The sequence below is a fragment of the Exiguobacterium sp. s34 genome (genome assembly GCF_018617435.1).
Taxonomy (GTDB): domain Bacteria; phylum Bacillota; class Bacilli; order Exiguobacteriales; family Exiguobacteriaceae; genus Exiguobacterium; species Exiguobacterium aestuarii.
This window is the reverse complement of the sequence record NZ_JACSKE010000002.1, coordinates 460,002-516,501: the sequence shown is the minus strand read 5'-3', so window position 1 is coordinate 516,501 and position 56,500 is coordinate 460,002. Positions and strand designations below refer to the sequence as shown.

Annotated in this window: 58 protein-coding genes (2 of these 58 only partly in view); 34 read left to right on the top strand and 24 right to left on the bottom strand. The window is 48.7% G+C overall.

Features of this window, described 5'->3' with window-relative positions:
- Nucleotides 1–68 carry the beginning of an ABC transporter ATP-binding protein gene (locus KNO87_RS06265; RefSeq protein WP_214696054.1) on the bottom strand. It extends 865 nt beyond the left edge of the window, so 68 of the gene's 933 nt are visible here — the first part of the coding sequence; the start codon lies at nt 66–68; the stop codon falls past the left edge of the window.
- 337 nt (nt 69–405) lie between these two features.
- On the opposite strand from KNO87_RS06265, the gene KNO87_RS06260 reads away from it, so the two are divergent.
- From KNO87_RS06260 to KNO87_RS06250, 3 genes are all read left to right on the top strand, one after another.
- A complete protein-coding gene (locus tag KNO87_RS06260; RefSeq protein WP_214794451.1) occupies nt 406–3,258 on the top strand; it encodes a 2-oxoglutarate dehydrogenase E1 component in 2,853 nt (950 codons plus the stop codon).
- A gap of 18 nt (nt 3,259–3,276) precedes the next feature.
- Nucleotides 3,277–4,551: a 2-oxoglutarate dehydrogenase complex dihydrolipoyllysine-residue succinyltransferase gene (gene odhB / locus KNO87_RS06255; RefSeq protein WP_214794449.1), complete on the top strand. Its 1,275-nt coding sequence runs from the start codon at nt 3,277–3,279 to the stop codon at nt 4,549–4,551.
- Nucleotides 4,552–4,695: 144 nt separating this feature from the next.
- A complete protein-coding gene (locus KNO87_RS06250) occupies nt 4,696–5,373 on the top strand; it encodes a DUF6241 domain-containing protein (protein ID WP_214794447.1) in 678 nt (225 codons plus the stop codon).
- 49 nt (nt 5,374–5,422) lie between these two features.
- Here KNO87_RS06250 and KNO87_RS15500 read toward each other — a convergent pair whose 3' ends face one another.
- Nucleotides 5,423–7,015, bottom strand: coding sequence for a diguanylate cyclase domain-containing protein (locus KNO87_RS15500; RefSeq protein WP_214794445.1), 1,593 nt, complete (start codon nt 7,013–7,015; stop codon nt 5,423–5,425).
- 120 nt (nt 7,016–7,135) lie between these two features.
- On the opposite strand from KNO87_RS15500, the gene KNO87_RS06240 reads away from it, so the two are divergent.
- The 4 genes from KNO87_RS06240 (at nt 7,136) to KNO87_RS06225 (ending at nt 9,496) form a co-directional block, all read left to right on the top strand.
- Nucleotides 7,136–7,792 carry a DsbA family protein gene (locus KNO87_RS06240; protein WP_214789579.1) on the top strand — a complete coding sequence of 219 codons (657 nt, stop codon included), beginning with the start codon at nt 7,136–7,138 and terminating at the stop codon, nt 7,790–7,792.
- Between the two features lies 1 nt (nt 7,793).
- Nucleotides 7,794–8,207, top strand: coding sequence for a disulfide oxidoreductase (locus KNO87_RS06235; protein ID WP_214794443.1), 414 nt, complete (start codon nt 7,794–7,796; stop codon nt 8,205–8,207).
- Nucleotides 8,208–8,211: 4 nt separating this feature from the next.
- On the top strand, nt 8,212–8,799 hold the full coding sequence (locus KNO87_RS06230) for an SCO family protein (protein ID WP_285800643.1): 588 nt from the start codon (nt 8,212–8,214) through the stop codon (nt 8,797–8,799).
- Between the two features lie 103 nt (nt 8,800–8,902).
- Complete coding sequence (locus tag KNO87_RS06225; protein ID WP_214794441.1) at nt 8,903–9,496, top strand: Crp/Fnr family transcriptional regulator; 594 nt, start codon at nt 8,903–8,905, stop codon at nt 9,494–9,496.
- Here the strand turns inward: KNO87_RS06225 and KNO87_RS06220 are convergent.
- Nucleotides 9,456–10,178, bottom strand: a complete 723-nt coding sequence (locus KNO87_RS06220) for a DUF4386 domain-containing protein (protein ID WP_214794439.1) — start codon at nt 10,176–10,178, stop codon at nt 9,456–9,458. The genes KNO87_RS06225 and KNO87_RS06220 overlap by 41 nt on opposite strands.
- Before the next feature lie 182 nt (nt 10,179–10,360).
- Here KNO87_RS06220 and KNO87_RS06215 point away from each other — a divergent pair, with 182 nt between their 5' ends.
- Nucleotides 10,361–11,455, top strand: a complete 1,095-nt coding sequence (locus tag KNO87_RS06215) for an MBL fold metallo-hydrolase (RefSeq protein ID WP_214789571.1) — start codon at nt 10,361–10,363, stop codon at nt 11,453–11,455.
- A 23-nt stretch (nt 11,456–11,478) separates the two neighbouring features.
- Here the strand turns inward: KNO87_RS06215 and KNO87_RS06210 are convergent, their stop codons facing one another.
- From KNO87_RS06210 to trhA, 3 genes are all read right to left on the bottom strand, one after another.
- Nucleotides 11,479–12,696, bottom strand: coding sequence for an MFS transporter (locus KNO87_RS06210; RefSeq protein ID WP_214794437.1), 1,218 nt, complete (start codon nt 12,694–12,696; stop codon nt 11,479–11,481).
- 97 nt (nt 12,697–12,793) lie between these two features.
- Nucleotides 12,794–13,489, bottom strand: a complete 696-nt coding sequence (locus tag KNO87_RS06205; protein WP_214789567.1) for a DsbA family oxidoreductase — start codon at nt 13,487–13,489, stop codon at nt 12,794–12,796.
- Between the two features lie 87 nt (nt 13,490–13,576).
- Nucleotides 13,577–14,221 carry a PAQR family membrane homeostasis protein TrhA gene (trhA, locus tag KNO87_RS06200; RefSeq protein WP_214789565.1) on the bottom strand — a complete coding sequence of 215 codons (645 nt, stop codon included), beginning with the start codon at nt 14,219–14,221 and terminating at the stop codon, nt 13,577–13,579.
- 126 nt (nt 14,222–14,347) lie between these two features.
- On the opposite strand from trhA, the gene KNO87_RS06195 reads away from it, so the two are divergent.
- Nucleotides 14,348–14,866: a DUF1836 domain-containing protein gene (locus tag KNO87_RS06195; RefSeq protein WP_214794435.1), complete on the top strand. Its 519-nt coding sequence runs from the start codon at nt 14,348–14,350 to the stop codon at nt 14,864–14,866.
- A gap of 43 nt (nt 14,867–14,909) precedes the next feature.
- On the opposite strand, the gene KNO87_RS06190 is transcribed toward KNO87_RS06195, so the two are convergent.
- From KNO87_RS06190 to KNO87_RS06180, 3 genes are all read right to left on the bottom strand, one after another.
- A complete protein-coding gene (locus KNO87_RS06190) occupies nt 14,910–15,524 on the bottom strand; it encodes a PH domain-containing protein (protein WP_214789561.1) in 615 nt (204 codons plus the stop codon).
- Between the two features lie 12 nt (nt 15,525–15,536).
- Entirely contained in the window at nt 15,537–16,370 is an 834-nt protein-coding gene (locus KNO87_RS06185; RefSeq protein ID WP_214789559.1) for an aldo/keto reductase, read from the bottom strand.
- Nucleotides 16,371–16,431: 61 nt separating this feature from the next.
- Nucleotides 16,432–17,337, bottom strand: a complete 906-nt coding sequence (locus tag KNO87_RS06180; protein ID WP_251126756.1) for an MBL fold metallo-hydrolase — start codon at nt 17,335–17,337, stop codon at nt 16,432–16,434.
- A 368-nt stretch (nt 17,338–17,705) separates the two neighbouring features.
- Between KNO87_RS06180 and abc-f the strand changes: the two genes are divergently transcribed.
- The 3 genes from abc-f to KNO87_RS06165 all read left to right on the top strand — a co-directional run bounded on the left by abc-f (nt 17,706) and on the right by KNO87_RS06165 (nt 21,189).
- Nucleotides 17,706–19,403, top strand: coding sequence for a ribosomal protection-like ABC-F family protein (abc-f, locus tag KNO87_RS06175; RefSeq protein WP_214794432.1), 1,698 nt, complete (start codon nt 17,706–17,708; stop codon nt 19,401–19,403).
- A gap of 11 nt (nt 19,404–19,414) precedes the next feature.
- Entirely contained in the window at nt 19,415–20,173 is a 759-nt protein-coding gene (locus KNO87_RS06170; RefSeq protein ID WP_214794430.1) for a hypothetical protein, read from the top strand.
- A 113-nt stretch (nt 20,174–20,286) separates the two neighbouring features.
- Nucleotides 20,287–21,189: a cation diffusion facilitator family transporter gene (locus KNO87_RS06165; protein WP_214789551.1), complete on the top strand. Its 903-nt coding sequence runs from the start codon at nt 20,287–20,289 to the stop codon at nt 21,187–21,189.
- A 28-nt stretch (nt 21,190–21,217) separates the two neighbouring features.
- On the opposite strand, the gene KNO87_RS06160 is transcribed toward KNO87_RS06165, so the two are convergent.
- Complete coding sequence (locus tag KNO87_RS06160) at nt 21,218–22,060, bottom strand: metallophosphoesterase (protein ID WP_214789549.1); 843 nt, start codon at nt 22,058–22,060, stop codon at nt 21,218–21,220.
- Nucleotides 22,061–22,153: 93 nt separating this feature from the next.
- Complete coding sequence (locus KNO87_RS06155) at nt 22,154–22,567, bottom strand: organic hydroperoxide resistance protein (protein ID WP_074032719.1); 414 nt, start codon at nt 22,565–22,567, stop codon at nt 22,154–22,156.
- 117 nt (nt 22,568–22,684) lie between these two features.
- On the opposite strand from KNO87_RS06155, the gene KNO87_RS06150 reads away from it, so the two are divergent.
- A complete protein-coding gene (locus KNO87_RS06150; RefSeq protein WP_214794428.1) occupies nt 22,685–23,137 on the top strand; it encodes a MarR family winged helix-turn-helix transcriptional regulator in 453 nt (150 codons plus the stop codon).
- A gap of 13 nt (nt 23,138–23,150) precedes the next feature.
- Nucleotides 23,151–24,065 (top strand): CAP domain-containing protein, encoded by a 915-nt coding sequence (locus tag KNO87_RS06145; protein WP_214794426.1) that lies wholly within the window; start codon nt 23,151–23,153, stop codon nt 24,063–24,065.
- 71 nt (nt 24,066–24,136) lie between these two features.
- Here the strand turns inward: KNO87_RS06145 and tnpB are convergent, their stop codons facing one another.
- On the bottom strand, nt 24,137–25,309 hold the full coding sequence (tnpB, locus tag KNO87_RS06140) for an IS200/IS605 family element RNA-guided endonuclease TnpB (protein WP_214794423.1): 1,173 nt from the start codon (nt 25,307–25,309) through the stop codon (nt 24,137–24,139).
- Nucleotides 25,310–25,465: 156 nt separating this feature from the next.
- Complete coding sequence (locus tag KNO87_RS06135; protein WP_214794421.1) at nt 25,466–25,939, bottom strand: glutathione peroxidase; 474 nt, start codon at nt 25,937–25,939, stop codon at nt 25,466–25,468.
- 161 nt (nt 25,940–26,100) lie between these two features.
- On the opposite strand from KNO87_RS06135, the gene KNO87_RS06130 reads away from it, so the two are divergent.
- Both KNO87_RS06130 and KNO87_RS06125 read left to right on the top strand, forming a co-directional pair.
- Nucleotides 26,101–26,619 carry a VanZ family protein gene (locus KNO87_RS06130; RefSeq protein ID WP_214794419.1) on the top strand — a complete coding sequence of 173 codons (519 nt, stop codon included), beginning with the start codon at nt 26,101–26,103 and terminating at the stop codon, nt 26,617–26,619.
- Nucleotides 26,620–26,913: 294 nt separating this feature from the next.
- Entirely contained in the window at nt 26,914–28,215 is a 1,302-nt protein-coding gene (locus KNO87_RS06125; protein ID WP_214794417.1) for a murein hydrolase activator EnvC family protein, read from the top strand.
- A gap of 34 nt (nt 28,216–28,249) precedes the next feature.
- On the opposite strand, the gene KNO87_RS06120 is transcribed toward KNO87_RS06125, so the two are convergent.
- The 3 genes from KNO87_RS06120 to KNO87_RS06110 all read right to left on the bottom strand — a co-directional run bounded on the left by KNO87_RS06120 (nt 28,250) and on the right by KNO87_RS06110 (nt 30,588).
- Nucleotides 28,250–28,420 carry a hypothetical protein gene (locus tag KNO87_RS06120; protein ID WP_214789537.1) on the bottom strand — a complete coding sequence of 57 codons (171 nt, stop codon included), beginning with the start codon at nt 28,418–28,420 and terminating at the stop codon, nt 28,250–28,252.
- A 43-nt stretch (nt 28,421–28,463) separates the two neighbouring features.
- Nucleotides 28,464–29,309, bottom strand: a complete 846-nt coding sequence (locus KNO87_RS06115; RefSeq protein WP_214794414.1) for a GNAT family N-acetyltransferase — start codon at nt 29,307–29,309, stop codon at nt 28,464–28,466.
- A 70-nt stretch (nt 29,310–29,379) separates the two neighbouring features.
- Nucleotides 29,380–30,588: a dicarboxylate/amino acid:cation symporter gene (locus KNO87_RS06110; protein ID WP_251126755.1), complete on the bottom strand. Its 1,209-nt coding sequence runs from the start codon at nt 30,586–30,588 to the stop codon at nt 29,380–29,382.
- 217 nt (nt 30,589–30,805) lie between these two features.
- Here KNO87_RS06110 and zapA point away from each other — a divergent pair, with 217 nt between their 5' ends.
- The 6 genes from zapA to KNO87_RS06080 all read left to right on the top strand — a co-directional run bounded on the left by zapA (nt 30,806) and on the right by KNO87_RS06080 (nt 36,730).
- The gene (zapA, locus tag KNO87_RS06105) at nt 30,806–31,027 is read left to right on the top strand and encodes a cell division protein ZapA (protein WP_015881047.1); all 222 of its coding nucleotides are present in this window, start codon (nt 30,806–30,808) and stop codon (nt 31,025–31,027) included.
- Between the two features lie 8 nt (nt 31,028–31,035).
- Nucleotides 31,036–31,572, top strand: coding sequence for a CvpA family protein (locus KNO87_RS06100; RefSeq protein ID WP_074032727.1), 537 nt, complete (start codon nt 31,036–31,038; stop codon nt 31,570–31,572).
- A gap of 67 nt (nt 31,573–31,639) precedes the next feature.
- On the top strand, nt 31,640–33,334 hold the full coding sequence (gene polX / locus KNO87_RS06095; RefSeq protein WP_214794410.1) for a DNA polymerase/3'-5' exonuclease PolX: 1,695 nt from the start codon (nt 31,640–31,642) through the stop codon (nt 33,332–33,334).
- Between the two features lie 15 nt (nt 33,335–33,349).
- Nucleotides 33,350–35,704, top strand: a complete 2,355-nt coding sequence (locus KNO87_RS06090) for an endonuclease MutS2 (protein ID WP_214794407.1) — start codon at nt 33,350–33,352, stop codon at nt 35,702–35,704.
- Nucleotides 35,705–35,717: 13 nt separating this feature from the next.
- Nucleotides 35,718–36,128 carry a DUF350 domain-containing protein gene (locus KNO87_RS06085; RefSeq protein ID WP_214789527.1) on the top strand — a complete coding sequence of 137 codons (411 nt, stop codon included), beginning with the start codon at nt 35,718–35,720 and terminating at the stop codon, nt 36,126–36,128.
- 140 nt (nt 36,129–36,268) lie between these two features.
- Nucleotides 36,269–36,730: a hypothetical protein gene (locus tag KNO87_RS06080; protein ID WP_214794405.1), complete on the top strand. Its 462-nt coding sequence runs from the start codon at nt 36,269–36,271 to the stop codon at nt 36,728–36,730.
- Nucleotides 36,731–36,770: 40 nt separating this feature from the next.
- Here the strand turns inward: KNO87_RS06080 and KNO87_RS06075 are convergent, their stop codons facing one another.
- Both KNO87_RS06075 and KNO87_RS06070 read right to left on the bottom strand, forming a co-directional pair.
- On the bottom strand, nt 36,771–39,995 hold the full coding sequence (locus tag KNO87_RS06075) for an FtsX-like permease family protein (protein WP_214794403.1): 3,225 nt from the start codon (nt 39,993–39,995) through the stop codon (nt 36,771–36,773).
- A complete protein-coding gene (locus tag KNO87_RS06070) occupies nt 39,988–40,680 on the bottom strand; it encodes an ABC transporter ATP-binding protein (protein WP_214760458.1) in 693 nt (230 codons plus the stop codon). Before KNO87_RS06070 ends, KNO87_RS06075 begins: the two co-directional genes overlap by 8 nt.
- Nucleotides 40,681–40,832: 152 nt before the next feature.
- Between KNO87_RS06070 and KNO87_RS06065 the strand changes: the two genes are divergently transcribed.
- The gene (locus KNO87_RS06065) at nt 40,833–41,036 is read left to right on the top strand and encodes a hypothetical protein (RefSeq protein WP_214794401.1); all 204 of its coding nucleotides are present in this window, start codon (nt 40,833–40,835) and stop codon (nt 41,034–41,036) included.
- 146 nt (nt 41,037–41,182) lie between these two features.
- Here the strand turns inward: KNO87_RS06065 and KNO87_RS06060 are convergent, their stop codons facing one another.
- Entirely contained in the window at nt 41,183–42,988 is a 1,806-nt protein-coding gene (locus KNO87_RS06060) for an AIPR family protein (RefSeq protein WP_214794399.1), read from the bottom strand.
- A 125-nt stretch (nt 42,989–43,113) separates the two neighbouring features.
- Between KNO87_RS06060 and KNO87_RS06055 the strand changes: the two genes are divergently transcribed.
- The 4 genes from KNO87_RS06055 (at nt 43,114) to KNO87_RS06040 (ending at nt 47,732) form a co-directional block, all read left to right on the top strand.
- Nucleotides 43,114–43,440 carry a nucleoside triphosphate pyrophosphohydrolase gene (locus KNO87_RS06055; RefSeq protein ID WP_214794396.1) on the top strand — a complete coding sequence of 109 codons (327 nt, stop codon included), beginning with the start codon at nt 43,114–43,116 and terminating at the stop codon, nt 43,438–43,440.
- Complete coding sequence (locus KNO87_RS06050) at nt 43,433–45,811, top strand: DEAD/DEAH box helicase family protein (RefSeq protein WP_214794393.1); 2,379 nt, start codon at nt 43,433–43,435, stop codon at nt 45,809–45,811. The genes KNO87_RS06055 and KNO87_RS06050 overlap by 8 nt, the downstream gene beginning before the upstream one ends.
- On the top strand, nt 45,808–46,065 hold the full coding sequence (locus tag KNO87_RS06045; RefSeq protein WP_015881071.1) for a hypothetical protein: 258 nt from the start codon (nt 45,808–45,810) through the stop codon (nt 46,063–46,065). The genes KNO87_RS06050 and KNO87_RS06045 overlap by 4 nt, the downstream gene beginning before the upstream one ends.
- A 128-nt stretch (nt 46,066–46,193) precedes the next feature.
- The gene (locus KNO87_RS06040) at nt 46,194–47,732 is read left to right on the top strand and encodes a hypothetical protein (RefSeq protein WP_214747869.1); all 1,539 of its coding nucleotides are present in this window, start codon (nt 46,194–46,196) and stop codon (nt 47,730–47,732) included.
- A gap of 104 nt (nt 47,733–47,836) precedes the next feature.
- Here the strand turns inward: KNO87_RS06040 and KNO87_RS06035 are convergent, their stop codons facing one another.
- From KNO87_RS06035 to KNO87_RS06015, 5 genes are all read right to left on the bottom strand, one after another.
- A complete protein-coding gene (locus KNO87_RS06035; RefSeq protein ID WP_214794391.1) occupies nt 47,837–48,196 on the bottom strand; it encodes a DUF1304 domain-containing protein in 360 nt (119 codons plus the stop codon).
- Nucleotide 48,197: 1 nt separating this feature from the next.
- Nucleotides 48,198–48,482: a putative quinol monooxygenase gene (locus tag KNO87_RS06030; RefSeq protein ID WP_026826548.1), complete on the bottom strand. Its 285-nt coding sequence runs from the start codon at nt 48,480–48,482 to the stop codon at nt 48,198–48,200.
- 27 nt (nt 48,483–48,509) lie between these two features.
- Entirely contained in the window at nt 48,510–49,148 is a 639-nt protein-coding gene (locus KNO87_RS06025; RefSeq protein WP_214794389.1) for a nitroreductase family protein, read from the bottom strand.
- 23 nt (nt 49,149–49,171) lie between these two features.
- Nucleotides 49,172–49,582, bottom strand: a complete 411-nt coding sequence (locus KNO87_RS06020) for a MarR family winged helix-turn-helix transcriptional regulator (RefSeq protein ID WP_214794387.1) — start codon at nt 49,580–49,582, stop codon at nt 49,172–49,174.
- A gap of 105 nt (nt 49,583–49,687) precedes the next feature.
- On the bottom strand, nt 49,688–50,452 hold the full coding sequence (locus KNO87_RS06015) for a hypothetical protein (protein WP_251126754.1): 765 nt from the start codon (nt 50,450–50,452) through the stop codon (nt 49,688–49,690).
- 183 nt (nt 50,453–50,635) lie between these two features.
- On the opposite strand from KNO87_RS06015, the gene KNO87_RS06010 reads away from it, so the two are divergent.
- From KNO87_RS06010 to KNO87_RS05980, 7 genes are all read left to right on the top strand, one after another.
- The gene (locus KNO87_RS06010; protein ID WP_074032742.1) at nt 50,636–51,025 is read left to right on the top strand and encodes a GntR family transcriptional regulator; all 390 of its coding nucleotides are present in this window, start codon (nt 50,636–50,638) and stop codon (nt 51,023–51,025) included.
- Nucleotides 51,012–51,893, top strand: a complete 882-nt coding sequence (locus KNO87_RS06005) for an ABC transporter ATP-binding protein (RefSeq protein WP_214794383.1) — start codon at nt 51,012–51,014, stop codon at nt 51,891–51,893. Before KNO87_RS06010 ends, KNO87_RS06005 begins: the two co-directional genes overlap by 14 nt.
- Nucleotides 51,883–53,007: an ABC transporter permease subunit gene (locus tag KNO87_RS06000; protein ID WP_214794381.1), complete on the top strand. Its 1,125-nt coding sequence runs from the start codon at nt 51,883–51,885 to the stop codon at nt 53,005–53,007. Before KNO87_RS06005 ends, KNO87_RS06000 begins: the two co-directional genes overlap by 11 nt.
- Nucleotides 53,008–53,019: 12 nt before the next feature.
- On the top strand, nt 53,020–53,484 hold the full coding sequence (locus KNO87_RS05995) for a DUF4825 domain-containing protein (RefSeq protein WP_214794379.1): 465 nt from the start codon (nt 53,020–53,022) through the stop codon (nt 53,482–53,484).
- A gap of 136 nt (nt 53,485–53,620) precedes the next feature.
- A complete protein-coding gene (locus KNO87_RS05990; RefSeq protein ID WP_214794377.1) occupies nt 53,621–55,294 on the top strand; it encodes an AMP-binding protein in 1,674 nt (557 codons plus the stop codon).
- A gap of 79 nt (nt 55,295–55,373) precedes the next feature.
- A complete protein-coding gene (locus KNO87_RS05985) occupies nt 55,374–55,952 on the top strand; it encodes a fatty acid metabolism transcriptional regulator FadR (protein WP_214789444.1) in 579 nt (192 codons plus the stop codon).
- Nucleotides 55,953–56,031: 79 nt separating this feature from the next.
- Nucleotides 56,032–56,500, top strand: partial view of an electron transfer flavoprotein subunit beta/FixA family protein gene (locus KNO87_RS05980; RefSeq protein ID WP_214789442.1) — the 5' portion only. Its footprint extends 305 nt past the window's final position; 469 of the gene's 774 nt are visible here — the first part of the coding sequence; the start codon lies at nt 56,032–56,034; its stop codon lies off the right edge, out of view.

The window sequence follows — 56,500 nt, the reverse complement described above, 5'->3', positions numbered from 1 at the left end:
TCAAAACTGACATTCGTCAATACCGTTGCTTTTCCCATTTTCTTATGGACATTTTGTACGGATAACATGTGGTCACCTATCTTTCTTTTTAAAAGTTTTAGTGTGCTTCCTACACCCCTTCTACGGCCTTGTATGAAATAAGGTTTCATCTTTTTTTGAAATTGTTGAAACAAATGAGTTGAGACACATTTTATCGATAAGCAAAACTTATCGAAATAGTATGGACGAATTGTGAATTTGTAAGGGTCTTTCTTTCATGAAAGGTGTAGTATGAAGTTGAGCGTAAGAGGCAAGATTTGGTTTTGTTCACTAGGGTAAGGGAAGAGTGAACTGCTTCGGGCTACATGTTAAAATGAAAGCGTTCACAGATTGAACGTTTAGGAATGGATAAGGGGGATTTATTCAATGGGAGAGTCGTCGAATGTTCACGAGAAATCGCAAGCATTTTATGGTCCTAACTTAGGCTACATCATTGAACTATACGAACAATATTTGGAAGACCCGTCTTCGGTCGATGAGGAGACACGTCGTTACTTCGACGAGAACGGGGCACCAGAATCATCACCGACAGAAGTACCGTTATCGGGTCCGTCGTTTGACTTGGAGAAAGTCGTCTCGGCGACACGCCTCGTCAACGATATCCGTGCGTTCGGTCATAAGGCGGCTGATATCTATCCATTGAAAGATCATCCGCGGGAACAGGAGTTATTCGAGCTGTCTCGTTACGATTTGACAGAAGAAGATTTGAAACAAATTCCGGCTCGTCTTCTTTCGGACGATGCACCGAAACCGAACGCGAGTGCCCTCGAATTATTCCGTCACTTGCTCGACGTCTACACAGGAACGGTCGCGATTGAACTTCGCCATTTGGACGATATGGAAGAGAAGAAGTGGATTCGCCGTCAAATCGAGCAAGGTGCATTGAAGCAATCCTTCTCGAAAGAAGAAAAAATCGAATTGTTCAAACGTCTGGCTGAGACAGAACTGTTTGAATCATTCCTTCATAAGACATATGTCGGACAGAAACGCTTCTCCATCGAAGGATTGGATGCGATGGTGCCGTTACTCGACGCGATGGTCGGCGGACTCATCTCGAGCGGGTCTGAACACATCAACATCGGGATGGCGCACCGTGGACGTCTGAACGTACTCGCTCACGTACTCGGCAAGCCGTACGAGATGATCTTTGCGGAGTTCCAGCACGCACCGAACAAAGAATTGATTCCGTCTGAAGGATCAATTGGGATCAACTTCGGTTGGTCAGGCGACGTGAAATATCACCTCGGTCTTGACCGAAAAGTTGTCGAGCAACAAAAAGAAGTACGTCTCAACTTGGCGAACAACCCGAGTCACCTTGAATTCGTTGGATCTGTCGTCGAAGGGTACACACGTGCTGCACAAGATGACCGTTCTGAGAAAGGATCGGCTGTTCAACACGATGATTTGGCAGCCTCGATCTTGATTCACGGGGATGCGGCCTTCCCAGGACAAGGAATTGTCGCGGAGACGCTCAACATGACGAATTTGACGGGTTACCGTACAGGTGGGACAGTTCATGTCATCGCCAACAACACGATCGGTTTCACGACGGACCCGAACGATTCACGCTCGACACGTTACGCGAGTGATATCGCCAAAGGATATGAAATCCCGGTCTTACACGTGAATGCGGATGACCCAGAAGCATGTGTCGCCGTCGCGAAGCTGATCAGTGAGTATCGTGCCAAGTTCCATAAAGACATCTTGGTCGATTTGATTGGGTATCGTCGTTACGGTCATAACGAAATGGACGAACCGATGAACACGAACCCGGTTCTTTATAAAGCGATCAAAGGACATCAGTCTGTCCGTCACGTATATGCCGAGCAACTTGAGGCAGAAGGCGTCATGACAAAAGACGAAAAAGCACAAATCGAACAGAAAATCGAAGAGGCACTTAAAGCAGCACGTGACCTCGTTCCTTCTGAAGAAGAGGATGCTGACATCGTCTTACCGGACGCGGTCCATAAAGGATTCCCGAAAGTCGATACGAGCGTGAAACTCGAACTCCTCACGCAATTGAATGAAGAGTTACTTGACTGGCCAGAAGGCTTCGGAGTCTTCCATAAGCTTCAAAAAGTACTCGATCGTCGCCGTGACGCATTCGGTGAAGGTGGGAAAATCGATTGGGGTCATGCGGAAACGCTCGCCTTCGCTTCGATTCTTTCAGACGGTACGCCGGTTCGCTTGAGCGGTCAAGATTCGGAGCGCGGAACGTTCGCCCAACGGAACATCATGTTGAACGATGTCGAGTCAGGGAAGAAGTTCTCGCCACTCCATCAGCTGTCGACGGCGAAAGCTTCGTTCTCTGTCTACAACAGCCCGCTTTCTGAAGGATCGGTACTCGGATTTGAGTACGGCTATAATGTGTTCGCCCAAGACACGCTCGTCTTATGGGAAGCGCAATACGGTGACTTTGCGAACTCTGCGCAGGTCATGTTCGACCAGTTCATCTCGGCAGGTCGCGCGAAATGGGGTCAAAAATCAGGGCTTGTTATGCTCTTGCCACACGGTTATGAAGGACAAGGTCCGGAGCACTCGAGTGCACGGATGGAGCGTTACTTGACGCTTGCCGGGGAGAAAAACTGGACAGTCGCAAACCTTTCGTCTGCGGCACAATACTTCCATATCCTCCGTCGCCAAGCCGAGATGCTCGGCAAAGAAGAGATTCGTCCGATGATCATCATGACACCGAAGAGTCTGCTTCGTCATCCGCTCGCGACATCACCAATCGAGGCGTTCACGGAAGAGAGTTTCAAACCAATCGTTGAACAGCCAGGTCTCGGTGAACATGCGGAGAAAGTCGAACGTCTCGTCTTCTGCACAGGGAAGATGGCGATCGACCTCGCGGAAGCGGTCGGCAAGTCAGAAGAGTCACTCGACTTCTTGCACATTATCCGAGTGGAAGAGATTTATCCGTTCCCGGTACGCGAGATTCGTGACGTCATCAGCCGTTATCCGAATGCACGTGAAATCGTCTGGGTACAAGAAGAACCGAAAAACATGGGGGCTTGGACATACATCGAGCCTCGTCTTGAAGCAGTCACAACGAACCGACTCGACGTTCGTTACATCGGTCGTCGTCGTCGTTCGAGCCCGGCTGAAGGAAATCCGACAGCCCATAAACAAGAACAAGCACGCATCATCCGTGAAGCACTTTCTCGTGACGTCGTCTCAAGCGGTGCAGGCACGAGCACATACCAAAAAGATCGTAAATAAGTTAAGGGGGAACTCATTGTGGTCGAAATTAAAGTACCTGAATTAGCAGAATCCATTACGGAAGGAACGGTCGCGACGTGGCTCAAACAGCCAGGCGACCAAGTCGAAAAAGGGGAAGCCATCGTTGAGCTCGAGACGGATAAAGTCAATATCGAAGTCCCAGCTGACGAAGCGGGTGTGTTAGAAGAACAACTTGCCGGAGAAGGGGATACGGTTCAAGTTGGTGACGTCATCGCACGTCTCGGTTCAGGTTCTGGTGGCGGAACGGCTGTCGCGACGAAGACGAAGACAGAAAACGCGACAGAAACGAAAACAGAAGCGCCGACTGAGAAGAAAACGGAGTCTGTTGAAGAAGGTAAGAAAGTGGAGAAACGTGAAGAGCACGTCGCGAGCCCTGGTAAAGGTCCAATCGCAACACCTGCTGCACGCAAGCTCGCTCGTGAGAAAGGCATCGACCTCTCAGCTGTTCAAACGAATGATCCGATAGGACGCATCAACGTCCATGACGTGTCAAAACATGAAGACAAACCAGCTGTAAAAGAACAAAAACCAGCTGCCGCAGCACCTGCACCACAACCGGCTGCGAGTGGGAAAGAAGAAGAGCGCATCAAGATGACACGTCGTCGTCAAACGATTGCGAACCGTCTCGTAGAAGTACAACAGACGGCAGCGATGCTCACGACGTTCAACGAAATCGATATGTCGGCGGTCATGGCTCTCCGTAAACGTCGCCAAGAGAAGTTCGTGAAAGACAACGATGTCAAACTTGGTTTCATGTCATTCTTCACGAAAGCAGCGGTAGCCGCTCTCAAGCGCATGCCTTACTTGAACGCTGAAATCCAAGGCAATGAAATCGTCTTGAAGAAATATTACGATATCGGGATTGCCGTATCGGCGCCAGACGGTCTCGTCGTGCCGGTCGTCCGTGAAGCGGATCGCAAAAACTTCGGTGAGATCGAGAAAGACATCCTTCACCTTGCGGACAAAGCGCGTAACAACAAGCTTGGTTTGAGCGACCTCACAGGAGGTACGTTCACGATTACAAACGGTGGCGTATTCGGTTCACTCCTTTCGACACCAATCTTGAATGGACCACAAGTCGCGATCCTCGGGATGCACTCAATTCAACTCCGCCCAGTCGCGATCGACGCAGACACGATGGAAAACCGTCCGATGATGTATGTTGCTCTCTCGTATGACCACCGAATCGTAGATGGTCGTGAGGCTGTCACATTCCTGAAGCACATCAAAGACATGATTGAAGATCCGGAACAATTGTTGTTCGAAGCATAAGATGAAAACGAAGTACTCGCTCTTAAATCAGGGGTGGGTACTTTTTTGTATGAGGTCAACCCAAAAAACCTTTTATTGGAATTTTTGTCAGGGCATATATGTTATCCTTGATAGAGCGAATCAAGAAAAGGGTGTGAATCGTAAATGAAATGGAAAAAATGGCTTCCTTGGATAGGACTTGTCTTCGTTGTAGTGATCATGGCTACATATGCGCTCTATCAATATTGGATGGGACCGAATCAAAATGAGCTCGACCGAGACAATTTGACGAAAGAAGAGTATACCCGTGCGCTTGAATTGATCGACATCATCAAAGAAGAAGACCCGCTCGGGCGACGTCAAAATGTGACGCGCCGCATCAACCCGCAGGAGACGACGGGCCTTGTCTTTGATGATGCGAAAAAATTGAACAAAGGGAATCTCGTCGATGCGATGCATTTGATGACACACCAAAAGATTTTGGCGACGGAAAAAGCGGGTGCCATCCCGATGACGCACGACAATTTGAAAGAGATACGAGACTATTTGGAGTTGCTACGCGAAAAAAATAAAATCAAAATGGAAGACTACCTTCAACTCGGCCAAATCATCGAACGATGGGAACAAGCCATCTTTGATGAGATTGACAAAGAGCAAGACGTTCTTCTAGAGGAAATGTACGCCGTCATCGGTTTCTCGAGCGGACTCGCGACGCGAGCGGAAGAAGAGTTGTTCATTTTGAATAACTTTGGAGAGGAATACGTGTATACGATGGACTTAGAGCCGATGCCAGAAGAGGAAGAGGAGCAACAAGAAGACAAAACATCTGAAACCGAAGAGTAAATCAAAAAGGAGTTCAAGTTGAACTCCTTTTTGTAATGGGCGCCCACAATCATTGGAACGACTCATGAAATGAAAGGCGCTGCTTCCCTTTCGCTTTTGACCGATACAAGGCATCGTCTGCTTGTTCGATGGCGACGTGGGGAGGTTCAGGGGGCGACCAAATCGATGCACCGATGCTTGCCCCGACCTTTACCGAGGCGAGATCGAGCATCACGGGTTGTGAAATGATATCGATGACTGACGTACCGATTTTATGAATTTCTTCCATCGAGCAATCACGTCTCGGGAACATGAGGAAAAATTCGTCGCCGCTCAATCGGACCGGATACACGTCATCGATTGTGAGTGCTCGTAGCCGTTGTGCGATTTCAACTAACAACTCATCCCCGACCGCATGACCGTATGTATCGTTTACCGCCTTGAACCCATCGAGGTCGATATAAAAGAAAACGTATGGCTCTTTTGAAGTGTGCAATTGATTCAACTGTTCACGTAAGGCGACACGGTTTGAAAGACCGGTCAGCGCGTCACGATTCGCTAGTAGCTCGAAATGCACACGTTCCGATTCAGACTCGGTGAGAGAAGTGACGAGCGATTCTAGCGCGAATGCGAGCGACTCGATTTCTTCGATTCCAGATTGGTGTGGGAATTTGTCTACTTTTCCTTGCTCCATGAGCGAAGCCGTTTCAGTAATTCGTTTCAACGGTCTCGTCACGATGGAAGCGAGTAGCCAACCGAGTACGGCCGTCACAAGCGATGCGAATAAGCCGATCCACAAAATTCTCGTCTCTAGCGTCTCGACTGGTGCGAACGCGACCGCTGCCGGTTGACGGACGACGACACGCCAACCGAGTCCGGGGTATTCGTCATAACCTTCCCCGATTGACATGCCCGTCAAATATTCCTGTCCGTCTTGCCATTCTTTCACGGAGGCCCCTTCCGTAAACGACACGGGTAGTGGTTTTCCGACCATATCGTCCGGACCGAGGAGCACCACGTTGTCTCGCTCACTGACAACGAACAGGTCCGTATCGTCGACTTGTTCATGGAGCGTCCGATTGAAATGTCCGAGCACCTCTTTTCCCCATGCCCAGCTCAAATGAGTGGCAAGCACTCCTTGAAACGTCCCGTCTTGGAATAGCGGAACACTGATATCGACGAATTGAAGAGGTTCCCCCGTCGGATTCGGCAATAATTCAGCTAAAAGGACCGCCTCGTGGACGTCTCCGATAAATGGTTTTTCTTTTGCTTCAAGAAAGACCGGTCGTTCGGCGATGGACGCCTCTTCTAATATGCCGTTCGTGGAAGCGACGACGGTTCCTTCCGCATCGGTGACACCCATCCATGAGAATGCCGGGATGTTCGATTGGACTTGATCGAGCAGTCGTCGTGTCGCGTCTCGGTCTTCTAAATCGAGCTCCTGCAACAGTTGAACTTCTTGATAGCGTGACCACATATAAAAGTCGAGTTTATCCGCCAATTGATGTGACGTCGTCGAAAGGCGTTCCCCAATTTCTTGTTCGAGCGAGTCAGATGCTCGGTGACTGATGAGGGATGTGAGTGCGATCGTCAGTAAAAAGACGAGCGTGGCAATGCTGAGCGCCAAAATGAGTCCGAGGCGCATCGTAAAAGACTTGATCATGCGAAAAAACCTCCTAAAGCTTGAATTAAAGAGAATTATGAAAAACGAGTCGATATCATGATAGGAGGAAGAGCTTCCGCTATAATGAAAGACGAGTCAAAATAGATAGAGGTGAAGAGAATGAAAAAGAATCAATTATTGGTCATCTTGACCATCGTCGCTGTGGCATTGATTGCTTTGGTGTTCGTCTTGCTCAATCAAGATGAGACGCCAGTTGCTGATAGAGGCGATCACGTGTCAATCGAGGGACAGCCGACGCTTGGAGACCCGGACGCGAAAGTCTCGGTTGTCGAGTTCGGAGATTATAAATGTCCATCGTGTAAACAGTGGGGTGAAACGATTTACCCGCAACTAAAAGCGGACTATCTCGACAAGGAAGACGTCAGCTTCAGTTATATTAACGTCTTGTTCCACGGACAGGAATCGATTTTAGCTTCACTCGCGTCTGAGTCGGTATACGAGCAAGATCCTGAATCGTTCTGGAAGTTCCATAAAGCGCTCTACGACGCGCAGCCGGCTTCACAACAACACGACAACGCATGGGTGACGGTCGAGAAGTTGAAAGAAATCGCGGGCGAGACGACATCGGTCGACTTGGCAAAACTCGAACAAGACCTCGGTGAAAATTCGACCGTACTTGAGAAAGTGAGCACGGACGACGGTCTTGTAAAAGAGAACGGTGTTCAATTCACACCATCGATCATGATTAACGGTGTGATGCTCGAGGACCCGTTCGATTACGAACAAATTCAGCAGTTGATTGAGCAGGATTTATAAGATGAAGTCATTTTTCGAAAAATATGGACTGTATCTCGCTTGGCTTGTCGCATTGACGGCGACGCTCGGGAGTCTCTATTTCAGTGAGATTCGCGAGTTTGTGCCATGTGAGCTATGCTGGATTCAACGTATCTTTATGTATCCGCTGACGATCCTCTTGGGAATCGCTGTCTTCACGGACGATCGGGCGGTGCGGAAATATGTGTTACCGCTTACTATCATAGGCGGTATTGTTTCACTTTACCATTACTTGGTACAAAAAGTGCCTGGATTTGCAGAAATTCAGCCTTGTGCACAAGGTGTTCCGTGTAGCGGTCAATATATCAACTGGTTCGGATTCATCACGATTCCGTTTCTCGCATTGACGGCTTTCACGCTCATCACGATCCTCATGTGGAATGTCAAAAAGCGATAAGGAGTTGGAACGTGTGAAGAAATGGTGGATTGGTAGTTTGATGACGATGCTCATCGTCCTAGCAGGATGTGGACAAGAGATTGAGGACCCGCTCAACTGGGAAATCGAATCGTTCGAATACATGAACCAAGAAGAAGAAATGGTCAGCCTCGACGACTTAAAAGGGAAAGTGTGGATGGCGGACTTCGTCTTTACAAGCTGTGAGACAGTCTGCCCGCCGATGACGTACAACATGACGAAGCTGAATGAAGCGCTCGAGGAAGAGGGTGTCGAAGACGTGCAGTTCGTCTCGTTCAGTGTCGACCCGACCGTGGACACTCCGGAGAAGATGAAAGCATTTATGAGTGGCTATGACCTTGCGAAAGCGGACTGGCAGTTCTTGTCTGGTTACTCGCAAGATGAAATTCAGACATTCGCCCAAGAGAACTTCAAAGCACTCGTCCGAAAGCCTGACGAAGGCACACAAGTCGATCATGGCACGTATTTCTATTTAGTCGACCAGGAAGGGAAAATCATCAAAGCATATCCTGGTTTCCAAAATGTCCCGACTGAAGATATCATCAACGACATTAAGATCTTGCAAAAGTCTTAAACTGAAGGCCTGTCCTACCAAAGCGGTGGGCAGGTCTTTTTGAATGATGAAACCTGCTATACTTGAGGGACTAGATTGGTTTCCCTGAAAAGGAGTGAACGGGATGAAAGACGTCTTGATTCAATACATGAAACGTTTTACGGATTTGAGTGATGACGAGTGTGCACGATTGACGGCCGATGTGCCGATTGCCACATTTCCGAAAGGGACGATTTTATTGCATCAAGGAGACGTCCCGACCAAATGTTATTTCGTACTGAGCGGTTGTATTCGTCAATATAAAGTCGACGAAGACGGGAACGAGCATACCGTCGATTTCATCACGGAAGAACAGAGTATCACCATATTGACGAAACATCATACAGATGGACGGTCCCCTTATTCGTTGACGTGTCTGGAGGAATGCTGTCTCGTCGTCGGCAATCTTTCGACAGAGTACGAACAATACGAGATGAATCCCGTCCTTGAGGCGATGACGCGTGACATGATGCAAGAAGACATGGGGACGATGCGAGATGCGTTCGCCTCATTCATGTCGTCCACACCAGAGGAACGGTATCAGACCTTGATGGAGAAGAGACCCGATTTAGTCTATCGGGTCCCTCAGTATCAACTGGCGAGCTATCTCGGCATCACACCGGAATCACTCAGTCGGATCAAGAAGCGGGCGACGCGCCACCTTCGGATTGTCGAGTGAGTTCATGCATGGGAAGCGTTCTTCCTTTCACGAGTAACCATACGGCAAAGGCCAACTCCCCGACGAACATCGGGAGCATGAGGATGAGTTCGAGTAGAATCGCCAAGTCCTCAAGTGTAGGGAATTGATAAAGGACATGGACGACCGTGTAGCTGAAGCCGGCAACGACGAGCAGGATTCCAATCGTTCTAGGAATGAGTCGGGTCCGTGCCGCCATCCATCCGACTGCGACGAGGTGAAGCCCGAATACAATCAAGCCGAAAGACCAGATGACCTCAAATGACGTGACTGTTTCATATACTTGTCTAGCTGAAGCAGATGTGTCGAGGAGGCGTTCGGCTTCGATGAGACGGATGACGGCGAACGCGAGAATGAGTGTATAGACGAAACGAAGGGTCCCGATGAGTAGAGCGAAGGTGACATGGAGCGGTTTGAAGAAACGGTAAAGCCCGTAGGCGACGATTAAGTCAAGCCCGACAATGATGCCCCAGCCGATGATCCCGAAACGGAACAGCGTCGGATGACTGACTAAGTTCTCATACGTTGTCATCGCTTCATTTTCGATGACGAGGGATTGATAGACGTATCCTTGCGCGAAAAAGGCGACGAGTGCCATGAGGACGAGGGCGATTCCGGACCATAACGCGGCACGTCGCTGTGAACGGACAGATGAATGGTTCATGAGAAAAACTCCTTTCAAATGATCTTGTCTCTATCATATAAGGACAATAAAGGGCGCACATTGACTTAAGTCAAGAACACGCCATTTTTTTGAAAAATAAGTGAATCTGCATACTAACCGATATCAGATGGAGAAATGCACGCTATAATCAATGCAACGAACTTGTAGAAAAGAGGATCCAGATGAAAAAGACGATGTTGCTCTCATTAGTCGGAATGGCGGCTGTCACAGGAACGATTCTGACGCAGTACAAACCACTCGGAAGAAAACCGAAATCACTTCAATCCCCGAACCAGGTCAATGGAAAGTTCCGCAATCAATACGAGACGCCGATGAACTTTTCCGCGGAGGACATGGTGTCGATGGCTCGTGACTATCGCGACGTGACGTCGCTGCGTAAGCCGAGCGAACGTCTGCCGATCGTGCCAATCGATTTCGAGGAAAAGACGGGCTCGAGCTTTACGAGAATCTATTGGCTCGGTCATTCGGCACTGATGGTACAAATGGACGGGAAGACGATGCTTGTTGACCCGATGTTTGGACGCAGTCCATCGCCGCTCCCATTCGCCAAAAATGAGCGTTTCAGTGAAGACTTACCGTTCGACCTTGAGGACTTGCCTGAGATCGATGTCGTCTTGTTAACGCATGACCATTACGACCATCTCGACTATGGGACGATCCTTGCAATCAAAGACAAGGTTGCCATGTTCATCGTACCGCTTGGGGTAGGGAGTCATTTGAAACGATGGGGTGTCGGTGCTGAGCGAATCGTGGAGCGAGATTGGAATGAGTCATACACGTTCGGGAATTGGACGTTCGTATGTACGCCGGCACGTCACTTCTCCGGTCGTTCGCTGACGGATCGGAACAGCACGCTATGGGCATCATGGGTCGTCCTCGGTGAGACGGATCGTCTCTTTTTCAGCGGAGACAGCGGCTACGCACCTCACTTCAAGATGATTGGCGAACAGTACGGACCGTTTGATTTCGCCGCGCTCGAATGCGGACAATATGACGTACGCTGGCCGGACGTCCATATGCAACCGGAAGAGACGGCACAAGCGTTTCGCGATCTACGCGCCGACCAGATGATGCCAATCCATTGGGGTGCGTTCACACTGTCGTTCCACGACTGGTTCGACCCGGCGGAACAGATGGCGTCCCTCTTACCAAAAGAAGTCGTCCTCACTCCGAAGATTGGGGAGCGAATCACGCTCGACGGGCGGAATGATACGACGACGTGGTGGCGAGAACTCGAAGACGCAAACAAGCGATGACATCGGTCATCGCTTGTTTTTTGTTACGAAGAGATCCTCTCAGTAGCGTCTTCTTCGATATGCAGTTTATGTTTACGCGTATACACAAGGAACGCGGCTGTCATCGCGATCGAACTGATCCCAAACAAGACGACCATGAGCTGAAGTCCGATCAAATCGAGGAAGAACCCTGTCACGAGTAGGACGACTTGGAAGATGATCCGGTCGAGCATGTTACGGAACGAGAAGAAACGACCGTGATATTCTTTTGGCATCCGTGTCTGAAAAATCGTGACGGCCGTCGGGAAGAAGCAGCCGACCGAGAATCCGAATACGACGAACGCAGCAATCGACATGAACGGAATATCCGCAAAATAGAGCATCAGTTGTGCGACACCAATCAAAAACGAGAACGAGAATAAAATCGAGAACGCCGAGAACTTTTCTCCAATCCGTTTGATCATGAAGGCACCTGTCATGAAGGCGAGTCCTTCGGCTGTATAAATCCATCCTTTGATCGCCGTCGAGTCCTGCAACTCACTGATGTTGATGACGAGCAAGTTGAACCCTCCGATAAAGAGGAGCGGGATGAGCGTCATGACGAGTGTCATGAAGATGACCGGGATTGATTTGATGATCGGGAAGACATCTTTGAAGCCACTTGACGCCTTCGTGTCGACTTTTTTCGCTGACGGTGTCTTCGTCTCATCAAGCTTCAAGAACAATGTCGCGACCGCAAGCAACAGATAGGCGACGAGCGAAAGGGCATAGACGTTACGAAGAGAGATGAGCGTCAACAGCACACCGGCGATCGCCGTCCCGATGACGCGTGATAGTGTCGAGACGTTCATATGGACGCCGTTCAAGGCGAGAAGTTCTCGTTCCTTCACGATGAGCGGAATCGCTGCCTGCAGAGCCGGGAAGTAAAAGGCTGCCGATCCTTGTAAAATGATCAAAAAGACGACCATCCACACGACCGAGTTCGTCTCAATCGCGACGAACATGAACAGCACACTAAGCGCTCGGACGACGCTAGAGATCAGCATGATGTTTTTCTTAGAGCCTTGGTCGGTCAAGCGTCCGGCGAGCGGACCGATGGCGACCCCGGCGAGTAAGCCGATGGCGAGAATGACCGCCTTCACAAAGTCAGAGGGGACACGGTCTTGCATGAATTCCAAATTGCCGATGATACCGAGCCATAGACCAAGACCGGCGACGAATTCGCCCGTCAAGATGATCCAGACGTTCCGATTTTTCCACATAGATGTAGTCCTCGATTCTTATATGCTAATCACTATTATCAAGTAGTAGGGTGGAGAATACCACAAAAAAGAAGCCGAATGTCGGCTTCTTCATCAATCAAATATCACAGTTGTCGTCGGTGCATGTTGCACCGTTCGAGAGGACTTGGATCGTCGGATTGTTCTCAGACCAGACTTTTTCGAGCACTTGCGTGAACGCTTCCGTCGGTTGAGCACCGGATACCCCGTATTTGTTATCGAATACGAAGAACGGCACACCCGTGATTCCGAGGTCGCTTGCACGTTTCTCTTCGGCACGAACGTCTTCCGTATATACGTCCGTCGTCAAGACGTCGCGTACCGCGTCACGGTCGAGACCAACGCTTGTCGCGATGTCCAGGAGGACATCGTGGTTCCCGATGTGTTTGGCATCGACAAAGTAAGCCTGAAGCAACGCTTCTGACAATTCTTTTTCTTTACCGACCGTCTTCGCGTAATGCGTCAAACGATGTGAATCGAGCGTACCTGTGACGACCATGTTTTCAAAATCATAGTCGAGTCCGACTTCGCGGGCTTGAGCGGCAACTTGAGCGGTCGTACCTTTTGCCTGTTCGATCGGCATCTGATATTTTGTCGCGAGTGCCTCATAGATGGTACGTGAATCGTTCGTTGGGGCGTTCGGGTCGAGCTCGAAACTCTTGAATTCGACTTCCACTTGGTCCGCCTGTGGGAACTGTTCGAGCGCCTCTTCTAGACGACGCTTCCCGATATAACAAAACGGGCAGACATAATCTGACCATACTTCAATTTTCATAGTGAATCCCTCCTGTCCCTAGTGTAGAAAATCTTGAATTCAAAGTACAGGAAACGGCTCATAAAAAAAGCCCTCCAGGAGGAGGACTTAAAAGACGTACCAGAACACACAGACGAAGTGGGCGAAGCTTCCGAACAAGATGAACAAGTGGAACACTTCATGGAAGCCCCATCCTCGCCAGTTGACGAATTTCGGCTTGAACCCGTAGATGAGCCCACCAATCGTATACATGACACCCCCGAGAACGAGCCAGAAGATGCCGGCGTTGCCAATCACGTCATGGAGTGGCCCGATAAAGAAAACGGACAGCCAGCCCATACCAATATAGAGCGCGGTCGATAAAAAACGCGGGGCATGGAACCAGACGAGCTTAAAGATGATCCCGAACAGGGCGAGTGCGTGTACCGTTCCGAAGAGAACCCAACGCGTCGGTCCTTCGAGCGCGAGTAGCGTGAGCGGCGCGTATGTACCCGCAATCAACGCGTAAATCATCGCATGATCGATTCTCCGGAAGAAGGCGATGACGTTCGGCGAGGCGATGATGCTATGGTAAAGACCTGAAGATAAGTAAAGAAAGACGAGGCTGATCCCGAATAGAATCGCAGCCATAATCGCAAGCGGCGAGCCGAGTAGGGATGCTTTGACGACCATCGCAATTAGCGCGATAAAAGCGAGCACCGCACCGGCAAGATGCGTCAGCGCGTTAATCGGTTCACGGAAAATCGAATTCATGTAAAACACTCCTTATCACATCATGTAGTATCGATAACTACATGATATACTGAAGAGGAACAAACAGCAAGGTGTACCTTTCGACAAATGAGAGTTTTCTTTATACTTGAAGGTGAGGTGAAACGGATGAAAGCGAAGAATATTACCGAGACGGAAGGGACGCTCCCACGGGACGTATTGCCGACTGTCGATTTATACATGGACCAGGTCATCCAATTATTCGAGCGGCATTATGGGAAGATGAAGCGGGACGAAGATGAGACGATTTTGACGAAGACGATGATCAACAACTATGCCAAGGGCAAGTTGTTTCATCCTGTCAAAAATAAAAAGTATACGAATGAACATCTGATGTTACTCAGTTTGATCTATGAGATGAAAGGTCTCTTGTCGATCAGTGACATCAAGGAGACGCTCCGTCCGCTGAACGAGTCGGACGAGACGTTCTCACTTGAGGACTTCTACGAGGCGTATCAGGCGCAGAAAGTGAAGAATCTAGAAGCGTTTGAAGCCCAGGCGGACACGCTGTTACATGCATCGCTCGAAAAAGAGAGCGGTGTACAGCGAACGCTCGCCATCGCATCCGCCGTACACATGAGTCACTTGTATCAACGATTGGCCGAGCAGTTAATTGACGATAAATAAAACAACTCCTCCGAGGGCAAATGTCCCACGGAGGAGTTGTTTTTTAGTTATTGATGTACTTCTCGTAAACCGTACCGAAGTCTTTTCGGTTCCACTCATGATAATGACGTTGTAGCCAATCGAACGAGTGCTCGTTCAATTCCTTGAACGTGTTCGGTACGTTCATGTCGCCTTCGCGGAGCCCGCTCAAAATCGACACCGAGTGTGTGAGCGACGTATTCGCATACTCCATCATACGACGACCTTCCCGCTGGATCTCTTCAATGGCAAGGAGTGCCTTATACAAATCTTTCACGTGCTCGATTTGCTTTTTGTTGATGTCAATCGAGTACGCTTTGTCGCCGATTGAGAATTTGACTTCGACATCGAGGTCGACTGTGCCAGCTGTCTCAAACATGACGTGTTTGATTGGATAGTGGGCATACGGATAACGATAGAGGACGCGCTTCGAACTGATGGCGCTCGTTCCATCGAGGTGAATCATCGACAAGTTGGTGAAACAATACTCATCTGATTTTGACTTGATCAAGAAATAAATCTTTTCATTGTCTTCATGAAGGACGTAATCATCCGCATCCGCCTTATCGAAGTCGGACGGGTCAATCACCTCACCGATGTCGCTGAAGCCAGTCAAATCAGAAGCCAGTTTTTTGAACATGTCATTCACTCCTCAATAATGGATTTTATGCATCTCTTTCGGGTCGGAACCGGTCCGCTCATCACGGTTGAGCGCATCGATGGCCGCCATCTCTTCATTCGTCAACGTGAAGTCGAATACCTGTATATTCTCTTTGATTCGACTTGGTGTCACTGATTTCGGAATGACCGCGACCCCGTTTTGTAAGTGCCAGCGCAAGATGACTTGAGCCGGTGACTTGCCGTGACGGTTCGCAATCTCGACAATCGTGTCATCTTCGAGCGCTTCGCGTCCTTTCATGAGTGGACTCCACGCCTGAATTTGAATGTCATACCGTTTGCAGAAAGCAATCAATTCCTTTTGAGACAAATACGGATGGATCTCGACCTGGTTCACTGCCGGTACGATCGAGCACGACTGGATAATCTGTTCTAAATGTTCGATTTCGAAGTTTGAGACGCCGATCGCACGGACGCGTCCTTCTTCATATAACTGTTCGAGTGCCTTGTACGTTTCGACGAACTTCCCGAAACGGGGCATCGGCCAGTGGATGAGGAACAAATCGACATATTCGAGACCGAGTCGGTCGAGACTATCCTGAAAGGCTTGGAGCGCCTCGTCGAACCCGTGGAACTCATTCCAAAGCTTCGTCGTCACAAATACTTCCTCCCGAGGAATACCTGCTTCACGAAGTGCTTGCCCGACACTTTCTTCGTTCTGATAAATCGCGGCCGTATCGATCAAGCGATAGTCCGCATCGAGCGCAGCCTTGACCGTATCGACCGTCACCGCGCCGTCTTCGACCTTGTACACACCGAGCCCGAGCATCGGCATGTTGACATCATTATTTAACGTCGTCCATTCCATAAGAAATCCCTCCCTCTCGTCTCTAACGTTACCGAAATTTTGGATGAAGGGAAAGTAAAAACTACAGGCGGATGCTTTCTCCGTGAGACTTGATCACAATTTGATCACGGTCTAATTTTGCGGCCGCGACGAGACGATGATACGGCTCCTCGACGGGCTCGTAAGAGAGGACGAACGTGTCCCAATGCATCGGGAAGAAACGCTTCGCCCCGCTCTCTTTGTACATCATCCAAGCCTGTTCTGGAGTACAGTGTGCTTCTTGGAACGAGTCCGGTTGATACGCACCGATCGGGAAGAAGGCGAGGTCGATCGGTTCGCGGTCGGCGAGACCTTTGAAAGAATCCGTATAAGCCGTGTCTCCCGCAAACAACATCCGGATTCCTTTGTATTTGAGCAAATAACCGTTGTATCCCATATGTTTGTCCCACGGGAAACGGTTACCCCAATGCTTGACGGGAATGGCCCGGACATTTAGCCCGTTCGCCAAGGTTACTTTGTCATGCGGATGCAGTTCAAGTGTCTGTAGACTCGGGTAACGACGGAGCAGTCGACTCGTTCCCGGGGCGGAGACGACGATCGTCTCGCGTGTGATGAGCCGCTTTAGACTTTTATGGTCAAAATGGTCCATATGGGCGTGGCTCAGCAAGATGACATCGACCGGCCCGACATCCTCGATGGAGAGGGCTGGAGCCGTGTGACGTTTCATGCCGATCGTCAGCGGGCCCAAATGGACACCAATCCGTTTTGAGAAGACAGGGTCCGTCAAAATTTTGAGTCCGTACCAGTGGATGAGAACGGTCGAATGCCCAATCCACGTCGCTTGCACATGCGTCTCATCAATGGTTGTCAGTTCTGGACGTTCCGGCCATTTAAAGCGCGGGCGGGGGAGACGTCGCTTGAATCGTGTATAAAGAAACGTTCCGACGCTCGCCAAGACGGCACTCGGAACGAGGATGCGTCGACGCATCATGCATCACCTCACTGTTCGAATATAGTGTCATCATAACGCGACGAGGTATGCCTCGCATCCGCCTAAAGGAGTAGAAAAAATGGGAGATTGTGGGGTGTGTGCTTGCGAATCCGCTTTCAATTTGGTAAGGTGGCAGTAACTTAGGAAAGAGAGGTATACCGTACAATGAAAATGACACGTTCACTCCAACGATGAGACGAATCATCACTGTTCGCTTGAACAGTCACGGGTGAAGTGTGTCCACTTCTTCAAATACGGAAAGCTCTCGTTTCCCCTTTTGAACGGATTCCTTCACACCACCGCCGATCGAGCGGATGGTGTTTTTTGTTTCATCGCGTATCGGAAAAATAAGCGAGGTGAAACAAATGTTAGTTATGAAACAAGTTCGGTTTGACTACGACCGGAAACCATTATTTGAAGCAGTCTCTTTTGAGGTCGCAACGAAAGAGCGCGCTGTGTTATTCGGGCTGAACGGGAGCGGGAAGACGACGCTCTTCCGACTCGTGACAGGGGAATTGAAGCCACAAGCCGGGACGATCGAATGTCACGGTGAGGTCGGGCTCGTCCGGCAGACGATTGAATCGGAGGACATGTCACTCCTTGAATGGGTGATGCGGAGCGATCCTGAACGATACGCCCTCTATGAAGATGTCTTTTCTGGTGATGAGGCACGAGTCATGGCCTCGTATGAACAGGCACTGTCGCTCGATGTATACATGTTGGAGCAAGAGGCGACGAAAGCGTTGACCCGTCTCGGGTTAGACGGTCAGCTCGACCAAAACATCAACGACTTGAGCGGTGGGGAAAAGACGCGGGCACAACTGTCGACGTTGACGATGAAACAGGTGGACATCGTCCTACTCGACGAACCGACGAACCATCTCGATGTCGAATCGATCGACTGGCTCACGAAATGGTTGAACCGGTTTGAGGGGACAGTGTTCATCATCTCCCATGACCGTCAACTGATGGATGATGTCGCGACGGTCATCCTCGAATTGTCGGACGGAGAAGTCACAAGATATCCCGGTAATTATACGGCGTATCGACGGCAAAAAGAGGACGAACGCCTTCGTGACGAGCGAGCCCATGCCCGTTACGTGAGCCGAAAGAAAGAACTGCTCGATATGATTGCGCAATACAAAGGGTGGCACTTGAAGGCGAAAGCGACAGCCAGTGTCCGTAGCCCAGGTGCGCAAAAAGGAGCGGCCAATCTCGCCGTCAAAATGAAGGCGAGAGAACAGAAGCTCAGACAGCTCGAAGTCAATCGTCCACGAAAGCCAAAAGAAGAGAAGACCATCTCCGTCCGTTTTGCGGCAGATGAGCTAGAAGCGAAGACGTGGCTGACGTGTGAAGATGTGACGTTTGGGTATGGTAAGCCGTTCTACGAACCGTTCTCCTTCTCAATCGAAAAAGGAGAGCGAATCTCGATTATCGGACCGAACGGTAGCGGGAAGACAACGTTATTGAACGTGCTGATTGGTGCACGAGCGCCATTTTCGGGTGTCATCAAACGACATCCCCGTCTAAAAATCGGCTATTTCTCGCAAACGCTTGAACGTCTGCCGGAAACGGGGACTCTACTCGAGGCGTTGCTTGCCCATAGTGACATCGGGGAGACGGAGGCCCGGACGCTACTCGCCCATTTCCTGTTCCGGCGGGATGAAGTGCACCGGCCCATCAGCGAGGCGAGTATGGGGGAAAAGTGTCGGATTGCTTTCCTGATTCTTTATTTCTCTGACGCGCATCTGTTGGCACTCGATGAGCCGACGAACTATTTGGATGTGGCGACACGGGAACAGATTGAGACGGCGCTGTCCGTTTACCCAGGCGGATTGCTGCTCATTACGCACGATCGTTACTTTCATCGCTTGACATCGCGGACGATTGAGCTCGGTGAAACGGTTCGGATTCGTGAGAATATGGAGAATGATGAGCCGGTCGATGTCGAACGGATGGTGCAAGCGATGGACGAATTGACAAATCATGACTTGAATTTTTTTGATGAGGCAGGAAACCTCCTACCATTTGACGAAACGAGTGGAATGAATCGAATCGAGTAGGAGTGAAGAACATGAATGGAGGAAGATTGTCGCGCGCGACGACGCGAAAGCGTAAGCGAGTGTTCCGAGTGACGACGGCAGTGGCATTGATACTCGCTTTAGTCGGCATCATCGCGTTCGCGGCTTTGATTGACAAGAAACAAGAATCGGCGTTGCCCAAATCAGACGAGATTGCGACCGAGATGGTCGATTCCGAGTCGGAACAACCAACCGATGACGAAACAAAGTCGGCAGATAAGGTCTATATCGGTCAACCATATACGAAAGTATACGCAGATGATCGGGTCACGGTCGTCTATGAGGCCGACCTCGGCGATCGCTTCGAACGTTTGGAGACGGTCAGTGGGTTTGTGAAAGTGCAGTTGAATGAACGGACATCGGGATGGGTCACGGAAGAGAGTGTGACAACGGATGCTTCAGCCTTGTCGGACGATGAAGTGATCGCCGCATGGCAACAAGTCGTCCCGAACGCCTCGGAGACCGTCCTCGACTGGATTGGAAAAGATGTGGCGACCGTTCGCGCTGAGCTTGGTAGCCCGACTGCCGTACAGCGTGACCAAGTGAACGAGTACCATTTCTATGACGGGTTCTTCTTGATGGTACGGGACCAGAAAGTGCGCGCCATCGATTGGGATCGCCAAGCAATCGTGAGCCCTGACGTGAAAGCGACGAGTGAGCAAGCGACAGGCACATGGTTCGAAGGGGAGACCGTTCAGTTGAAACTGTTCCCATATAGCGGCGTAATGCGCGTCCGCCTCGAAAGTAAATGAGACAGAAACGGGAGAGGTGACTCTCTCGTTTTTTTTTTGATCTATCATTCAAATGGACGTTTGAATGTTTTGGTAAAATGGAATAAGATAAGAAGTAGAAGGAGGCGACAGTTATGGGACATCATCATGATCACGACCATCACCATCATCATTCCACGAATCAGCGTGCCCTGTTCCTCGCGTTTCTGTTGATTGCGACGTTCATGGTCGTCGAGGTCATCGGCGGACTATGGACGAACAGTTTGGCACTCTTATCCGATGCGGGACATATGCTCGGGGATGCAGCGGCTTTAGGACTCAGTTTCCTAGCCGTCCGATTCGGTGCGAAGGCGGCGACGCCGAACCGTACGTTCGGATATCGACGCTTTGAAATTTTAGCGGCATTCATCAACGGGCTGACGTTACTCGTCATCTCGATCTATATCTTAATTGAGGCGTATCAACGATTGAGTGCCCCACCGGAAATTTTGAGTGGGGGAATGCTTGTGGTCGCGATCATCGGGCTACTCGTCAACATCCTCGCCGCATGGATTTTAATGCGTGGGGAAAAAGATAACTTGAACGTGAAGAGTGCGTTGCTCCACGTGTTCGGAGATTTACTCGGCTCGGTCGGTGCCATCACGGCAGCGCTTTTGATCATGTCGTTCGGATGGACGTGGGCGGACCCGGTTGCGAGTGCATTTGTCGCAATCCTTATTTTAATCAGCGGGTATCGCGTGACACGCGATGCGATTCATATCCTGATGGAAGGGTCACCGGAACAAATCGATGTCCGGGCGATGCAAGAAGAGATTGCCAAAGTCGAGGGAGTGAAGGAAGTGCATGACCTTCATGTCTGGTCGATCTCGTCAAGTGAACATGCGGCAACATGCCATGTGTTGATCGGAGAAGAAACAGATGATCAGGCCGTATTACGACAAGTGACAGAGCGGATTCGGAAATACGGGACGTTCGAGCGTTCGACGGTCCAGGTCGAACGGGAGCGACAATGTTGCGAGGAGCGTATCATTTGGTAAGTAAAACGGACACTCACCCGAGTGTCCGTTATTTGCCGTGTACATCAATCACCACAATCTCTGGTGGGTTGAAAATGCGGGGCACGTTGAAGCTATAGTTGAATCCTCGTCCGACGATGTGGGTGAACGTCTCGTGTTCATAGAGGCCGCCCGCATATTTCGGGAAAAACCCTTGGTCAGGGGCGAACAAGCCGTTCAACAAATATGGGATCCTCACTTGTCCACCGTGAGCGTGTCCGGACAAGACGAGGTCGAAAGGTAGGTCGGCATACGTGTCGACTTCTTCGGCACGGTGGGAGAGAAGTAGGTTGAATGTCTCGTTTGGGTCGACGTCTTGCATCGCCGTCGAGACATCGGTTTCCCAACTTCCATAAATATTTTCATTATATGTTCGTAACGGATCTTCTAATCCACCGATGACGAGTTCGATCCCATTGATGGTGATGGGTTCCCATTCGTTCTCGAGAACGGTCACACCATGAGAACGAAATACGTTTTTGGCATCATGACGAATGTAGTCGTCAGAGTGATCGATTTCATGGTTGCCGGTCACGAAATACATCGGCGCAATCCCGGCAAGGCCTTCGACGAGTTCGAAAGCAGGATCAGGGGAGCGATAGCGGTCGAGCAAATCCCCCGGCAAGGCAATCAGGTCCGGTTTTTGAGCGCGGACTCGATCGATTAAGATTGATTGTTTATAGCCGTATGAGGCGCTGTGCAGGTCAGATAGGAGCACGATACGAAGCGATTCATCCGCAGACAGCTTTTCAGACGGGACGTCGTACGTCTGGACGGTCAGTCCGTTATATGTCGCCGTGAACAGCAAGATGCCGAGTGCAACAAAAACAAAAGTCGACTTATGTTTCTTCATCCGTGCTCCCTCCTTTCTTAATTGTGACTCTATCTTACCGCTACCGATGAGGGGAAGCAAAAAAAATCCCGCTCCTACGAGCGGGATGGATGATTATGCTGCTTTTGCTGTCAATTTCACATCGACATTGCCGCGCGTCGCTTTTGAATAAGGGCACACTTGGTGTGCTTCTTCAACGAGGCGTTCTGCTGTCGCTTGGTCGACACCTTTGATTTCGACTTCAAGCTCTACTGAAATGAAGAACCCTTCATCGTTTTGGTTCAATGTGACATGACCTGTGACGCTCGATCCGTCTGTCTTCACACGTTCTTTTCCGATGATGAGGTTGAGGGCACTACCGAAGCAAGCCGCATACCCAGCTGCGAAAAGTTGTTCCGGGTTTGTCGCACCGTCGACGTGTTTCGCGCCTGGCATAGAGACGTCCATGTCGATGACGCCGTCTGTTGATTTCACATGACCTTCGCGGCCACCGATTGCTGTTGCTGATGCTGTGAATAGTGATTTCATGATTCAATTCCTCCATTTCATTTTAAACAATTAAGTTGTGCACAATTTAAATTATAGAGCAGTCAAAAAGTTTCGCAAGTGATATGCTTGGCTAAAGAAGAGTACGGAGGATTACGTATGGAACAAACATTAAAGCTAGAACATCAAATCTGTTTTCAACTGTATACCGCTTCAAAAGAGCTTACCCGTTTATATCGCCCAATTTTAGAACCGTTAAACCTGACATATAGTCAATATCTGGTCATGCTCGTCTTGTGGGAAGAGGACGGTATTGATTTGCGTCAGCTTGGAACGAGGCTGACACTCGACTCGGGTACGCTGTCCCCACTCGTGAAACGACTGATTCAAATCGGGTATGTCGAAAAGAGTCGTTCGTCAGACGATGAAAGAAAAGTCGTCGTCCGTTTGACCGATCGTGGTAGCGCGTTGCGTGAGCAGGCAATTGATGTGCCGTTACAAGTCAGTGGTATGCTAAATATAGACGAAGCGACGTATGTCGCGTATATGGAGATGCTTACCGATATCAAGACGAGACTACACGATTTCGGGGAGCGTCAGCGCGAGCAGTAAGGAAGGAGGAGCCATGTTTCGAAAATTGATCATCCTATTGATGGGGATTGGACTTTATATGGCTTGGCAATATGAGATGCCAAACGTCTCTGCCCCGACGAGCATTCAGGTCGAGTCTGAAGTGGCGACGGAACGTACGACGGATGCACCTAGGTTCACGAGTCAATACGCCGGACATGACTGGTATTTAGTCGAACGTGGCGGGGACCGGGGTCTTGAACTCATTGACGAGGACGGGGCGAAAAAAGGGTTTTATCAGTTCGAGACGGGAAGCACATATCGTGGTCTCGTGCTCGATGAGACGACACGTGACCAAGTCGAGGATATCGGCTTTGAGAAGGTGACGTCGTATAACAAAGGATTGAATCGCTACTTGATCCCGGACGATCCATCGTTCTCGGTATTTGCAATCGACGGACAATATGTCACGCTCTTCTTCGACCAACATGACGATGACCGTTTAAAAGGGGTCTTGTCGGTCGACAGCAGAGTGGAGGAGGCGAGTGACGGCTATTACGGTGACCTTTCCGAAGAAGGGACCGTCGCAAACGAACAGTTGATGCGAATCTTAATGAACTGGGACCGTGAGAAATATGACTTGAGCGCGCTCGCCGATTACGAGCCACTTTATCCGGTCGTTCGGGCGCACAGTCAGAACATGGCGGAAAACGACTTCTTCAGTCATACGGACCCGGAAGGACGTGACCCGTTCGACCGAATGGATGAAGCTGGACTCTCATACTCGATGGCCGGAGAGAACTTGGCCATGGGGCAGATGAGCGTTTTCCATGCGCATTGGGGACTGATGAACTCGAAAGGGCACCGTGAGAACATCATGCAACCTCGATTCAGCCATGCCGCAGTCGGGCTCGCCTATAACGATGAGAACAGCCCGTTCTATACGATTAACTTCATTACACCACGTTGAACTACCTCCACCTACGCTTCGCTTAGAGGTGGGGGATTCCTGAGTTATCCGACCTGACAGTCGGAACCTGATCAGGCTAGCCCCGTCGTCCCGACGGTTGAAGAAGCCAACAGGCGCTCGGCTTCTTGTTTGAGGTTCTGTCCTGCGTTCACATCACGGTCGTGGTGGGCCCCGCAGTTCGGGCATGTCCATTCACGCAAGCCGAGATGCTTCACGTCTTTGTGTCGATGGCTGCAACCCGAACAGAGCTGGCTCGAGGCGAAGGTCTTCCCGACCTTCACGACGGTCTTCCCGTACCAGTCGGCCTTATACTCGAGCATGCGGAAGAACGCCGACCAGCTGACCTCGGAGATCGACTTGCTCAACTTTCGGTCCTTCCGCATGTCCTTCACCTGCAGGGTCTCGATGCCGATGACGTCGTGGTTTTTGACGATCTCGGTCGACACCTTGTGCAGGAAGTCGGTGCGTCTGTTGGCGATCTTCTCATGGATGCGGGCGACCTTCCGCTTCTGCTTCTGGTAGTTCTTTGCCTCGGAAAGCTTGATCTTCTTGTTCAGGGCGTTGCGCTGACGACGGGACAACTTGCGTTGTTCGAGGGCCAGCTTCTTCTCGAGCGTACGGAAATAATGGTCGTTCTTGTATACGGTTCCGTTTGATAGGATGGCGAAGTGCTTCAGCCCGACGTCGACGCCGACCGATGAACCGGTCTTCGACAGTTCAATGATCTCCTGCTCTACGAGAAGGGAGACGAAGTATTTGCCCGAAGTCGTGCGTCGGATTGTGGCGTTCAGGATGCGACCCTCGACCTGTCTCGAGTTGGCGAACCGCACCCATTTCAGCTTGGGGAGTTTGAGTTGATTCCCGACGATCGAGACCTCGGGGAGCTGGGACTTGCCTTGGATGTTTGTCTTGTAGGATTGGACGGGGTTTCGTTTCGACTTGAATCGAGGTCGCTCGTTCTGTTTCTTGAAGAAACGATTATACGCGTCGGCCAGGTGTCTGACGCTCGTTTGGACAGACGTGCTATCGACCTCCTTTAACCACTCGAACTCTTGCTTGAGTATGGGAAGTTCTTTCGAGCAGGCACCATACGACAGTCCCTTGCCGGTCGTTTCATAGGTCGCGTCCCATTTCGCCAGGAAGTGGTTGAACACGAAACGCGAACAGCCAATCGTCTTGGCGATCAGAATTTCCTGTTCCTTCGTCGGATAGATCCGGAACTTATAAGCCTTGTGCTTCACCATATGACGTTCACCCCCTTTGAAGACACTTTACTCGAAAGACAGGCTGGAGATGCATCGTCCACTTTCATACAAGGCCTGTCCTTAACGTATAGAATTGTGCGTATTCTCGCCTAAGTTTGATAAAAGGATGACTCCTCGGAGCCATCCTTTTTTGCGTTAGATGAGTTTTTTGACCGCATCTTCAATCTCAGCCGGTGTCGTCTGGGGCGAGAAGCGTTCGACGACGTTCCCGTCACGGTCGACTAAAAACTTCGTGAAGTTCCATTTGATTGCCTTCGAACCGAGCAGTCCAGGTGCCTCTTTTGAGAGGTACTTGAAGAGCGGATGTGCATCTTTTCCGTTCACATCGACTTTCGCGAACATCGGGAACGACACCCCATAGTTGAGTTGGCAGAACTCTTGGATTTCTTCGTTTGAGCCCGGGTCTTGATGTCCGAACTGGTTGCATGGGAAACCTAAAATCTGAAGCCCTTGCCCCTTATACGAGTTATATAGCGATTCGAGACCTTCGAGCTGTGGCGTGAACCCACACTTACTCGCCGTATTGACGATGAGTAAGACGTCACCCTTATATGTAGCTAACGGTTGTAGCTGTCCTTTCATGTCCAATGCTTCAAAATCATAGATCATGTTCATTCCCCCTTTTTCTTTAGTATACCAAGAGAATAACGGCGTCACGACTTTGAACGCGTCGTGTGCAATCAAATTGTTATGAAATCATGATGTCGCTGTTACATATTTCGTGTTGTACAATCCGTATAATGAAACTCGTTGTAGAAAGGAACGGTGTTATGCGACTTTTAAAAAATGAATTTATATGGATAGCGCTCATTTTGATCGGATTATTCTTCTCGAGTGCGACACCTTACTCAGATCAGTCCATCGTTTCGCCACTCGAGCGATTCAATTGGAGCTGGATCGAGCCGACGTTAGCGAACGTCGAGTTTGACTATGCAGGAAAAAAAGTATCACTCGACGCGTTAGGCACAGTCGGGTTGATCGAGTTCTTGATGCGAAAAGCGGCCCATTTCGTTACATTTTTCGCACTAGGGGCATTGTTCGTCAAGGCGATTTCGAGAACGAACCTTCATGCTAGTCTGAACTTATTGTTTGCTTGGACGCTCGCCAACACGGTCGCCATCTTTGATGAGTATCATCAGAGTTTGACGCCGGAACGGACGCCGTTATTACAAGATGTCCTATTGGATAGTAGCGGGGCGATTGCAGGAATCGTGCTGATCGGTGGGGTCTTATTACTTCGTTCGAAACGAAAACGAGGGAAACGAGCCGGCTATGTGGCATTAAGGTAGTCAAAAAATGATATAGGTTATTATGTGAAAAGCGCTTTCTTAAAGTGCTTTTTTTATTTTAAAAACTATTTTGTGACAACAAACCAAATAAAATATTGTCTATACCCACGTTTTTTAAGAGATAAAACCTAAATTAGGTCAATGTCATACGAATGAAATATAAGTGTAAAATAACTTTTGGTTTAGATTGCTATAATGAGTCACAGAGCGAATGAAATGTCGCAACTCGTCTTATAGAAAATACTTGAACGACTATAGATAAAAAATACACGGGAATCAGCGGAGGGAAGCACATTGGGTAACTTGAAGAAATTTGCAGCAACAGTCACTCTAGGCGCACTCTTGATCGGCGGAACGTCACCGACTTATGCAGCCTCACTTACAGAGAAGCAGAAGAAAGTACAAGAACAACGACAAAAGAATAGCAGTGAACAGTCGAAAGCAAACTCTTCGATTCAATCACGTGAGCAAGCCATCAGCAAAGAGCAACAAGAGATCAACAAGTTAGATGCTGAACTCCAAGACGTCATCAACGATGTCGCTCAGAAAAAAGCTGAGATCCGTGCAACTGAAGAAAAAATTCAAAAGCTTCAAGAGCAAATCAAAAAATACGAAGCGAAAATGAAAGCACAAGAAGAACTCATGAAAGACCGTATGGCGACGATGCAAAAGAACGGTGGCTCGTCAGTCAACTGGGCTGAGTTCATCTTCGGTTCAAAAGACTTCGGTGATTTGATCACACGTATGATCACAGCTGGTACGATTCAAGAGAACGACCAACAGATCTTCGAAGAGTATGAAGCAACAAAAGAGAAACTTGCGAAAGCGCAAGCTGAATTAAAAGCAGAGCGCGATTCACTCGTGAAGCAAAAAGAAGAACTTGAAAAACGCCAAAAAGAGCTCGATCAAAAAATGAAAGAGCGCGCAGCGAAAATCAAGAAACTCGAAGCTGAAAAAGTGAAATTCGAATCAAAACTCATGAGCCTACAAGAGATGGAAGATACGCTCAAAGCTCAAGAACAAGCGATTCAAGCAGAAATCGAAGCACAACGCCGTGCTGAAGAAGAAGCGCGTCGCGCAGCGGCAGAAGCAGCAGCTGCTAAGAAGCAACAAAGCGCAAGCTCAAGCAACAGTGGTTCTAGCGCATCCACATCAACACCTGTAGCATCTGCACCAGCGAGCGGCGGGATGTTCCAACGTCCAGCAAGCGGTCGCCTCTCACAAGGGTGGGGCGCAGCGAGCGGTGCGAACGGATACTCGTTCCACAACGGTCTTGATATCGCAGGTCCAGTCGGTACACCAATCTATGCAGCACAAACAGGTACGGTCCTCCGTGCAGGTTGGGGTGGCGCATACGGAAACCACGTCATGATCGCACACGTCATCAACGGACAAGTGTGGACGACAGTATACGCGCACATGAGCTCAGTCTCGGTTAAAGCGGGTCAACGCGTATCACAAGGTCAAAATCTTGGTGGCATGGGTAGCACAGGGAACTCGACAGGGTCACACCTTCACTTCGAGATTCACCGTGGTGGTTACTCGTACTCTTCATCGAGCGCGGGAAGCACAGTCAACCCAGCATCATTCTTCTAATCAACACAAAGATAGTGATCGACGAACGCGTCGATCACTTTTTTGTTGCCATATAGGCGATAAATGTCAGGAGTGCAGCGCCAATCACACTGAGCCATAACGTGTCGATGTTCGGGTCATCGAGGACGCTTTGTCCACCGACGATCAACATATAGAGAAGAAGTGCCACACCGAGTGCACGAAACATAAAACGGAATCTAGCCATGAAAAATCGCCTCCACCTATTAGTATAGGGGAGGCGATTCGTTTCATCTAGCGAGTCGGACCCAAGCAGAATCCATAATCTGTTCGTAACCGACTTCTTGATAGATTTTATTCGACGTCGGGTTCAAGAGGTCTGTATAGAGCACACAGAACGATTTCGTCTCGAGTAACTGGCGGCTGAGGTCTGCGACTAGGCTGCGTGCGTAACCTCGCCCACGTGAGTCTGGTGACGTATAGACGAACGAGACGGTGATGCCGTTCTCAGTCGGACGTGCCCGCTTCGCACACGAGACGACCTGTCCGTCGACTTCCCAAAAGACGGCTTCATCCCTGTCGAGCATCGTCTGGACGGCTTTCGTGACTTTCTCAGGTGGCGAAGAGCGAAGGCCGGACTCGGCTTCAAAAGCGCTATACCAGGCTTCGAGTTGGGCTTGGTCAGCGACCGTCGCTTCTCGCATGTGGCCTTTCGCCATCTCGATGTCTTTCACGTCGTCGAGTCGGTAAAGCCCTTGAGACATGAACAGCTCGCTCGACCCGGACGTCACCTCTTGCCACGCCTTCGCGAACCGTTCGGCTTGTTTGCGTTCTGAGACGACCTCGGTGAAGGGGATGTCTGCTTCGAGGAGGTGCGGGATGATGAAGGCCGGGAGTTCGTCCGCACGTTTCGAATCCACGACGATATAATGGAGCGGATGTGGTGGTGTCACTTGTAAGATGGCGAGAAGTTCACCTTCCTCCTCGACAGTGAACTGATGAAACGTCTCGTAAACGCCTTGAATCACGTTATTCAATACCCCGATCATCAGGCTGTGCTTTGCCTCTTCCTCCAATAATGTACTCATGACATGTTCCGAGAAGTGATTCGGGTCTTTCCATTCGATCCATTCCATATGTATCTCTCCTTATCAATGTAGACAAAAACGGACAAACCTGATGGCTTGCCCGTTTTTGATTTCTGCTTTATGCGATATCTTCTTGTTTCGACGCTGTGTTGTCGAGAAGTTTCGTATTGTGTTTAAAGTAGTGGATAATTTTTGCGATGGCACCATCACCTGTGACGTTTGTAGCTGTCCCGAAGCTATCTTGCGCCAAGTAGAGTGCGATGACCAAGCTTTGCATCGTCGCGTCGAACCCGAGAATCGAGCCGAACAATCCGAGTGATGCCATAACCGCTCCACCTGGAACACCAGGTGCTGCAATCATCGTCACACCGAGTGCGAGGATGAATGGGAGAACGATCGCGTATGACATCGGCATGCCGTTCAAGTACATGAGTGCGACACCGACCGATGTGAGTGTGATCGTCGAGCCTGACAAGTGGATCGTTGCCGAGAGCGGGATGACGAAGTTGGCGACACCCTCGTCCGTGTTGTTCAACTTCGCTTGGCGAAGTGTGACGGGAATCGTCGCAGCCGATGATTGCGTCCCGATGGCTGTGAAGTAAGCCGGCATCATCGTCTTGAGCAACTTGAACGGATTCTCTTTGTTGAGACCACCTGCGATTGAATATTGAATCATGAGCATCGTCAAATGAAGGACGATGATTGTGACGAAGACGAGCGAGAACACCGAGAGGATCTCAGCGACCTGACCAGCATACGTCATGTTCATGAAAATTCCGGCGATGTGGAATGGGAGTAATGGAATAATGACTTTACTGATTAAGAGCTCGATGATATCGCGGAAATCCATGGCGAGGTCGAGTGACCGCTTGCTTTCGATAGCGGCAATCCCTATCCCGATGACGAACGCTAAAATGAGTGCGGTCATGACACCGAATACCGGTGGAATCTCAAATTCCATGAACCCTTTCAATAAGGCTTCTTCTGGGTTTTCGGCTCCTTCTGTCGAACGTGTCAAAATTTGCGGGAACAAGTTGCTCGTTGCAAAGTATGCGAGCGTTCCTGCGACAACTGTTGAAGCGTAAGCGATAAGTGCTGTGAGTCCGACTAACTTTCCTGCTCCTTTACCAAGTTCCCCGATTCCTGGGATGATGAAAGCAAGAATGATCAGTGGGATGGCGAAGCCTAAGAACTGCCCGAAGACCGTGTTGAACGTCACAAACGTCCGAACGATCCAGTTCTGACTTTCTGGTACGATGCTCCCGAGCAGAATCCCGAAAGCGATCGCGATGATGATGCGACCTAAGAGGCCAATGCGTAATTTCAAATCAATCACCCTTTCTGTTTGTTTGAATAGTTGATATTTTCGCACATTTTACGAAATGTTGCCACCATCTCTTGTAATTTTCCTGAAGAAAGACGTTTGACAACTTCATAGAAGGGTAATAGAAAATGTTGTACATATCAAGGGAAGGGGCTTCTCCTTTTCCTAATATAAAAACGATGTTATGATTAATTCTGACAGACGTAAAGGAGGGGTGCGCGTGCAGTTACAACGAACAACGATTCACATTGCGGGTCAAGACTATACGATCGTAAGCGAAGAACCCGCTGATCATGTGAGGGAAGTAGGCTTTTTGGTCGACAGTAAGATCCGCGAGATTCGTGAACAATCCCCTCATTTAGATGCTCGTCAGGCAGCGGTCTTGGCTGCGATTCAAATCGCAAGCGACCACGTCAAAACTAAACGAAATATGGGAGAATAAATCAATCCATGGTTACGCTACTTATACTGTTTTTCTTGTTTATTGGAATCGTCAACGGCTTCCGTCGTGGCGCGATTCTACAGCTCGGCCATTGGGTCGCGCTTATCATCAGTTTTCTCGTCGCCAACACATACTATAAAGATTTAGCTGAAGCGTTCAAGCTCTGGATCCCGTATCCGTCTCAGCTTGATGGAACGCTCCCAGGCGGCGTGTTGGACCTCAATTCGCTTTCAGGGATTGAGATGACGTTTTACAACGTCTTTTGGTTCGTCGTGTTGTTCCTCATCACAAAACTCGTCTTGCATCTCATCTTGGCGATGCTCGACTTCTTGACGGACTTGCCGATCTTGCGCCAATTAAAAGGATTGATTGGAGCAGTCCTCGGTTTCTTCGAGGCGTATGTCATTACGTTCTTCATCCTTTGGGTAATTGCGTTCGTACCGATGGCAGGCGTTCAAAATGCCGTCGACAATTCGTCGCTTGCGACATTTATCATTCAAGACACGCCATATCTATCGGATTGGTTTTCAAATAAGATGTTGTGACACGACAGGCCGGAATGCAAGCTAGTGCTTGTGTCTCGGTCTTTTCTGTGTGAAGAGGGGGAAGCGTATGAATAAAGTAGAAGCGATGATGTTGCTCGAGAAGATCGCGCAATATATGGAGATCAAAGGGGAGAACCCGTTTAAAATCAATGCATTCCGCAAGGCCGCGACGGCACTAGAGAATACGGACCTCGAGCTCGAGGACATCGACGACTTGACGTCCATCGCAGGCATCGGGAAGGGGACGGCAGCAGTCCTCGAGGAGTATCGCGATACGGGACGTAGCGAAGTGCTCGAAGCGCTGCAAGAAGAGATTCCATTCGGATTGATGAAGCTCTTGAAGATTCAAGGACTCGGTGGGAAGAAACTCGCCAAACTTCGTGAAGTCGGCGTCGTCGACTTAGAATCTCTCATCCGCGTGCTTGAAGACGGGACGGCGGCATCGCTTCCGGGATTTGGAGCGAAAAGTGTCGAGAAGCTACTTGCCGCAGCGAAAAACCTTGAGTCGCGTCCGGAACGACTCGCATATGCGGTCATGCGACCAATCGTCGAGGAAATCAACGATGTGTTGGAGAAGGAAGAGCTCGTCTTACGTCATTCGGTCGGGGGAAGTTTCCGCCGAGCCGAGGAGACGTGTAAAGACCTCGACTTCATCATCGCGACTGAAGAGCCGATCGCGCTTCGGGAGAAACTCCTCGCTTTGCCGTTCATCAATGAAGTGATCGCGGCAGGCGAGACGAAAGTATCGCTCGTTCTCGAGCGTGAGGAGATGGTGTCGGTCGACTTCCGTATGGTCGAGCCTGGCGCATTCGCCGCAACGCTTCACCATTTCACAGGCTCGAAAGACCACAACGTTCGCATGCGCCAACTCGCGAAAGCGAAGGGCGAGTCGATTTCAGAGTATGGGGTCGAGACGGCAGATGGACTGTGGCAACCGGAAACAGAAGAAGAACTGTTCGAACGGTACGGTCTTCCGTTCATCCCACCTGAGCTTCGGGAAGGACATGCCGAGTTCGAGCACGATTTGTCGAAACTCGTCACGCTCGAGGACATCAAGGCCGACGCACACATGCACACAGTCTGGTCGGACGGGAAGTTGACCGTCGACGAGATCGTCGTGGCGATGAAAGGGCGCGGCTATGAGTGGATGGCCATCACCGATCACGGGAAGTATTTGACGTTCGTCAATGGCTTGACGGAGGAGCGACTCGAGGCACAAGGTGAGGAGATTCGCGAAGCCGCAAAAACACATGACATGAACGTGTTACGAGGCGTCGAGATGGACATCCGTCCTGACGGGACGCTCGACTATGAGCCAGAATTTTTGGAGACGCTCGACTATGTCGTCGCCTCAATCCATTCGAAGATGGACCAATCCGTCGACGAAATCATGGCACGTCTCGAGAACGCCTGCCGTTCGCCATACGTCAACGTGATCGCACATCCGACGGGACGACTCATCGGTCGCCGCGACGGCTATCCGATTGACGAGGACAAGTTGATCGCGCTCGCGAAAGAGACGGGGACGGCGCTCGAGTTGAACGCCAACCCGAACCGTCTCGATTTGACGGCATCGACGCTGAAGAAAGCGAAGGCAGCAGGCGTCAAAGTGATGATCAACACCGATACGCACCACCCAGATATGATGGAAGATATGGCGCTCGGTGTGTTACACGCACGGAAAGCCTATCTCGAACCAACGGATATCATTAACTGCTTCTCGTTTGAAGACGCCAAGGCATTCTTCGCGGCGAAGCGATAGAAAGGAACATGCTAGATGGACCACGCGTTACGCGTATTAGAATATGAAAAATTGCGCCAGCAGCTTGCCGGACACGCGGCGAGCTCGCTCGGGAAAGATATGGCGCTCAAGATGCAACCGGACTACTCGTACGACCGAGTGCTCTCGAATTTGAACGTGACGAAAGAGGCGACCGAAGTCGTGCGTCTCCGTGACCGTCTTCCGCTCGGCGGACTAACGGACGTCCGTGCTGAAGTGAAGCGGGCCGCGATTGGCTCGGTCCTCTCGACGAGTGAACTTCTCGCTGTCGCGGCTGTCATGTACGGTGGGCGACAAGTGAAGAACTTCTTCGAGAAACTTCACGAGGACAATGAAGAGCTTCGGATTCCCCGTCTTGATGAGTATGCGGACAAGTTGACGAAGCTGATCGAAGTCGAACAATCGATTCGTCATGCGATTGATGATCAAGGGACGGTCCAAGATTCGGCGAGCGCACAACTCCGAGGACTTCGGACACAGCTCCGAAGCTTTGAAGGCAGCGTCCGTTCACGAATCGACAACATCCTCCGTAATAACGCGAAGATGCTCTCGGACGCCATCGTCACGATTCGAAACGACCGTTATGTCGTCCCGGTCAAACAAGAGTATCGTCAAGCGTTCGGCGGGATCGTCCATGACCAGTCGGCTTCCGGTCAGACGCTCTTCATCGAGCCGCAGGCCATCGTCTCGATCAACAACGAGATTCAAGAAGTTCGCTTGAAGGAACGCGCCGAGATCGATCGGATTTTGAGCGCGCTCTCAAATGAGGTCGGTGGGGTGCATGATGCGATCATGACGAACCTCGACGTATTGGCCGAACTCGATTTCATCTTTGCGAAAGTCGCCTACGGGCAAGAGATGAAAGCGACCGAGCCGAAGTTGAACGACAATCGGGAAATCAAGTTGAAACAAGCCCGTCACCCGTTCATCCCGAAAGATGAGGTCGTGCCGATCACGGTCGAGCTCGGGGAAGACTATACGTCACTCGTCATCACCGGACCGAACACCGGCGGGAAAACCGTCACGTTGAAGACGATTGGACTCCTTCAGTTGATGGTGCAGTCAGGACTTTACGTACCGGCAGAATTCGGGACGGAACTCTCCGTGTTTGACGCGGTCTATGCCGATATCGGGGATGAGCAATCGATCGAGCAGAGTCTCTCGACGTTCAGCTCACATATGACGAATATCGTCGGCATGCTCGACAAGATCGACTTCATGTCACTCGTCCTCTTCGATGAGCTCGGTGCCGGGACGGACCCGCAAGAAGGGGCCGCCCTCGCCATCGCGATTCTCGATGAGGTGAAACGTCGCGGGGCACGTGTCGCGGCGACGACGCACTATTCGGAACTGAAGGCATACGCTTATAACCGTGAAGGCGTCATGAACGCCTCGATGGAGTTTGATATCGAATCGCTCAGCCCGACCTATCGTCTCTTGATTGGCGTACCGGGTCGCTCGAACGCCTTCGAGATCAGCCGTCGCCTCGGACTGTCCGAGCAAGTCATCGACAAGGCACGGAGCCATGTCGGTAGTGACGCCGAATCGGTCGAGTCGATGATCAACGAACTCGAAGCGGCGAAACAACGCGCCGAACAGCTCGAGCAAGAGCTCATCGTCAAACGTCATGACTTTGAAGAGGAGCAGGCCGAGTTCGAAGCGAAGATGACCGAATTTGAGCGCGAGCGCGACAACTTGTATAGTGCGGCGGAGGCGAAAGCCGAGAAGGCCGTCGAACAGGCGAAGCGTCAGGCGAACGAGGTCATCGACCGCTTGAAGAAACTCCGGGAGCAGGGCATTGTCAAAGAGCATGAGATTATCGCGGCGAAGAAAGAGCTCGAGTCGGCAAAACCGACGCTTCAAGAGAAAAAGATCCAAAAAGTGAAACAAAAAGCCCAGCAGAAACGTACGTTCAGTAAAGGCGAAGAAGTGAAAGTGACGACGTTCAACCAAAAAGGCTACATCGTGAAACAAATCAACGACAACGAGTACAACGTCCAAGTCGGCATCATGAAAGTGAACGTCAAAGCGGACGACCTTCAGAAGATCGGTCCATCAAAAGAGAAGCCGCTTCAGTCGAAAGGAAGCTCGCTCAAGCGTCAGAGTTCGACGAAGTCTGAACTCGACCTTCGCGGCGTCCGAGTCGAAGAGGGGCTCATGCGTCTGGATAAGTATATCGATGAAGCACTCGTGTCGGGCTACGACAACGTCCGCATCATCCACGGTCTAGGTACCGGGGCGATGCGTCAAGCGACACAGGAATTTTTAAAAGGACATCGTCACGTGAAGAGTCAACGCCCAGGTGGAATGGGTGAAGGTGGACTCGGTGTCACGGTCGTCGAACTAAAATAAAGGGAGTCGGGGAATGGGCACGTTAACGTTTGCGATTATGCTAGAGTCGTTCGGCCTCTATTCGATGGCAGGGCTGATGATTATTGTCGGTCTCGCCATCTTCGAGGTGACGACGCCATACAGCAACTGGCGCGAGATTCAAAAAGGGAATATCGCCGTCGCCTTGGCGACAGGTGGGAAGATTGTCGGTCTCGCCAACATCTTCCGTGTCGTCGAGAGCTATCATGAGAGCACGATTGACATCTTCGTCGGTGGGGGATTCGGCTTCATGTTGCTTCTCGCGACCTATTGGTTGTTTGAATTTTTGACACCGACTCTGAAGGTGAACGACGAGATTCAAAAAGGAAATATCGCCGTCGGATTGTTGGCATTCTTGCTGTCGATCGGGGTCTCCCTCGTCGTCGGCGCGGCATTGGTGAGGTGAAGACATGGTATATGAACGATTGGCAAAAATCTTGTTCATCGGGGCCGGGCTGTTTTTAGTGGCAGCGGCACTGTGGTATATCTTTTATTGAAGGGGAAGCGATGTCGTGAGGCATCGCTTTTTGATTAGGGGGCGAATAAATGATTGACCTACATGATCTCATGACGACAACGGACTATGTACTCGATACAGAATCCTTTCAAATGAAGAATGAAGCGTATTATCCGCTAGAATGGACGTTCTTCGGGGCATCGGACCCGACGATGCTCCTCACATGGAACGCTGAGCGTGACCGCATCCGGATTCGTTTCGAACAGTACGCTCTCTTTCTTGGGACGCTTGAAGAACACGGTCTGAAGGAAGAAGGATTATGGAACGACCACCCAATCATAAAGCTGACGACGTCAAGCTTCATGTCATACGTACATGAAGAGATGGGAACGAATCGAGTGAACAGCGAGCGGGGGACGCTCTCACATTACGTCATTCGTACAATCGAGCAAGAGTTTCATGTCCTGGCGTATGAGGACCCGATCGTAGAAGACTTAGGGAAAGTCGGTGACACGGGAGTACGTGTCGAAATCGTGGAAAAAGCCGAATAAAAAACAACGTCGCCTCGACTCCGGGGCGACGTTGTTTCGTTTATGGGACATCAATTTTGACGGTATAGGTTTTCGGCATGGCATCACTCGAAGCGAACAAGACGAGTGTCTTCTCATTCTCTGGAACTAGGAAGACTAAATCAATTTCGGACTTCTCGCCTGGCTTGTAACGGAAGCCGCCTTGGAACGCTTTCTTATTGTGGTTGACCATGTCGACCGGACTGTACTTTGTGCCATCTGACGTGTACATGCGGAATCCGTTCGGACGATAGTCCGCATAGCCACCATAGCCCTTATCTTTGTCATACAAGGTAATCGGTAGGCTGACGAATCGTTTTCCGTCTTCCGGTTCGGTTCCGTCCGGAGAGGCGTAAACGGGTTCACCCACTTGGAATTCACGTTTCTTCAATCGCGGGTCACCGATAAACGTTTGGAACGTGCCAAGGTCCATGATTTTTTGAAGGTCATCTTCTTTTGGTGTGGTAGCCTTAGCTTCTTTCGGTTTATCCACTTTTAAATCAGCCTGTTTCGCACCCGTCGTCTGTGCGGTCGGGGTTGGTGTCGCTTTTGCTTCTTCTGTGACCGGCTTGACTTCTGGTGACGTGAAGACGAACAAGCTGATGATTCCAACGACGAGTGCCGTCGCCGTCGTCCCGAGGACGAAGCGGAAGCGTTTCTCGACTTGTTTTTGGTTGACGACATGCCCACCAATCGCTTCAGCCGGCGTGATGCGGACCGCACGCTCAGCAGGAAGCAGTGCACCTAAGACACCTGTCACGACCGGGATGAGGATGGTCGCGAACAAGAACGGTAACTCGGACGTTGGGAACTGTTGATACATGATCGTGACGATGATGATGGTGAACGTCACACCGAGTAGTCCGGCGAAGAAGCCGGTCAATGCGCCTTCTGTCAAGACGAGGCGACGGATGGACGTATTTTGCCAACCGAGCGCTTTCAAGACGGCGAGTTGTGGCTTTCGTTCGGAGACGTTTTGCCACATGATCTCGGTCGTCGTGAGCATCGCGATCAGTAAGGCGACCCCCATGGCGACGTAATGCATCGTCCCGACTTCAAGTGCCACGAACTCCCCGATCCACGTCGTATACAAGACGCCTTGGAGGCGGAACGTGACGAACAAGAAGAAGCCGAACAGACTCGTCGGTAAAGCGATGGCAAGAATCGACAACAACGTCCGTGGCCAATACGTCACGAGCTGGTTCAAGCTCATGCCGACGCTCGAGCGTGAGCGGCCGAGACGTCGTCCTTTTGAGACTTCACCAGACTGCATCGTCTCATATGGTTTGATGCGACGGACGAGTCGAATCGGGATGAGTGTCCCGAGCCAGTAAATCAAAAGTCCAGCAAGTCCGATCAAGAGAATGCGGGTGATTGAAGTCGAGCCGGCAGCTGTCCAAAGGAACGTCCCGAGAATCATCCACGAGATGAGCGCGACCATCGACCCGAGGATCGTGGCTTCTAAAAATAACAGTTTCGACAGCTGACTCGGACGCCAACCGAGCGACAAGAGGATGGCGAACTCTTTCTTCCGTGCGTACAACATGATGATGTTCGAGCTGAACACATACAACATCGCGACGAGGATGACGCTCGCGACGACGCCGGAGAAGCCGAGTTTCGCTTCTTGGAAGATCGTGATCGACGACCCGATTTTAATCCATGGCTGCTGGATCCAACCGAGCGAACTTTCTCCTTTTAAACCAGGGAGATAGGTGACGGCGTATTGTGGAGACGACCCGAGCGTGACGTCCGTGATGAGACCGGTCTTGTCTTCGATCTCCTTGGCGACCGCTTGGAGCTTCGCTTCACTCTCTTCGTTCAAGACGTCCACGCCTTTCACGTTGACGCGAATGGCCGAGATGGCCTTGTCACCGGCGATGGCGAACGCCGCGTCGAGTGTCGTCAACATCGAAGGTGGCTTCGTCAAGAAGCTATACGGGTTATTCGTCGGTTTGACGGTCGTCGGTGGGTTGACCGGCTCGTCCTTCGAGTTCATGACCCATTCGGCGCTTGCCGGGAAATACGTCTCCATCGGAAGTTCCGTCAATGGATCTTTTGACAGCTTCAGTTTCGATGGGTCGAATAGTCCGATGTAGTTATATTTCACTTTTGGTGCATCGTTAAGGTCTTCCGCGTATAAATTGGACTTACGATACATACTTTCTTGCCCATACTTCACTTGACCCTCAGCGAGGAACGGTTTGATTTGATACGAATACGGCCAACGTTTCGGGAACGGGCTCGTCACGCCTTCATAGACAAGAGGTGACGCCTTCTCGGAAAGCCACGTGTATTCCACGGTGAGACGAGGATCTTGTGGCTGCGGTTTTCCTTCTAAAATGTGTTTTGTGATATTGTCGTGCATTTGTTGGGCTGTAAAGTCGTATGAGGCGACTTTCGTGCCTTTTAAGCTATCGAGATACTCCCCTTTCCCTTTCTCGAGATAGGTTTGGATAAAGGCTTCTTGGTCGCTCGTATCGGCATCGACTTCTTCGATGGTGTAGTTGATCGAGGCATCGACGTAGTCTTTCGTACTCATCAAAATCGGGATTGTCGTGATGTCTTCATCGTAAGGTTCTGGGACATCCTCTTCATTGAAGTAACGACTGAACTCTGTCGCTTGTACGGCATCGTCTAACCCGACGAGTTTCGCTTCGGCGACCGGATCGATCCCCGCGAGCATGACGTCGCTCCCGTAATCGAGTGGGAACTCTTCGTACAGGGCGGTCGGTCCGATGCCGATGTGGGTGGAATCGCCGTTCGGCATCCAGCCGACCCAAAAGTAGGCTTTCAAGTCTTGAAAGTCATTGATTTTTTCAATGCCCGTATCGATGAGCGTGTTCATCTTGAGGCGATAAAGTCCTGCTTTATCAAACGTATGCGTTTGGGTGAACGAGCTCGAATAAGTCGACCCGATCATGGCGATCGGTGCCGCGACATCGATGTCGGCAATTTGTTGGATCGTCTCGTACTGTTCGCGCGTGATCCCTCCTTCGAGTCCGCTCATATAGTTCGGCTCGAGCAAGTTCAAATCTTCCGTCACGCTTCGGCTGCCTTCTGGTCGGACGACGATGTGATAAGACGAATCCCAACGTTTTTGCAGCTCGTTGACGACCGTGCCGTTATTCGCCTGGGTCACCCCGAGAAGATAGCTGAGCCCGGTACTGACGATGAGCATCCCGACCATGAGCAGGATAAATCGTTCTTTATTCCGCCACCATGAGTTCCAGATGAACTTAAGCATGATGGACGTCGCTCATGGCGACAACCTGCCCGTCGCGCATTTCGATTTTTCGGTTGGCACGGTCGGCGAGTTCTGGGTCATGGGTGACGAAGAGGACGCCACATCCGTTCTCGCGATTCAACCGGATCAAGAGGTCAAAAATGACGTCACCCGTATGTGTGTCGAGGTTCCCCGTCGGCTCATCGGCGAGGAGCCATTTCGGACGATGAATGAGAGCACGCGCGACGGCGACGCGTTGTTGCTGACCGCCTGACAGTTGGGACGGTAACGAATCGACCTTGTCAGCGAGACCGACCTCTTTCAACAGTTCGAGCGCGCGTTCGTGTACGTCGTAATCGACTTTTCGTCCGAAAAGCGGGGACATGACGTTCTCAAGTGCCGTCAGAGTCGGGATGAGGTGGAACTGTTGGAAGATGAAGCCGATGTTCTCGAAGCGGAAGTCCGCGAGTTGTTTTGCAGATAACGTCGAGATCGGTTCATCGTTGAAGAGCAACGTGCCTTCTGTCGGACGATCGAGTGTACCGATCAGACTGAGGAGCGTCGATTTCCCAGACCCCGACGGTCCGATGATAGAGATGAAGTCCCCGTGTTCGAAGCGGAGGTTGATGTCTTGTAAGGCGACCGTTTTGACATCACCCGTATCAAAGCGTTTCGTTAAATGTTCGCATGTAAAGTGATAAGCCATACCGTAAATTCTCTCCTTTAGCTATGTTATAGTGAAAATATGTAAGAGGACGTAATATTCTGACTATTTTTAGATTAGAGGAAAAACATTCCAATGTATAGCTGTATTTTTTTCAAATGGGTACGGGTATAGAAGAGTGAGGAGGAGAGAAGATGAAGTCTTTCGAAATTGAATTTCATTTGATCAATGAAGAAGTACTGACGTATATGGTGGAAGCCGATACGCGATATGAGGCATTAGAGACAATCTATCAATCGTTTCGACATGCGAGCGATGGATTTGTGCAATTTGAGGACGAGCTGATTGTGATGTTGGATCATGTGGCGTATGTGAAGGCGTTTGAGGTGGTAGAGTAGAGAGGAAGTGATACATTACTAATAAATATTTGTCTACTAGATATACTATCAAAATAAATAACGAATTTCAGTTCATAAAATATTAATTTCATGAACTGAAATTCGTTAAATTGTTTTTAATTCATAAATAATAGATCAAAAATTTATTAGCTATTTCGTTTAAAAATTTGACCATGTTCTATAAATTCTTTGTATACAAAAGTTCTACTTAGTTTTTTCACTGTGGATGTTAAGATGTCACTAACATATTTCTTATCTGTTTTGAAGAAATTGCTAACACTTGTCACTTTGTCATTTTCATATTGATTTGTATATTCTTCTTCAAGAATATTCACAAATAAGATAATTAAATCTTTTAATTTTTGATCTATATCGTCCTCTTTATAATTAGATATAAACGAACCATAAATGAAATCATCATCTTCAATGAGTGAAGAATTAGATTTTATAGAATTTATTTCAACATCTTCATTAATTATTCTGTAAGTTAGACCAAATAGGGCGAACAATACAAATTTTCCATTATTAAATATATTTGCTTGCTCAGAAGTAAAATCATTTTTAAATTCTGTTTTGAACTTTTTGTGTAGAGTAACGTATCTATCATTAAGTTCAATTAGATCTAATAAAAAATTTGTTTTGTTTGATTCACTAGAGTATCGCTTAAAGAAAATTTGTTTATAAAATTTATTATTATTAAATAATGAATTTTTATTTGATCTAGAAGTTCCAGGTTTTTGATTTACAAAAGAAAAAATTAATTGTGCTAGTTCATCATTTTTAATTTTAATATTAGTATCCTTAGTTGCCTTTTCACCTCTTTTAATCTCTAAAAATACTTTGTGTTTTAATAAAAGTGTTTGCAATGATCTCATTTCTGGTGAATTTGATTTCAGGTCTTTAGGCTGAATAGGTTTTTGAGAATTTGTAGCTTCGGCAATAGTATTAAAGAACCTCATAGTATCTTCAGTTGAAACTTCATCAACACTCGAAACAATTTTGCACGGGATATAGAACTCTTCTCTATTTTTTCCCTTATACTCTCCAATTAGATTAGTCGTTTGACCACCGTTTACTATAGAAAAGTTATATAACTTTATTTTGTTTCCATCTTCAATAAAGTCGGTACAGGCTATAGTTAAACCGTTATTTAAAAACCAAAATTCTTCTCGATTATTATCAAGAGTGTTCTTAATCCCATCATCAACATTTTTATTTCTAATGTATCTTCTTATGTTTAGATTAAATAAACCCTTTTGATTGTATTTATTGTATAAACGACTAATTGATTCTGAGCTGACGTTCACAAAAATTCCTTTGTGTTGATCACTGGAGTATTTCAATATATTTTTAGTATTATCGATATTTACACTGTCTTCTGCCACTACTTCATGTTGCAATTGAAGTTTTTCAATTATTTCTTCTATATGTACTTTATTTAATACTGTTAAGTACGCAACTTTATCTTCGATTCCAGTTAGTTTTGATTTTGCCTTTTGTATATCCAAAGTCGCCAACGAAGAAAATAAAATTTCTATATTTCCTTCATTTTCATCTGTTAGTCGATCTAAAGATTCTTGTAGAAGTCTCTTTGTTTTTTTATTATAACTACCTGTATGTGCATCTTTAAAATCATTTAATGTAGTTATAATTTTATTAATTTCGCTAACAATATCTTGAATTTGAATCGAGTCAGAATGCTTATTTTGTAAAATTATTATTTTTGAGTCTTCTTCATCAAAATATACTGCATCAATCCCACCGTCATCTTTTCCATCTGTAATTATTGATATAATCTCAGGCCAGACTTTTGAAATATCAACTTCTTTAAAACAGTAATATTGAAGCATCAAGATATTAAATGCTTGATCATTAGATAAGGAAATTTTTGGGTTGGTAGAGTTTCCGTATGCTATAATTTCATTGATTTCTTTATTAATAATATTTGACATATGTACCTCCTATGAAATGGGGAAAAACATTTGTGATTAATATCTCTTACTATTATTTCAAAAATTAAAATAAAGATCTAGTCATCAGTAAACATGAATCTATAAATCGATAAGGAGGAAGAAATATGATTTATAACAAGCTTATCCGCGACCGCATTCCTGAAATTATTCACGAATCAGGAAAAGTGCCGATTGTGAAGCAACTAAGCCAAGCCGAGCACTTTGAACAAGCACGCGTGAAACTTTATGAAGAAATCAAAGAATATGAAGAGACAAACATCGATGAAGAATCTCTTGAAGAGTTAGCTGACATTTTGGAATTGGTCTATACACTTGGGAACATGCATGGGGCAGACTTTGATGAATTGAATCAAATTCGCGAAGAGAAACGAAAAAAACGCGGCGGATTTGAAAAGGGACTATTTTTAGAAGAGGTTCTGGATCATGAGTGACTTACGACTCCATACGAGCAACCTTGGCACTCCTTTACAAGAACACATAGACGCGGCGACTGAAATTTATATGGTCGTCGCGTTTGCTCAAGTGTCGGGAGTGAAAGAATTATACGCTTCGTTAAGAAAAGCGGGTGAACGCGGTGCGCAAATCAGAATCTTGGTAGGAGACTACCTGTATCTCACCAACCCTGATGCACTGGATATGCTTCTAAAAATCCCGAACATCGAGCTCAGGCTCTATCGGTCAAAGGGGAGATCGTTCCATCCAAAGGCATATTTGTTCCGTACAATAGAAAGCGGTACATTTTTTGTAGGTTCCTCGAACTTGTCGCATAGTGCGCTAAATCATGGTGTGGAATGGAACGTTGAAATTCCTTCAAGTGTATCGGAGAAAGTGTTTGAAGAGTCAGTCGCCGCGTTCCATGAATTATTTTATAGTGAATATGCGCAAATGATGAATCCAGTCTCCTTACAGCATTATCGTGAAGAGTATGAAGCGCGGAAGGATCGAATGAAAGAACTGGAGGTTGCTGAACATTCTCCTGTTTACATAGAAGATGATTCGATTACACCGACGTCTGTTCAAGATGCGGCCTTGTTGGCACTTCGGGAAACGATGGCGGAAGGTCGAAAGAAAGCGATGCTCGTTTTGGCGACAGGATTAGGGAAAACGTATTTAAGTGCATTTTTTGCTCGTCAATTCAAACGCGTCCTTTTCGTTGCGCATCAAAAAGAACTTTTGTTACAGGCAGAAAAGTCATTCCTCAATGTAGCAACGGATTGGAATACAGGATTACTACTTGGAGGTGAATCACGAAATCAAGAAACTGCTGACGTCGTGTTCGCCTCGATTCAAACATTAGCTTCGAAACAAAGAATGGAACAATATAATCCAGAGCAATTTGATTTGATTATCGTGGATGAGTTTCATCATTCGGCGGCCCCATCTTACCGTCGTGTGCTAGATTATTTTCAACCGAAATTCCTACTTGGTTTGACTGCAACGCCTGACCGTTTAGACGGAGGGGACGTATATGCGCTTTGCGATGATAACGTTGCTTTCCAGATGCACTTTACGGAAGCGATAGAAGAATCGTTTTTAACCCCGTTTCATTATGTGGGAATATACGATGAAATTGACTACTCTCAAATTCGTCTAATCAATGGACGTCGTTACGATCAAGAGGAATTATTAGCAGAACAGTTAAAAGAAAGTGTTGCCGAGAAGATTTTTAAGGCATGGTCAGAACATCATCAATCGAGGGCGCTCGGTTTTTGTTCATCCGTTATACAAGCTGAATATTTGGCAGATTATTTCAGGAGACAAGGGGTGCAGGCGGTAGCACTTCATAGTCAGACCGAGTATGATCGTACCGAAGTGATTGCTCAGTTAAAGCATGGACAATTAGACATCATTTTTGCAGTGAATCTATTTAATGAGGGTGTCGATATACCTGAAATTGATACGTTATTGTTCTGTCGTCCGACAGAATCATTGACAGTGTTTACCCAACAAATCGGACGAGGACTACGTCTATCAAAAGGAAAGACACATTGTACGATTATCGATTTGATTGGGAACTATAAAAACATTGATAAGAAACTGGCGCTATTGACGGCTAAACGACAAGATAAAATTAGTTCTTTACCAACCATGATTGATCTACCTTCGTCTTGTACGATTGAGTTTGATTTACAAACTGTTGACTTATTGAAGAAAATGGTGACACGCTCCTCAACGCGTAGGCAATTACTTGAACAAAATTATTTCATGGTGAAAGAAGAATTGGGTAGACGACCAACTTATCTAGAACTAGTTCAAAGAGGCGAATATTCATTAGATGCGTACCGATCAGAATGGAAAAAGGAAAGAGGTTTCTTTGGTTTCTTGAATAAAATAGGTGAGCTTAATGTAAAAGAGTCAGATATATTTTCTGTTGCGAACGACCTATTATTTGAAGTAGAAAATACCAAAATGCAAAATAGTTATAAAATGGTGGTTCTGAACATAATGTTGCAACGAGGCATCGGCAAATGGTTTTTACCAATCACTACAGGAGAGGTTGCAAAACCATTCTATGAATATTTAGTTGCAGAACCATATCGATTAAAGAAAGGGAGAAACTCAAAGAATTTATTCCAAAGCTTTGATCAAAACAAAATTGAGAAGCTATTACTAGATATGCCATTCACTTACATTGCTAAAGGACCCTTTAAATTGAATGGAGATACATTAACACTAGACTCTTCTGATATTTATCAGAGTCCTATATTATATAAATGGTTAAAAGAATTAGTAGAAGTCCGCTTATACGATTATTTTAAAAGAGAGAGTGGATTTGATCGGAAGGGGATGGATAGAAAATGAAACGCCTATTACTACGCAAAATCCAATTCGCCCTCCAACACCATGGTGGGACGGCATCTTTAAAAGACATTTATGCGTATGTCGAAAAATCATATTATCAACTCGAGCTCGATCGTTACAAAGATTGGAAAGGGCACGTCAATAAACAGATTCGTGCGCATTCTAGCGATTCAGCGAGCTTTACCGGAAAAGAAGATCTCTTTTATTCCACAGGAAATAAAGGCATTTGGGGCCTCAGACAATCCAATAACTAACGAAAGCGGGACCAATTTCACTTGGTTCCGCTTTCAATGTTTACAAAACATCACACCCTATTGTCACACAATGTTCATTCCTGTACACTTCGATATTGTGTGCTAAAAATTATGTTAGGGGTTAGTCAATGGAACTTGTACAGCAATTATCTCAAATGCAACTCATCAACCAATTCTGGTTGCTTATGGCCTTCATCATTCCGATGGTCATTTTATCTCGTATGGTCGTGGCGGGGACGCGCTTCTCGCCGATCCTCGTAATCGTCATCTTCGGTCTTGGTCTCGGCTTCGGTATGGTCGAGCTCGGCATCGCGACACCGGGTCTTCCTGAATTCCCGCTCGTCGACTTCTTGTCACGGACGACAATCATCGCGTTAGTCGTTTCGTTCTTCGTCGGTGGACAGGAACTTCGTAAAATCTTAAGTAAACAAGAGCTCGACATGGAAGACATCGTCGTCCCTGCAAAAGAGGAGATGTTCCTCGGAACGGGACGTACGCAGTTCATCTTTATCCTTCGTTCTTTCTTCTTGCTCGTCGGTTTGGAAGGGTTCTTCCGTATGGCAATCGAGCCAGGTACGGCAGAAGGGATTGCGCTTTACTACCCAATCCTCGCACTCCTCGGTCTCGCTGTGTCGTTCTTACTCATCGACCATAAAGCACAGATTCAGGACAAGAAAGTATACATGCAAAAAGGTGTCATCGAGACAGTCCTCTTGCTTGTCATCTTGTTCGTCTCGTTCTTGATTGCGACAGCAGTTCAGCCGATTATCGCACTTCCGCAAATCTTCTTTGCGATGTTGATCTCGTCGGCGCTCGGTGCCATCTTCCACAACTGGACGTATGGACCGACTGTCCGCGCGCTTCTCTTCGCAGGAATTCCGGTCGTCTTGGCTGCCAACTTCATGGTCGGTGGTTCACGAATCGGTGATGCGTTCGCCATCGAAGGCATGAACTCGATTCTCGTGTACGGTTTCTTCGGTCAGTTGTTCTGGATGTTCGGTGGAATCGCACTCATCATGTGGTTCGCTCGTACGGGTCATATCCGTAACCTCGCGCCAGGTATGGCAGGTTCACTTTCACACAGTGGTCTCACAGGTGCGTGTACGGCTGGGGACTTCGGTCAAGTGGCGGCAAAACGTGCGCCAATCATGATCAACATTCCGTTCTTCGGACACATCTTCGTCTTCTCAATCCTCGCAGTCAGTGCCGATAACGGCGCGCTCTGGATTTGGCCGACAGCCATCATCGTCTTGATCGGTCTCGCGCTCACGGCGCTCGCGTTGAAAAACTTACGTGCGGCGAATGGCGAAGACTTCAAAGAAGTAAAAGCCCTTATGCAGTTCTCGTTCGGATGGCAGATGATGGCCGTCTTCGGTGGTCTCGTCATCTTGACGTTCAGCACGATTGCATTTGATTACACGACGATGGCACAATCGTCAGCAATTTCGCACTTCGGCTTGTTCGCAGCGGTTCAAGGCGGCATGTTCGGGACGGAAGCGTCGCTTCTTATCCCGCTCATCTTCTCGATGCCGTTCCTCGTGCACCCGATTGTCTTCTATATGTTCGGGAAAGCACTCGATAACAATGGCGAAATGCCACGTGTGCCGGTATATGCGATGGCGCTCGTTGGTGTCGTCGGCGTATCTGCAGCGATTTTCGTCTTATAAGACATCCATTCCGCTCTGACTTCGGTCAGGGCGGTTTTTTGTTGATGAATTTGAAATGACAAAAAGCGTCCGACCTTTTCTCAGGTCGAACGCTTTTTCTGTCATCACATCACCATCGAGATCAACGTCAAGATGGCGAGCCCACCTTGTGTCAGGATAATCTTCTTGTCACTCGTGATACTGCCATATAGGGCAACGAGAATGATATACGTCAGCATCATGGTGACAATCTCGAACGGGTTAGGGGAGATGTATAGCCCGTATAAGAGCCCGACCCCGATCAACCCGTTATACACTCCTTGATTTTTGAACAAAACCGATACCGAGTCTCTTGTCAGCTCGTCTTTCGACATGCGGAAGACGCGTGACGTCGAGGAAGACGCCGTCGCAACCGTCTCTAAATAGAAGATATAGAAGAATTCGATCGCGACGAGCGTCCCGAGCACAAGGGTGAGCGTCGACATATTAGTTGACCGCTGCTACTTGCACGACCGGTTTCGCAGACACGTAGTTTGCGACGTTTTGTGCGAAGTTGATGAGGACCGGGTTTTGGTTATGCTGCTCGAGAGCGGCTTGGTCTTCCCAGTTCTCGATCATGACGAAACGGTTCTCGACAGACGTTGATTCGTATAAGTCATATCCGACGCAGCCCGCTTCTTGTTTTGATGAGTCGATCAAGACTTGGATGTCACGCAAGAAGTTCTCGCGTTGTGATGCTTGGATATCGAATGTGGCGTTGACTAAGATCATGGTTGATTCCTCCGATTGTGTGTTGAATTATTTGAACGATGTGACCGTTTGAGCGTCAAGACGTACTGATTCGTAACCTTCTTCTGCGGCTTTCCCGACAGACAAGATCATGACCGGTACGTAGCGATCTTTGTCGAGACCGAATGCTTCTGCGAGTTGGTCTTTCTCGAAACCGCCGATTGGGTTCGTGTCATAGCCGTGTGCACGTGCTGTGAGCATGAATTGCATCGCTGCGAGACTCGCATCGATTTTCACGATGTCGTTCATCTCTTGTTTCGAGAGGTTTTTGTAGTAAGGGATGATCGCGCCGAGCTGTTGGTCACGAACTTCTTGTGGCATTTTGCCTTCTGCGACTGCTTGGTCGTAGATTTGTTCGCCGTACTCGTAGCACTCCATGTCTCCGAAGATAAGGAGCATCGCTGATGACGAATCGTTTTGACGCGTGTTGAAACGAATGAGCGGCTTGAGCGTCTCTTTCGCTTCTGGGCTTTCGACGACGACGAAGCGCCATGGCTGCATGTTGACTGATGATGGAGCAGTTGTTGCTTCCTGAATCATTTCGAGCATCTCTTCTTGTGAGATTTTTACGTTCTCGTCATAGACACGGATTGATTTACGACCGAACATAACGTCTTTGAATGTATTGTTTTCGAATGTAGTTGCCATTGGTGAATTCCTTCTTTCTCTGTTTAGGTGTGACTGTTCAATTTTTGAAGCAGTCCGGATAATTGATGAATCTCTTCAGCGGACAAGGCTTGTAAGACGAGGTGGTTGGCCTGTTCGTCTCGTTCGCAGTGCCCGAGGTCTTGCTCTGCTTTCTCTGTCACACGGACGAACATCTCGCGATGGTTCTCCGTGTTCCGCTCTCTGACGACATATCCTTTTTCTTCTAGGATTTTTAAATGTCGAGTGATGGCGGCATTGTCGATTTTCATTTCTTCCTTAATCACGCGTTGCGAACAAACGCCTCGTTCTTTGACGACTTGTAGCATCTCGTAGCGGGTCAGGCTGAATCCTGTTTCCCGTTCAAACGACGATGCGACGTTTTGTTCTGCCAACTTGATTTGGTAAAGTAATCGGCTGATTTCACGTAGGTCCATTGCGTCCCACCTTTCTCAATTGACTTATCAATCGTTGACTTGTCAAACGATACAACGTTTTGGATTGCCTGTAAAGTCAAACGCTCAAAAAAAGACGACACCGGATTATTGTGTCGTCTCGTCTTCGATCGGGGTGCCATCAAAATGATATTCTGTCATGAACGTCGTCTCGTCGAATCCGTAAAGACGGTCGTAGCCATTTAAATCTTCAATCGTCCGCACATCGAGGAATGACGGGTCGATGTCAGACGCTTCGCGCGTGAACATCATATACCGTTCCGTGTAATCGTCATTTCCGCCTGGCTTTCCGTCGAACGAGAAATGGATCGAGTAGACGTCAGGCTCGATGTCACGGATGACGTCGAGAATCCGTTGTTTCTGTTCGTCCGTGTTGTTCCAGTCTTCATGAAACATGATTGAAACGTCGAGATATGTCTTCGGATTCGTCTCATAGATGGACGTCGGGGTCGGGCTGACTTTCGCTTGCGCATCATCGGACACCCCGATCGGCACCTCAGCACGGACGGTCTCTTCCTCTTTTAAGATTCCTTGCGACACGAGCCGCTCGTGAATCGTCCGCTCCGCCTCACGTTCCCAATACGTCTCGAGCACATTGTCGTGGATGGAGCCGTCACCGTACGTCTCGAGAAAATAAGTGCCAGCGAACGGTTCTTTCGTCAATGTGACTTCCCCGACATAACCGCCCATCTTCCAATCACGTGACAGTTCGATATCGGGTTGTTCCTGGTACGTCTCTTTTACATAAGTGTTGTAGGCATCCCGTGCCTCGGATTTCTCAAGTGTCGTATACACGAATAAGCCGCTAGCTAAAAGCCCGCCAACAATGCCTGCTACGATTCGTTTTTTCATCATTTCGTCACCTCTTTCCCAATGTACCTTATATGTTGAGGATAAACCTCGGTCCAAAGTCTTATTCAAATCATTTCCATTTCCCTGTAAACTGAAAGTGCCCTCAAGATACTATTGCAATTACGTGTACTAATACATATAATACACTTAAAGAGTGACATTGACTATGAGAGGGTGTGACCCATGTTATACAAAATCGATATGAAGAGTTCAGAACCGCTTTACGAACAAATCGTCAATCAAACGAAGGAGCTCGTCATTCGCGGCATTCTGCGACCGGGAGACAAGGTGATGTCTGTGCGCGAACTCGCCACCGACCTCGTCATCAATCCAAACACGGTCAGTAAAGCGTATCAGGAGCTGGAGCGACTCGGACTCCTCGAGATGCGACGCGGGCGCGGGACGTTCGTCTCCGAAGACTGGGTAGATGATGATGCATCAAGAGAACCGGTCATCGCATCGATCAAGAAGATTGCGATTGATTGCCATTATGCGAATGTGCCATTAGAAGAAGCCATCGACGTATTGCGGACCGAATATGAGAAAGTAGGGGAAGCCAATGCTGAAAGTTGAGCAACTGAGTAAACAAATCGACCGTCAGACGATTCTCGACGGAATTGACTTTACCGTCGAATCAGGAGAAATCATCGCGCTCGTCGGACGTAACGGTGCCGGCAAGACGACACTCCTCCGGACGATGGTCGGAATCATTCGCCCAGATCAGGGTGACGTGTTATATGGAACGAAAAGTATCTTCAAAGACGCGGGATTGAAGCGGGATGTCATTTTCGTACCGGATTCGGCGGATGCGCTCAAACATTATACGGTAAACGAGGCGACGGACTTGTATGAGTCGATCTACCCGTCGTTCAATCGCTCCGCCTTCCGTGAGACATTGACGCGTTACAACATTGAGAACAAAAAGATTCGCCAACTGTCAAAAGGACAGAAGGCGCTCGTCACGTTATCGCTCGCTTTCGCCGTCCAAGCGAAATATTATCTGCTCGATGAACCGACGGACGGTTTAGACGTCGTCGCCAAGTCAGACGTGTTGAAACTGATGATTGCCCAAGTCGAGAAGCGGAACTGTTCGATTATCGTCTCGAGCCACCAGTTACATGAGCTCGAACGAATCGCCGACCGCATCATCATGATCGAGAGCGGACGTGTCAAAGCGATCATGTCGCTCGAAGAAGCGCGTGCCCTCAGCATCAAATGGCAAGTCGTCTTCAACGACCATGTCCCGGTCGAACTGCTCGAACGGAAAGACATTGAAATCATTAGCGTGACGGGACGTGTCGTGCTGTTCATGGCAAAAGAACGGACGGAAGAACTCGAGGCGTTCATCGATTCATACAATCCGATGCTCATCGAAGAGATCCCGATGTCTCTCGAAGACGTATTCCGTATCCAGTTAGGAGGTGAAGCTCATGCCGTCTAAAGTGTTGTTGAAGAAAGATTGGAAACAAGTGTCGTTGCTTTGGATTTTGCTTGTCTTCTTAGGTATCGTCGCCTTCACGGTGCCGGTGTGGACGGATATGTATGCGTACGAACAACAGATTCTTGAAATTAAACAAAACCCGAGCGATTTCCCAGATATCGTGACAGGTGATGTGAATGAGATGGTGGCGGAGGACTTCTTCGGGGATGGATCTGGATACGGATACCTTGGAGGTCTTAACGGACTCATTCCGTCAGGCGGTGTCATTTTCTTATTTGTCATCTTCGGTGCCCTCATGGCATCCGTATTGATCGGGAATGAACGGAACAGCCAAATGTCCGATTTCACGATGTCGCTACCTTACACGCGTACCCAGCTATACATATCGAAATGGGTGCTCGGTGTGACAGGAATCGTGACGTCGAGCTTGATTGGTGGAACATTGATGTTTCTCATCATTCGCTTCTCCGACTATTACTTCTTGATGGAAGGAAAAGAGTTCAAAGTAATCGCGATGATTCTATTCTTGATGCTCTCTGGAATTTCGTTCTTCTCACTCGCGTTATGGATGGGGTCGTTTGGAGGAGAGTCCATCTCACAAGTCATCTGGACGTTTGTCGCGCTCGTCTTTCCGATGGGGATTTTACTCCTCGTCCAAGGATCACTCTACGCATTTTTCCCAGATCGACTCTTCTCGTTCTTTGACGAGGCGTTTGAAAGTATCCCAATGCGAATCTTGTCACCACTGAACAATATCTTCAACGTCGATATGTATTCAGTGTATACCGATCAATCGGTGTGGAATGACTTTATCACATATGCCCCAATCCTTGCGGTCGCGAATATTGCGCTCACATTCGGTCTTGGCTTGTGGATGTTTAAGGAAGCACCACAAGAGAACAACGGACGCTTCTTCATGTTCTCGAGCTGGTTGTGGCTCATCCATATCGTCATCGTCATTTGTTTCGCGATGTTAGGTGGCGTATTGTTCTCGGTCATTTCGTATCCGCAAAACATGATTTTGTATGTAATCGGATTTATCATTGCTGCCTTCCTGGCGCACCTACTCGCAAAACGCCTGCTCTACCGTTTCAACTTAAAACTCAAATCGTAAGGAGGGATATCCATGAAACGCTTCTGTCTGTTGCTCGTACTTGTCATCTCACTGGCAGGTTGCACGAATGCTGAACCGGACGCCTTTGAATACAGAGGGTCGAAAGTCGGGGACAATGCCGCCGTCGTCGGGATTGCCGGGAGCTTGCCGCTACATGAATGCTATCAATCGGTCGAGCTACAGACGAAGAAGCGTCCTTATGGGTTGACCGTCCGTTATGAAGATCCAGGAATGGAACGGGCGGAGCAAGAACGTCTGGCGATTCGGAATGCGGCTGCTTATTTCACGCTCATTCCGAACGCTGAGATCGTCCGCTTCGCTTTTCCGAACCGGACGTACGCCTTCTCTAGACCAGAGATGGAGGCGTGGTTCGGAACGAATTTCTCGAACATTCGTCACGAAAATGAGTTACAACAATTGATGAATCAGAAGCTTGAACAGCTGGATTCGAATAATTCCTATTTTAGGCGGGTATGACAGCGATTGGATGACAAATCCAATCGCTTTTTTTGATATTTTCTGAAAATTATCGGGTAAAGGGTAGATGAAAGCGTTTTCTTAGCATTATAATAGAGTTAACTGAATGAGTATTCATTTCCAAGGAGGAACAGCGATGAACAAACCGTGGTTACAAGATTATCCAGAAGGTATGCCCCAGTCGATTGATTACGAGGTAAAGCCGCTCTATGAGGCATTGTCTCGCGCAGCAAAGGATTATCCGAATCGTACGGCCGTCTCCTTTATCGGGAAAGAGTGGACATTTGCGGAGATCGATGACGCCGCACGTCGACTCGCCACGATGCTTCAAGCGAAAGGTCTCGAAAAAGGAGACCGTGTCAGCCTCATGCTTCCGAACTGTCCTCAATACGTCATTTCGTTCTATGCCGTGCTCTATGCAGGGGGAACGGTCGTCCAGACGAACCCGCTCTATACGGAACGAGAGCTCGAAAATCTCGTGACGGATGCGGGCGTCAAAATTGTCATCACCCTCGACTTGCTCTATCCGAAAACGCTTCGCGTCAGTGAAAAGACGGAGATTCAAACCGTGATCACGACGAGTATCGCTGACTACTTACCGTTCCCGAAAAACAAGCTGTACCCGATCAAAGTGAAACGTGAGAACAATATCGTCATCGATACGACCGGCTCGACGCCGTTTAAAGACTACAAAGACTTTAATCCGGTCACACCGCTCGAAATCGACCCGAAAGAAGACGTCGCGGTTCTTCAATATACAGGGGGGACGACAGGACTTCCGAAAGGTGTCATGTTGACTCACTTCAATTTGACGGCGAATGCGGACCAAATCACGAACTTATTCTATAAATACAATCGCGGGGATGAGAAGCGCGTCTTGTGTGTCGTTCCATTCTTCCACGTCTACGGGATGTCGTGCTGTCTAAACTTCGGGGTGACGAACGGCTATGAACTCGTCCTCGTACCACGTTTCGAAGTGACGGATGTCCTGAAAACGATTCAAAAGAAAAAGCCACACTTTTTCCCGGGCGCGCCGACGATGTATGTTGGGATTTTGAACGACCCGAAGCTGAAAAAGTATGACTTGTCTTCGATTGAAGCGTGTATCTCAGGTTCGGCACCACTTCCGATTGAAGTACAAGAGGAATTTGAGAAGATCACCGGCGGTCGCATCGTGGAAGGATATGGATTGTCTGAGACGTCCCCGGTCACACATGCGAACTTCTTGTGGGATAAACGAATCGTTGGTTCGATCGGCGCGCCACTCTCGGATACTTCTGCTAAAATAGTAAAAGCAGACGGAGAGACGGAAGCGGACATCGGGGAAATCGGCGAAATCATGCTGAGCGGTCCGCAGGTCATGAAAGGCTATTGGCAGAAACCGGAGGAGACGGCAGCCGTCTTGAAAGATGGTTGGCTCGCGACAGGTGACCTCGGTTACATGGGCGAGGACGGCTTCTTCTATATTGTCGACCGTAAGAAAGACATGATTATCGCAGGTGGGTTCAACGTCTATCCGCGTGAGATCGAAGAAGTGCTCTATGAACATCCGGCCGTCAAGGAAGCGGTATGTATCGGTGTCCCAGACCCGTATCGTGGTGAGACGGTCAAAGCGTTCATCGTTCTTCGGGACGGGTCGAGCGTGACAGAAGAAGAGCTCGACAAGCATTGTCGTGAGAAGCTCGCGGCGTATAAAGTGCCGAAGCTGTATGAGTTCCGTGACGAGTTGCCGAAGACGTTCGTCGGTAAGATTTTACGCCGCGTCCTCGTCGACGAAGAGAAGGCGAAACAAGTGAAACAAAGCAGTTGACACCAAGCGTATGCATGATAGAATAATAAATGAATGAACCATCATTCATTTTTCTGCAGCGGTAAGGAGCTTGGGGTTAATGACAAATCATATTTCGAAAAGTGACCGAATCATTGATGCGGCGGTCAAAGTAATTGCCAATCATGGCTATCACGGTGCAAAGGTGACAGCCATCGCCAAAGAGGCGGGTGTCGCGGACGGCACGATCTATTTGTACTTCAAAAACAAGGAGCATCTCTTGATCGAGTTGTTCCAAGCGAAGATGGGGCTGTTCATCGACTACTCGAAACAACAAATCGGGAACGAGACGACAGCCGGGGATCAATTATATCAGTTGATTGAATCACATTTAAAACAACTGTCGGCCGATTACGACCTTGCCGTCGTGACGCAAATCGAATTGCGACAGTCGAACTTGGTGCTTCGCCAAAAAATCGGAGAAGTACTCAAGCCATACTTGAATTTGATCGATTCCGTCGTCAAACATGGAATCGAGACAGGAGAGTTCGACAAGGATTTAGACTATCGACTCGCCCGTCAAATGATCTTCGGCACAATCGATGAGGTTGTGACGAGCTGGATGGCGAGCGGCTTCAAGTACGACTTGATGTCGACGCTTCCATCTGTACACCATATGTTAAAGAAGGGGCTTACTTAACAGTGAGCCCTATCACTAGCTCAAAAAATGAATGCTGATTCATGAATGATGGGAAGAATTGACTAAAGGGGGATCAACCATGAATATTTTTGTTTTGCTGAAACGTACGTTTGATACTGAGGAAGCGATTCAGCTCGAGAATGGGGAAATTCAAGAAGACGGCGCTGAGTTCATCATCAACCCGTATGACGAATATGCGGTCGAAGAAGCGATTCAAAAACGCGACGCACTCGGGGGAGAGGTCACGGTTGTCACGGTAGGACCAGAAGACGCAGATAAAGAATTGCGTACAGCGCTCGCGATGGGAGCGGACAAAGCCGTTCGTATCTCAATCGAGGACGATGTGGAGGATGCGGACCACGTCACGATTTCAAAAGTGCTCGCAACATATTTGAAAGAACAAGACGCAGACCTTATCTTCGCAGGGAACGTTGCGATCGACGGTGGTAGCGGACAAGTCGCGCCACGTGTCGCAGAACTTCTCGACATGAACTACGTCACGACGATCACAGCTCTTGAAATCGATGGCACGACGGCTACGGTCACAC

What these genes read in the sequence shown, in the direction of transcription:
- KNO87_RS06020 (WP_214794387.1), bottom strand. Translation starts at nt 49,582, where the DNA reads ATGGACCTACGTGAAATCAGCCGATTACTTTACCAAATCAAGTTGGCA.
- KNO87_RS06115 (WP_214794414.1), bottom strand. Translation starts at nt 29,309, where the DNA reads ATGGAATGGATCGAATGGAAAGACCCGAATCACTTCTCGGAACATGTC.
- trhA (WP_214789565.1), bottom strand. Translation starts at nt 14,221, where the DNA reads ATGAATTCGATTTTCCGTGAACCGATTAACGCGCTGACGCATCTTGCC.
- KNO87_RS06220 (WP_214794439.1), bottom strand. Translation starts at nt 10,178, where the DNA reads ATGAACCATTCATCTGTCCGTTCACAGCGACGTGCCGCGTTATGGTCC.
- KNO87_RS06185 (WP_214789559.1), bottom strand. Translation starts at nt 16,370, where the DNA reads ATGGAATGGACGACGTTAAATAATGATGTCAACATGCCGATGCTCGGG.
- KNO87_RS06065 (WP_214794401.1), top strand. Translation starts at nt 40,833, where the DNA reads ATGAAGTCTTTCGAAATTGAATTTCATTTGATCAATGAAGAAGTACTG.
- KNO87_RS06180 (WP_251126756.1), bottom strand. Translation starts at nt 17,337, where the DNA reads ATGCGTCGACGCATCCTCGTTCCGAGTGCCGTCTTGGCGAGCGTCGGA.
- KNO87_RS06075 (WP_214794403.1), bottom strand. Translation starts at nt 39,995, where the DNA reads ATGCTTAAGTTCATCTGGAACTCATGGTGGCGGAATAAAGAACGATTT.
- KNO87_RS06260 (WP_214794451.1), top strand. Translation starts at nt 406, where the DNA reads ATGGGAGAGTCGTCGAATGTTCACGAGAAATCGCAAGCATTTTATGGT.
- KNO87_RS06005 (WP_214794383.1), top strand. Translation starts at nt 51,012, where the DNA reads ATGCTGAAAGTTGAGCAACTGAGTAAACAAATCGACCGTCAGACGATT.
- KNO87_RS06210 (WP_214794437.1), bottom strand. Translation starts at nt 12,696, where the DNA reads ATGTGGAAAAATCGGAACGTCTGGATCATCTTGACGGGCGAATTCGTC.
- KNO87_RS06055 (WP_214794396.1), top strand. Translation starts at nt 43,114, where the DNA reads ATGATTTATAACAAGCTTATCCGCGACCGCATTCCTGAAATTATTCAC.
- KNO87_RS05995 (WP_214794379.1), top strand. Translation starts at nt 53,020, where the DNA reads ATGAAACGCTTCTGTCTGTTGCTCGTACTTGTCATCTCACTGGCAGGT.
- KNO87_RS06015 (WP_251126754.1), bottom strand. Translation starts at nt 50,452, where the DNA reads ATGAAAAAACGAATCGTAGCAGGCATTGTTGGCGGGCTTTTAGCTAGC.
- KNO87_RS15500 (WP_214794445.1), bottom strand. Translation starts at nt 7,015, where the DNA reads ATGATCAAGTCTTTTACGATGCGCCTCGGACTCATTTTGGCGCTCAGC.
- KNO87_RS06235 (WP_214794443.1), top strand. Translation starts at nt 7,794, where the DNA reads ATGAAGTCATTTTTCGAAAAATATGGACTGTATCTCGCTTGGCTTGTC.
- KNO87_RS06215 (WP_214789571.1), top strand. Translation starts at nt 10,361, where the DNA reads ATGAAAAAGACGATGTTGCTCTCATTAGTCGGAATGGCGGCTGTCACA.
- KNO87_RS06170 (WP_214794430.1), top strand. Translation starts at nt 19,415, where the DNA reads ATGAATGGAGGAAGATTGTCGCGCGCGACGACGCGAAAGCGTAAGCGA.
- KNO87_RS06030 (WP_026826548.1), bottom strand. Translation starts at nt 48,482, where the DNA reads ATGATCTTAGTCAACGCCACATTCGATATCCAAGCATCACAACGCGAG.
- KNO87_RS06100 (WP_074032727.1), top strand. Translation starts at nt 31,036, where the DNA reads ATGGTTACGCTACTTATACTGTTTTTCTTGTTTATTGGAATCGTCAAC.
- tnpB (WP_214794423.1), bottom strand. Translation starts at nt 25,309, where the DNA reads ATGGTGAAGCACAAGGCTTATAAGTTCCGGATCTATCCGACGAAGGAA.
- KNO87_RS05990 (WP_214794377.1), top strand. Translation starts at nt 53,621, where the DNA reads ATGAACAAACCGTGGTTACAAGATTATCCAGAAGGTATGCCCCAGTCG.
- KNO87_RS06120 (WP_214789537.1), bottom strand. Translation starts at nt 28,420, where the DNA reads ATGGCTAGATTCCGTTTTATGTTTCGTGCACTCGGTGTGGCACTTCTT.
- KNO87_RS06160 (WP_214789549.1), bottom strand. Translation starts at nt 22,060, where the DNA reads ATGAAGAAACATAAGTCGACTTTTGTTTTTGTTGCACTCGGCATCTTG.
- KNO87_RS06225 (WP_214794441.1), top strand. Translation starts at nt 8,903, where the DNA reads ATGAAAGACGTCTTGATTCAATACATGAAACGTTTTACGGATTTGAGT.
- KNO87_RS06190 (WP_214789561.1), bottom strand. Translation starts at nt 15,524, where the DNA reads ATGTTCAAAAAACTGGCTTCTGATTTGACTGGCTTCAGCGACATCGGT.
- KNO87_RS06000 (WP_214794381.1), top strand. Translation starts at nt 51,883, where the DNA reads ATGCCGTCTAAAGTGTTGTTGAAGAAAGATTGGAAACAAGTGTCGTTG.
- KNO87_RS06135 (WP_214794421.1), bottom strand. Translation starts at nt 25,939, where the DNA reads ATGATCTATGATTTTGAAGCATTGGACATGAAAGGACAGCTACAACCG.
- KNO87_RS06130 (WP_214794419.1), top strand. Translation starts at nt 26,101, where the DNA reads ATGCGACTTTTAAAAAATGAATTTATATGGATAGCGCTCATTTTGATC.
- KNO87_RS06045 (WP_015881071.1), top strand. Translation starts at nt 45,808, where the DNA reads ATGAAACGCCTATTACTACGCAAAATCCAATTCGCCCTCCAACACCAT.
- KNO87_RS06070 (WP_214760458.1), bottom strand. Translation starts at nt 40,680, where the DNA reads ATGGCTTATCACTTTACATGCGAACATTTAACGAAACGCTTTGATACG.
- KNO87_RS06090 (WP_214794407.1), top strand. Translation starts at nt 33,350, where the DNA reads ATGGACCACGCGTTACGCGTATTAGAATATGAAAAATTGCGCCAGCAG.
- KNO87_RS06205 (WP_214789567.1), bottom strand. Translation starts at nt 13,489, where the DNA reads ATGAAAATTGAAGTATGGTCAGATTATGTCTGCCCGTTTTGTTATATC.
- KNO87_RS06060 (WP_214794399.1), bottom strand. Translation starts at nt 42,988, where the DNA reads ATGTCAAATATTATTAATAAAGAAATCAATGAAATTATAGCATACGGA.
- KNO87_RS06240 (WP_214789579.1), top strand. Translation starts at nt 7,136, where the DNA reads ATGAAAAAGAATCAATTATTGGTCATCTTGACCATCGTCGCTGTGGCA.
- KNO87_RS06025 (WP_214794389.1), bottom strand. Translation starts at nt 49,148, where the DNA reads ATGGCAACTACATTCGAAAACAATACATTCAAAGACGTTATGTTCGGT.
- KNO87_RS06150 (WP_214794428.1), top strand. Translation starts at nt 22,685, where the DNA reads ATGGAACAAACATTAAAGCTAGAACATCAAATCTGTTTTCAACTGTAT.
- KNO87_RS06085 (WP_214789527.1), top strand. Translation starts at nt 35,718, where the DNA reads ATGGGCACGTTAACGTTTGCGATTATGCTAGAGTCGTTCGGCCTCTAT.
- KNO87_RS06035 (WP_214794391.1), bottom strand. Translation starts at nt 48,196, where the DNA reads ATGTCGACGCTCACCCTTGTGCTCGGGACGCTCGTCGCGATCGAATTC.
- KNO87_RS06040 (WP_214747869.1), top strand. Translation starts at nt 46,194, where the DNA reads ATGGAACTTGTACAGCAATTATCTCAAATGCAACTCATCAACCAATTC.
- KNO87_RS06250 (WP_214794447.1), top strand. Translation starts at nt 4,696, where the DNA reads ATGAAATGGAAAAAATGGCTTCCTTGGATAGGACTTGTCTTCGTTGTA.
- KNO87_RS06050 (WP_214794393.1), top strand. Translation starts at nt 43,433, where the DNA reads ATGAGTGACTTACGACTCCATACGAGCAACCTTGGCACTCCTTTACAA.
- polX (WP_214794410.1), top strand. Translation starts at nt 31,640, where the DNA reads ATGAATAAAGTAGAAGCGATGATGTTGCTCGAGAAGATCGCGCAATAT.
- KNO87_RS06145 (WP_214794426.1), top strand. Translation starts at nt 23,151, where the DNA reads ATGTTTCGAAAATTGATCATCCTATTGATGGGGATTGGACTTTATATG.
- KNO87_RS06080 (WP_214794405.1), top strand. Translation starts at nt 36,269, where the DNA reads ATGATTGACCTACATGATCTCATGACGACAACGGACTATGTACTCGAT.
- KNO87_RS05985 (WP_214789444.1), top strand. Translation starts at nt 55,374, where the DNA reads ATGACAAATCATATTTCGAAAAGTGACCGAATCATTGATGCGGCGGTC.
- KNO87_RS06195 (WP_214794435.1), top strand. Translation starts at nt 14,348, where the DNA reads ATGAAAGCGAAGAATATTACCGAGACGGAAGGGACGCTCCCACGGGAC.
- KNO87_RS06165 (WP_214789551.1), top strand. Translation starts at nt 20,287, where the DNA reads ATGGGACATCATCATGATCACGACCATCACCATCATCATTCCACGAAT.
- KNO87_RS06010 (WP_074032742.1), top strand. Translation starts at nt 50,636, where the DNA reads ATGTTATACAAAATCGATATGAAGAGTTCAGAACCGCTTTACGAACAA.
- abc-f (WP_214794432.1), top strand. Translation starts at nt 17,706, where the DNA reads ATGTTAGTTATGAAACAAGTTCGGTTTGACTACGACCGGAAACCATTA.
- KNO87_RS06155 (WP_074032719.1), bottom strand. Translation starts at nt 22,567, where the DNA reads ATGAAATCACTATTCACAGCATCAGCAACAGCAATCGGTGGCCGCGAA.